Here is a 57,671-nt window from a genome sequence, read left to right as displayed (position 1 = left end):
TTTAGACGCATTTGATGCAATGGGCGGGAATGATTTTGAAAGTAACATTCATAAGCAGCTAAGTCTAGCAAACCTCATGAAGCGAAGAGATCTTAAGGTAACCGACCTGAGCGGCGGGGAATTCAAACTTATTCAAGTGATAAAGGAAATGCTTAATCGTCCTGACTTAATGATTATGGACGAACCGGATGTGTTTTTAGACTTCGAAAACCTAAATGCGCTAAAAAAACTTATTAATTCTCACAAAGGAATGCTGCTAGTTGTTACGCACAGCCGATATCTATTGAATCATTGTTTCAACAAAATTATACACCTTGAAAACATGGAGATCCAAGAGTTTGATGGGCGATATATTGAGTATAACTTTTCATTACTTCAGACAAAAATTGAGTTACAAGAACTCGCAGTTGCTGAGCATGAAGAGATTGAGAGAAACGAGAACATCATCAATAATCTTAGAGCTATCGCAACTAATAATTCTGAAGCATCAAGAGGGAGAACGTTAAAAGCTAGAGTTAAATTTCATGAAAGATTGGAAGCGCGTAGAATTAAAGCACCATTTGTTGATATTAAGCAACCGAATATCAGTTTTGGTATTGATAATGAAATTGAAGATACCATTGTTGTAAATGTCAATAATTATAGTGTTGGCTTTGATGAGCTGCTTTTAGACAATGTTAACTTTGAGATAAAATCTACTGATAAAGTAGCTATTATCGGTTCAAACGGTACCGGGAAAACGACCTTACTTCGGGAGATTTTTAAAAATAATCATGATTCAATTGAAATAAATGCTGATGTTAAAGTGGCTTATTTATCTCAGCTTCAAGGTGAAATGCTAAAGGATTCTAATACAATACTAGAAGAATTCATCGATGCGGGGTTTAAAACTTATGATGAGATCAGATTGTATCTTTCCAACTATGGCTTTGAAGGAGAGATCGTTAGTCAAAAGATAGAATCTTTATCTGGTGGAGAAAAAAATATACTTCAATTGGCTAAAGTTTCTGCCAGTAAAGCTAACGTATTGCTTCTTGATGAACCGACAAGCCATTTAGATACCTATACACAAATAGCGCTGGAGAAAGCCATAAAAGAATTTAAGGGTGCAATTCTCATGATTTCTCATGATTTCTATTCTGTTGTAAATGGTATGGATTATGTTTTAATTATTGACGATAAGACGATTAGAAAAATGAGTATGCCAAAATTTAGACGGATGATTTATGCTAGTCATTTTGATAGAGACTATTTAGAAACGGAACAAAAGAAAAAATCAGTTGAAATGAAAATAGAATTGGCTTTAAAAGATACTGATTTTGAACGTGCAAAAGGATTGATTGATGAGCTGGAAGAGCTGATTAAGTTACTTTAGATTACAACCCTCGGAACCATCCAACTAGGTCTCCTATAATTCGCCTTAGAGATGATATGGAGAACCGTACCATAAGTAGGGCGAAAAATTTGAGTGACAAGAAGGGTGTAGAGACCTTCCAAAGTGTGAAGAAAGGTGCTATAGAAATATGTTTATCCCACTAGAGATAGGCTTTAGTGGGATTTTTATACCACCTAAAACGACAATGTTTCCCAATTTCATGGTATGATTGTGCTAATGGTGACGAGTTACATGTTCCATTAAAGACTCGGTTGAGTCCCTGAGTGATCAAACGAAACGAGGCATGATAACTACAAATTGGAGACTAATAAATGAGGCTTCTTTAAATAATTTACATTTTAATATTCCGAAATTAGAATCTGCCATCGGGTATGAATCCAATGATAAAAATAGCTCAGGGATTTGGAATGCATTAAAAAGAAAGTCTGATTTTGGTGAAGACATATTTCCAAAATCACTGGAGCAATTTATAGGACTAAATAATCTCAAAAACAAGCAAAAATGACTTTACAAAATCCAGCTATTCGGAGCCAAGCGAAAAATAGCTCAAACCTCAAAGTGGCGAAATAAACCTACCTGTAGGGAATTATGATTATCATAGTAGGGATGACTGACAAGCTTGACTGCAATTCCAAACACCAAAGATTGGGCTAGCAAATATTCTGAGCTTGCGAGGCAAGCTCCTTTCGCATTTTCGCCGAAAGCCCCGTTACGGTAAACCGTATCATAAATAGGGCGAAATTTATGGCTTTAACCGCTCAGGGGCGCGTAAAGGGTTTGGTTACGCAAACGGGCTAGATTAACGTGAAATGGGACTTTCTCATTCTCGTAGCATTTGCGAATCAAAACGGGATTCTTTTTATATTTATTACGCAGTTATGCTCGGCTGGAGATCCTTCATGCGCTTCTAATTCCGCATAACTCACCTAAGCCGAACGGATGACTCCAATTATTTCTTTGGGGTATTCATTAATGCTGGAGATATTGATTTATCAATATAAGTGATGCATACTGCCCCCGATAAAATGGTAAATTCACAGGATTCCGGTAGTACGCGATATAGGGCAGAATGAACGGAGGGCCATGGGTGATTGCTTTTAATGCGAAAGTCATATCGGGGTATTCGATGGGTAATGTTGTATTGGGGAGAAATATATCTGAGTATATTGATGAAATATATTCGCGGCACAGGGTTGAGCTTAAAGGATATTCCGTTCCCGATGGCGAGGTAAGATCTGCATATACATTGGATAGCACTATGACAATTGTTGTAGATTCTAGTGGCCTGATCGTCTCTATTGGCTGCAATCAAAGTTACAAGGGGCGCTATAAGGGATGTTTGTACGCCGGGCAATCGATAAGGGATATAATGGGCTTGACATCCAGGCAGCGAATTTTTAATGGTTCGCTGATCATTGATGATGACTTTGGATTTTCTTTTGTAATTCCTTCGCCTTATGATGAAGTTGCTGATGTAATAGATCACTTGCCGCTCGATTTGATTCTTAACGAAATTTATGTGGCTGACTTTTCTTCTTGGAAACCCAGATTTTCGCATGAAAGGAAGACAAAGGGGTAAAAATAAATTCTCAAGTCCCTTCTAGTCAAACGATTGCTAGCAGAGCTCAACCGGCCGCTCCGCTCCATGACAGTTATCCATCTCCTGATTCCACCTGCAGAACCGCCCCAAAAATATGTTTATGATCTACCGCGAGTGAATAAGCCGATCCAAATTTTGAATGCGTTATTGCATGAAAAATCCTCTCTCATCGTATTTTCCCGACCTATGGCTTAGAGAAGACAAAAAAGTATCCCAACATTATAATTGTTATATATATCCTATAGCGGCACTGACCGGGAGGACGGCATGCAATTTCAACCAGTGTATGATGATGGGGAATTATTTCTACCGAAGATCGAATTAAATATGACATCGAACCAATCGATTGGCATTTTAACGGACTTGAAGCGAAAGCAGCTTTTAATGAATCAATTAGTGAATCATCCCCAATATTATTTATTTCGAGTTCAACAAGGCGAGTATATGCGTTTAACGGTGGAAGAGCTAATCACTTTTCTAATCAAAGTAACGGAGAGGAATGAGCATGTCGCTCTGTTGATGGATTATTTTGCTTTAAAAGAAGAACGAAAGGTAAAAATCAAGGATCTAAGCTCATCAAAAAGGATGTATGTGACGTTGCTGCGTGTCTTTTTTGCGCATCAGCCTACACTCGTACTGGAGGAACCCTATTTCTACTTGGAAGAACAAGATCGTCGTCATTTTAAACGGATTTTAGATGACCTTTCGAAGGAAAAGCAGATTTTAATTTTAACTTCGAATTTAGAGGATGCCCTTATTTCCTGTGATGCCATTTATCGATTGAACGAATTCGGATTTCATCCATTGGATATTCGGGACTCCGAAGAGGATAAGCAGGAAGTGCAGGAACAAGATCGGGCCAATATAACCTTGCAGAAGATTTATACGAAAAGAAATGACAAAGTGATTTTATTTGACCCGCCCGAAATCGATTACATAGAAAGTATAGATGGTTCGATCCTTGTTCATGTGGGTGGGGAAAATTACGTCTGTGCTTTGACGCTAACCGAGCTCGAGCAGAGATTGTTAAATTTCGGATTTTTTAGGTGTCATCGATCCTACATCGTTAATCTGCAAAAAGTAAGAGAGATTATTACATGGACGAAGAATAGCTACAGCTTGCGATTAAATACAGGCAAAGATGCCGTGGTTCCGTTATCTCGTTCAAAATTGCAGGAATTAAAAGCACTTCTTAACATTTAATTTCCGGGGCAATATCGAACCAATCAAGCATTCCATGGTACCATTCAGGCGATTACAGCTACATTTCGGCGGGTTTTGATGGCTGGAGGCAGGCAATCTTTATATGCTTAAGGCATCAACTCTAAGGAAGTGGTGTTCATGGATGTTATCCAAGTAGAACATATTCGAAAGAGGTTTGGAAATAAGGACGCATTGGCAGATGTGTCTTTTTCCATTCCAAAAGGAGAAATTTTTGGTTTCCTGGGTCCGAGTGGTTCAGGAAAAACAACATTAATAAAGATTTTAACGGCGCAATTAAATCCGACAAGTGGACAGGCAAGTGTATTTAACCAGCCAGCGGAGATGATGCATCAGTCTGCACAGAAGATGCGCTTTGGCATTTTGACGGATAACAGTGGTCTGTATGAGAGATTAACTATAGAGGAAAATCTAGAGCTGTATCGCCAATTATATGATCTTCCCAGATCTTCGATCGATAAGGTGCTGCAGTTTGTAAACTTAAGCGGAGAGCGCAAAAAGAAAGTCAATCTCTTATCGAAAGGGATGCGTCAGCGTGTCATGTTGGCATGTGCGATTATCCATGAGCCGGAATTATTATTTTTAGATGAACCTACTTCGGCTTTAGATCCAGTAAACTCAGCACATATTTATAAAGGCCTACGCTACTTAAATGAGAATGGGACAACGATTTTTTTAACTACGCATGATATGGCTGAGGCCGAATTGATATGTAACCGCGTAGCGATTTTGTATCAAGGACAAATCCAAACCATCGGCTCACCCAAGGAACTTAAAAAACAGCATCGGGAAAACGTAGTTTGTGTTGACTTAATCCATGGGGAAGCCTACGAGCTCCCGATCGATGAGGGAACGGCCGATCAAATAGCCGCTTGGATGAAACGAGGGCTAATTGATCGATTAGAAACGAAAGAGCCAAGTCTAGGTGATATCTTCATTAAAATGACAGGAAGTGAGTTACTATGAGTATCTCATTAAAGCGTGCTCGAGCGATATTTGTGAAGGATTACAAAGAATTTTCACGCAATTATGGGGTCTCCTTTAGTCTGATTGTTCCAATTCTCTTAGCATTTCTTTTTCGAAGTGCAGGCCCGTCTTTGCCTGGAGCTGCCGGTTTTCTCCTAAATACTTCGTTTGTGTTACTAACGTGTTTAGTACAAGCATGCTTGATTGCGGAAGAAAAGGAGCGTAACACTTTACGATCATTAATGATGACTCCAGCCACGACCATGGATGTTTTAATCGGTAAAAGTACTTTAGTCTTTGTCGTGTCTGCTGTTGCTCTGGCTATTGCTACGTATATATTGGGCTATGAGCCTGCTAGTATATGGGCGTTTGTGGCAGCAATCGTTTTTTCGATTATTCTATACACAGCCGCCGGGACGATATGCGGTTTATTCTCCAAGACGGTACTTGAAGCCTCATTATCTATAATGCCTGTGGCGCTCGTATTTACGGGGGCACCATGGGGAGTGTTACTAGTGAAAGATTATCCGATCTTCAAAGTGCTGGAGTATGCACCAAGCGTTCAACTTGTGCGTTTGCTAGCTATACAAAATATAGGCTTTACGACGGGAGATTTATTAAGACCCCTCCTCATTATTTTGGCATGGACGGTTGTATTAACGATTGTGTCTGTTGTTTTGTATCAACGACGGTTAAAGGATGAATAGGGAAAAATTTACAAATGATATCGCATATTTCTACCGAGGAGGGATCAAATTCCGATGAATTTAGCCGTCAAGTGGATGCGAGAATTCAAAGACCGCGATACCCGGCATAAGCTGAAAGGCTATCGGGACAAAGCGGAGCTCGTCAGGAAACGGAATTTGGAAGCATGGGACGAAAAGCAGCTGCAAGCGGAATCTCTCCGGCTGAAAAAGGAAGCAAAATCGGGTACGCCTTTGGACGAGCTGCTTGTCGATGCCTATGCGCTAGTTTGTGAGGCAGCGAAGAGAACGCTGGGATTACAGCCTTATGATGTCCAGATCATGGCTGCCATCGCTCTGCACGAGGGATTTTTGATCGAGCAGCATACCGGAGAAGGAAAAACGCTGTCTGCTGTTATGCCTGCTTATCTACATGCGCTAACCGGCGAAGGCGTTCATGTGCTGACTTTTAACGATTATTTGGCAAATCGGGATGCGGAGTGGATGGGCCCGATCTATCGTTTCCTCGGGTTAACGGTAAAATCGGTTCAAGCGGGTATGAGCCTGTCCGAGAAACGGGAAGCGTACGCCGCGGATATAACCTATGTTACGGCCAAAGAGGCAGGATTTGATTATTTGCGCGACGCGATCGCACTAAACGAAGCCGATACCGTGCATCGTCCTTTCCACTACGTCATCGTCGACGAAGCGGATTCACTGCTTCTTGACGAAGCGCGAGTGCCGCTAGTCATTGCCGGCGAGCCGAGCTCTTCCGGCAACGACGGCATTCGTTTCGCAGAAGTGGCCAGGCAGCTCGAGCAAGATGAGCATTACGACTTCGATGAGTTCAAGCGGAACGTTTACTTGAATGAAGCGGGCTCAGCGAAAGCGGAATCGCTGCTGGGATGCGGCAATTTGTACGAAAGCCATAATAGTCATTTGTTAATATCGTTAAATTGCGCGCTGCATGCGGAATCGTTATTGAAAAAAGACGTCGATTACATCGTCCGGGACGGTAAAATCGAGCTGATCGACGAATATACCGGCCGCGTGGCGGAGAACAGGCATTTGCCGGATGGGCTGCAAGCCGCGCTTGCGGCCAAAGAAGGGCTGCAGTCGAAAGCCGGCGGGAAAATTCTCGGTACGATCACCCTTCAACACTTCCTTAGCCTATATCCGAAGATTTGCGGAATGACGGCTACCGCGCACGTTTCCGCAATGGAATTCGAAGATATTTATGGGCTGCAGGTCGTGCAAATTCCGCCGAACCGGCCAAACATACGGATCGACCTTCCGCACCGGATTTATACCCATAAAGAAGCCAAGCTTAAGGCGCTTGTACAAGAAATCTCGTCCGTCCATGCGACGGGACGTCCAATTCTCATTGGTACGTCAAGCGTCGAGGAGTCTGACGTTCTGGCGGAGGCGCTGGCGGCTGCCGATGTGCCTTGCCATGTTCTGAATGCGAAGAACGACGCAGAAGAGGCCGAGATCATCGCCAAAGCGGGAGAAATCGGCGCTGTGACGGTGTCTACGAATATGGCGGGACGCGGCGTCGACATTCGGCTTGGCGGCGGCAACCCCACGCAAGCAGAAGTTGTCGCCAAGCTAGGCGGCTTGTACGTGATTGGAACGCATATGCACCAAAGCGTGCGGATTGACAATCAGCTGCGCGGGCGATCTGGCCGCCAAGGCGACCCGGGAGCTTCCGTATTTTTCGTAAGCTTGGAAGACGAGTTGATGCTTCGGTTCGGCATCGATAAAGTGATTCCGCCCGCCTATCGCGATCTCAGGCAGGATGATGCTCTCGAGGAGTCGGTGCTCCGCAGCAATATCGCCCACATTCAGCGCGTTATTATGGGCCAAAACTTCCATATCCGCCAGGAACTGAACCGTTATTCGGATATGGTGGAGGAACAGCGGCGTATTCTATACGAGGAGCGGCTCGGAATTTTGAAAGGCGAGACGCCGATGAGCCCTTCGGAGCAGCGGGTACGGCTTTATTATATCGACAAGTTCTGGGCTGACCATCTGGCCTACGTTTCTTACATTTGCGAAAGCATCCATTTGACGAGCCTTACTAACCGCAATCCGATCGACGAGTTTCATGTGCAAATCATCCAAGCCTACGAGCAAATTCCGGCTAAAATAAATAGAGAGTCGTCAAATATGCTCGTAAAGCTCGGAGGTTCGAATGATCCGGCGAAGTGGGAAAAGTTCGGGCTGAAGAGCCCTACTTCCACTTGGACTTATACTATCAACGACCAATACATGGAGTACTTGCAGAATCCCGGTTCATGGAACCCAGGGACGATAATCGCTTATTGGATGCGCAAGATGCTGAGGCCGGTATTCGGGTGGCCAAAATTTTGATCGGGATCGCTTGGATTTCTCAATTTTATAATCGGTATAAACATGCCACTGCCGCCAAAGCTATGGCGGCTTTTGCATCATCTACTCGATTATTACTTCGGCCGTGCCTTCTTCGTAGGTATCAGAAATTTTCTAAAACAATTTTACCAATAGACCGTCCATTTTCCAACTTCTCATGTGCTAAACGCAGGTTTGCTGCATTAATGGGTTCTAGTCGTTCATTTAGTGTAGTTTTTAATTTTCCATCATCGATTAAGTCCGCCAGGTCATTCAGCAATTCATATTGTTTCATCATGTCTTCGGTATGAAACAAGGACCGTGTAAACATGAACTCCCATACAAACATTACACTTTTAGCAAACAGCAAGTCCATTTTCAGGCTTCCTGCCCAGGAAGCCTTATCCGTAGGAACGATACAGCAAATTTTACCTTGGGGGGTAATGGCCTCCGACATATTCGTCAGGTGTTGTACAGTATCATTCAAGCAGAAAATATAATCCACAGTATCTATACCAAATTCCTTGAGCTGAGGTTGGAAAGGGTTGTTGTGGTTTATTATAAAATCCGCACCCAAACTTTTGACCCATTGAGTTGACTCCGGACGCGAAGCAGTACCGATGACTGTCAAACCTGCTAATTTGGCAAGTTGCACGGCAATCGATCCTACTCCTCCAGCTGCGCCGATAATAAGTATACTTTTATTTTCATTCGCGTTTAAGCTAATTCCTAAACGATCAAACAGGCCCTCCCATGCAGTTATCGAGGTAAGCGGTAATGCGGCGGCTGCTGCGAAATCCAAACTTCTTGGCATTTTTCCTACAATTCGTTCATCAACCAAGTGAAATTCGCTATTAGTGCCTGGTCGAGCCACACTGCCCGCATAATAGACCATGTCCCCTGGTTTAAACAATTGACAGTCAGGGCCAACTTGTTCTACGATTCCAGCAGCATCCCAACCAAGAATTTTCGGTGATTCGGCTTCGTAGTTATGTTTTTCGCGAACGCCTACGTCTGCAGGGTTGACGGAGATAGCTTTTACTTTTACAAGCAAATCGCGGCCTGTAGGTTCCGGTTTATCCAAGTGCAGATCCATAAGGCTTTCCGGATCAGATATGGGGAGGTATCGGTAAGCACCGATGGCTTTCATCTTTTGGTTAGTATTCATAGGTATCCCATCCTCTCAAATAGCAAATGTTGTACAGATAGCATTGTATATCAGTCAGATTACTTTAAGTAAGTACGCATATTTTTATGGTATAGTATTAAAAATCAAACCTTTGGGAGGATAAGCTGATGGGAGACCGAAGAAACAAATATGGAATGCGTCCAGATATGCAAGCATGTCCGGTTGAAACAACGCTGGATGTTATTGGCGGAAAGTGGAAGGGGATCATTCTCTATCAGCTTCTGGACGGAACGAAAAGATTCAATGAATTCAGGCGCCTCAATCCGGGAATTACGCAGTTTATGCTCACATTGCAGTTAAGAGAGCTCGAACGGGACGGCATCATTCATCGCAGGCTATTTTTTTTGCCGTTAAGCCGGTTACGGGGAACCTTATCAATTGTAAGTACATGTGATATAAGGGGTTTATTCTAAGTTGGCTAGTATATTGATTCATGCTTTTAAATCATCATAAAAGTTTTAGATAATTAGTTCTTGTGTATACTATAAACATTCACATGTTACTTGCCCGTTTCGGGCTGAAATTGTTATATGGTGCAACGCTTGTAAGTATTCTCTCTGCAATAATCATCGGTATATATTCTGAAGCTGTTGGTGCTTAATAGAAAAGGGAATGAGCTTAAGCTAGAAGATAGCTTGAGCTTTTTATTTGTTATAAAAACAAACACATGTTCTTATTTGAGGCCAGAATTGGATAAATGGGGGCGTTTGCATTTCTTCAGAATTTCTTTAGAAATACTTTAATAGGCTCTTTAGATATTTTAAGTAGTATACTTTTATCGACAGCATCAAGAAGAGCAACACGGAGTTATGGCAATGATTATAGGAATTTTCATATTTGTGATCTTTAAAAGTCAGAAAAGGAGCAAAACGTGATGAATACAGTGCTTGTTGTCGATGACGATTCAGAAATTCGGGATGTCATTCATGTATACTTGCGAAACGAAGGATATCGCGTTGTAGAAGCTGTGGACGGTCTGGAAGCGCTAGATGTATTAAAATCAAACGCTGTCCATCTAGTTATCTTGGATGTGATGATGCCCCGAATGGACGGCATCAAAACTTGCCTCAAAATCAGGGAGGCTTCGACAATCCCCGTTATCATGCTCTCGGCCAAAGAAGAAGATATTGACAAAATTACGGGTCTTACTACCGGTGCGGACGATTACGTAGCGAAACCCTTTAATCCGTTAGAATTGCTGGCTCGAGTCAAAGCCCAGTTAAGGCGGCAAACGTTCTCGGCAAAAGGATCAAACGATTCCCTAATCCGTATTCAAGACCTTGTTATCGACAAGGCTAAACATTCCGTAACCATGAATGGCAGCGAAATTTCACTAACGCCACTGGAGTTTTCCATTTTACAATTGCTCGCAAGTTTCCCAGGGCAAGTGTTTAGCGCCGATAAAATCTACGAAAGCGTATGGAATGAACCGTTCGGATATTCGGATAATACGGTAATGGTTCATATTCGGAATTTGCGTGAGAAAATTGAAGATCGCCCAAGAGAACCTCGATATATTAAAACCGTTTGGGGAGTAGGGTATAAGATTGAAAAATAAATTATTTAATCTAATAAAAGGAAAAAGAAGTATTCGCGCCGAAATGTTCTGGACGTTCGTTTTTAGTCTCATTATTGCGTCTTTTATGGCTTCCTTTGCTGCGAATTTTATAAACCAATCTCAAATAGCATATCAACTTCGACTTTTGCCGCTTATTATTTTTGGAATAGCCTTTATTTTGTCGTTTTATTTGTTGACTCGCCGTGTGGTTAATTTTCTTATCGCTTTGGCTGACGGGCTTCAAATCATTTCCGAAGGTGATTTGAATTATCGGGTACCCGATACTAGGAAAGATGAACTAGGTCGGGTTGCGCTTAACATCAATATGATGACGGAGAGGCTACAGCGGCAGATTGAAAAAGAACGTCAAATCGAAAGCTCTAAAATGGAGCTGATTACTGGCGTTTCCCACGATTTACGTACACCACTTACGAGTATAATTGGCTATTTAGATTTACTAAGAACGAATTCATTTCAAGACAAAGATGAATTTACACGGTTTGTTCAAAATACGTATAACAAAGCCATCCATTTAAAAAAGTTGATTGACGATTTGTTTGAATATACACGTCTCACGTCTACCGCCATCCAATTAAACCTAAAGACAATTGATGTTCATCAACTTCTCGTCCAGATGCTGTTTGAATTTGAGCCAATTGCTCAGGAAAACGGAATCCAAATCATTAAAGAGATAGGTCATACTCCTGTTATTGCTTTGATCGACAGCGGAAAATTTTCAAGAGCTATCGATAATCTGCTGATAAACGCCCTCAAGTATGCTATTAAGCCGGGGCCTATTCACGTTTTATTAAAGTCGGACGATCATCGATTTTTCATTGAGATCGAAAATGAAGGCCAGCCCCTTACGCAAGAACAAGAAAACAAACTATTTGATCGTTTTTATAAAGTTGATCATTCACGGAGCAGCGAAGGCATTCAGACTGGAACGGGATTAGGACTTTCCATCGCCAGAAATATTATCGAACTGCATGGAGGAACTTTAACACTGGCACATAAGAAGGGTACTTTTGTTTTTACAATGGAGGTTCCGTTCAGAAATTGTTTAGATTGGAGAAAGGATGATAGAAATGCCAAAGAATAACCAGGCTTGTCCTCCTGTCGGTTCTATTAGAGGAGATGGTCGCTATCCTATCGACCTGACGGGTCCTCGCAGTCACACGCTTGTCATTGAGCCCGGTGTGGGCAACCTCTCCATTGGACCGTCGCAATTGGGCAAAAAGGCAGATCTTCACGTCGCGCCCGATGCGCAAGTCGATTGGACCGTATTCAATGCCTTCGCCACGCCGGCCGGCTCGCCCTGGCCGCGATTTCTGCGCTATACGGGCAGCGACGCGGGCTTCTTCGACTGGGCGCAGGAACGCCCCATTGAAGAAATGGCATGGGTTCCGATCCTGCCAGCAGACACGGTGGCGGACGCCAGTCAGTCCATTGTGCATGGCCTGCATATCGAACTGGACCAGTCGGGGAGCCGTTTGCACCTGAAGCTTCCGAAGCGGGAGGTCTTTGAATATTTCCGCCTGAGTGTGGCCGGCGATCTATCACGCTTCTCGGCCACTGGCGATTTGCCATATTCTCTGACACTGGCGCCGCGCACCAGCCGACGCAAGAGTGCTGCCGCCTTTTTGCTGCCCGACATGGGTGAGTTGCATCAGGTCACGAGCCTGACGCTCCGGAACGCGCCGCTGGGACAGCCGATCTCGCTGGAGTGTCTGAACCGGTTCCCAAACCTTAGCTCGTTGAGTTTGTGGGGGAACTTCTGCGACTTGGACTTGCTGGCCCATCATGCCCGGCTAACGAATCTGGAGCTGCGCTTTATGCCAGATCTGGGGGACTTGCCGCCCTTGAGCGCATGGCCACTGCTTGACAGATTTATCGCTTACAACGTGGAAGAGATCGCGGGCAAGCGCCTAAAGCAGCAAATGAAAGCACGCGCTAAAACCCGCCCGTGGACCGATCATGCTTCAGTGAGCCAATTGCGAAAGCCTGAGTGGTGGACGACCGAGTATGGCCGTCCGTTCTCGTCCTGGCCTAAACGTCTGGCCAAGCTGGCTAACGAAGCTTACGACATTGCACAGGCAACCTTGGCCCAGGCCCGCAGCTTTGCCGATGCCGAGGCAGCCATTACCGCCTTCACCGTACGCTTCAATACCCTTAAAGGCATCGAAACCACTGAACGTGAAGACCTTGGTGAAGCAGTATGGCAACTAAGCCAGTCTGACCACCTGATCGGCCAGCCTATACCAGAGGAGATGGCTCAACGCTGGTTCGATGCAGCGCGCGATTACTGAATAGGTGTTGCTAGTTTCTGGTTCTAACAGCCAACCCGCTAAATGATATTGGCCCTACAACATCTACTCTTGTATTTGCAGTACGGTTTTCTGCTGTGACGGTGTAAGCATGAGTACCTGCTTTTACATTTCTGTCTTCAGCTTGGAAGGTAACTATATAATTCTGCTCTGACCCCGTAGATTCGATACCTTGCTGTGTGTTGAAAATTTCTGTATTACCGCGGAAGACTCTAAAGCGAATTTGCCCAATGCCTTTGATACCTCTGACACCTACGGATGCCACCAAATCTACCCGATTCGGTTGAGAATTCACTGGAATCCGTATTGGGATCGTTGCTATGCCAGATTTTTGCGGGGAACGTCGAATCGTAAACGATTTGGCCGGGTTGAAGCGACTAAGCGGCTGAACGGCTGCTTTATCAAGAATACGTACCACAATATCAACTCCTCTTTTTTCATGCTCCAATTTATGTAAGAGATAAAGGGAATGATTGGGCACATGTAAGATGATTACAATCCAAATGAAGCGCAAAAAAGCGCCAGTGAAAACACCTGGATAGCTAATGTGTCGCTAGACACCTAGAAACAGGTTTTTTCAACTGGCGCTAATTATCCCTTTTACCAGATCGAGACGCGATCCTCCGGTGCGACAAACATGCCATCCCCAGGCTTAATTCCATAGGTTTCATAGAATTCCGGGAAGTTCACAATCGTGCGGTTGACTCGAACTTTATTGGCTGAATGTACATCGTTCGTGCTTAGGGTCGCTGCAAATTCTTTTGTGGTTGTGGACTTCCACATTTTCGCATTGCTTTCGAAATACGCTTTATAATCCGGATTGCTCATTTCGGATACAACTTGCAGTGAAGCGGCCATTCCGCCTAAATCGGCGACGTTCTCGCTTAGGGTAAGCAGACCGTCGTTCACCACACCCGGGACAATCTCAATTCCGTTATAGAACTTAATCAGTTCCTGGTTTTTCTCTTTGAATTTCTTAAAGTCCTCTTCCGTCCACCAGTTATTTGCATTGCCATTCTCGTCGTACGCCGATCCGTTGTTATCAAATGCATGGCTGATTTCATGGCCGATGATCATGCCAATGGCTCCAAAGTTTTCTTCAGGTTTAGCGTTAATGTCATAGAAAGGCGCTTGGAGAATACCGGCAGGGAACGTAATTTCGTTATTAAGCGCATTGTAGAAAGCATTTACTGTATAAACGCTGGTTCCCCATTCCGTTCGATCCACCGGTTTTCCCAGCTTTGCTTTCAACTTATCAATGGATGCTGTGGTTACTGCCAAGGTATTAGAGAACAGCGAACCGCCTTCGTCGTATGTCTTGATAGCTATTTTGTCTAATGTCGTATCCCACTTATCCGGATATCCGATCTTAACAATCATCGTATCCAGCTTCTTGATCGCTTTAGCTTTTGTTTTTTCTGACATCCAATCAAGCGATTGTATTCTTTTCTCATACGTAGCGATTAATTTCTTTACCATTTGCTCAACATCTTTTTTAGCTTCCGGCGAAAAATGTTTCTCGGCAAACATTTGCTCCAAATATCCGCTCATCGTGCTCTTGGTCATGGATACTGCAATTTCCCTGTCGGTTTTTTTTCCTGAAACGCCGTATCGTGCTGCGGAAAAGTCATTTGCGGCGTCTCTGAATTCATCCGACAACAAACCGCTTGTTGCCATAAGAAGTTGTACTTTGGAGTAAGCTTTAAGCACTTCAATATTGGATTCAGTCAACAACTCCGCGACTTTTTGCGCCAGTTTCACATCGGATACGATTACTTTATCGGTATTGTCGACTTTCATCGATTTCAAGGTCTGTTTCATATCTACTTCTTTAAACAGATCGTCGAATTGTTCAATCGTATACGGATTATAGTATTTATTGACGTCGCCTTGTTCATGAGGTTCAAGCGACACGGAAGCTAAGCTTTTCTCCATTTCATAAACCTTCTCGGCGCGGGCTTTCGCTGCAGACTCTTCTTCGCCCGTCAGCACGAGAACTTTGGTTATATATTGACAATAGGCTTCTTTCGCTTTTGCATTTTCCGTTACAAAGCTGTTTTTGTCCAGACCCGCGGTTAATCCGGTGTAATACAAAGCATTTTCACTGCTCTTCTTGGCATCGCCCATGATTGTAAAGCGGAATAGCATGCTCAGACCTAATTCTTTCTCCATGGCAAGATCTGCTCGAACAAGCTCGTCAAAAGTTTTCGCCCCGTCCATTGCTGTTAAATATTTTTGAATGGGCTGAATCCCTTGTTTATTTCTATTTTCGGTATCCAACGCCGTCGCATAGAAGTCGGCAAGCTTCTGTTCTTTTGTTCCTTCTGCGAATGGTTTGCCGGTCAGCCCATCTATTATTTTCGCTATTTTAGCGTTATTTTGTTTGTGCAGCTCCGGAAATCCGCCACCTATGATTTCTCCTGCCGAAATTGTCGATTTATTTAACCATTGCTTATTGATTGCTTCATAAAAATCGTCATTTAAATGGGAGCCTTCAAGCGCCCACACTCTGGCGATAATGGTCTGGAACTCAGCGATCGTCATATTGTCGTTTACGCCTAATGTGCCGTCAGGATTGCCCGTCAGCACGCCTGCTTTGGCCAGTTTTTCGATATCTCCCTTAGCCCAAGCCGGTACATCGGTGAACTCGACGCCAAATGTCCCGCTGCGCAGATCATTTCCGACAGGCTTCGGCAAGTCGCCGAATGCCCTGCTCAGCATGACTAATGCTTCAATCTTCTTAGCCGGCTCCTTCTCTCGCAATTGTCCATCTTCATAGCCTTGAATAACGGCTTCTTTATTAATTCCGGATGTATAAGCGTCGGCTGCCGTCAACAAGGCATTAACGATCTCTCCTCTTGTCGCTGGCGGCGGCGTTTCATCAGCATATACGGATACGCTGACCGGCAGGACCATTGCAATGGCCATGAGCAGGGATAAACACTTCTTTTTCATCGTCGGGCTCCTCCAAGGTGTATTCTTCTGTATAAAAACAGATAAATGAATAGATTTTTTTCCATTCATATCCTTTCATTATAGCATAGATGAAACATTTCTATTTGAAAATGTTGTAAGGAGCCTGTTCATTTTCTAGGAGCTGTCGCGCCGCGGCAAGCTCGTTTAATCAATGGGGTGAGGCATTACTTTCATCGTGCGGTCGGTTGTGTGCCGATCGGATCGGACCCGCATGTGATGGTGGGAATGTTGTCTATTTTTTGTATAGGTCCCGGTAATATAATGGTGACATACGCGTGTAAACTGGGCGTACCCTGTCATTTACAGTATGTAAATGACAAAAATGATCGAAGGAGAGGGGGAAGAAAGTCCTAAGCATGATCACCGGCCTGTATGCCCGCGGCACTTAACTGTTCATCTGGAACTCCGCAAGGTTTCGATGATGTCAAGGGCCGTTGGGATCAAGCAATAGCATGTGTCTATTCGCTTGTTCGTTATATCAGCCAGATGATCCTGCTGTCGCCAAAATTTTCGGGAATTTGGGGAGTGGAGGAGATTTTTGTTTTGAAACGAAAACGCAGTGTAGGTAAAGCTGTGCTATCTTTCTGCCTAGCAGTTTTGCTTGTCTGGCAGACGGTGATGTTCTCTGCAGCTGCATATGCGGCGAGCGAAGGCGGCTCGCCGAGCGAGGATGAACCGTCGTCGGTAACTGGGGCGGTTTACGGTGCGCCAGACGAACCGCCGCCGGTAACTAAGGCGGTGTACGCTAAGCCGGTCAATTTCGCAGCGATACAGGCAGTCCCGGCGGACAAAACGGCAGTGCTTATGGGAGCTAACTCGCCCTTTCCGCTGGAAGTCCTACAGGACGGGAATGTCTTAAAGAGGGGTGACGCCATTCACGGCAGAAAGCCCTTCTCCCTGAGATCGAACGACATCAAGGTTCCGGTGAAAGGCGACGCCGCCGACCCGAACACGGTGGATGCCAGCACGGTCATTTTGTATGGCGACTGGGTGATGCTGGACAAAGCGACTTATTTTCCGGAAGTGATTCTGCCGACTGCCACCATGACGCTGAAGGAAAAATCGGGCTACACCATTGGAACGGCCTATTTCTCCGAAGCGGGTATCAAGGTGGTATTTAACGGCGAAGAACGATTTTTCAACGGCCAGGGCAGGAACATCACCTTCGGCTTTGAATCCACCGCGAAGGCCGATGTTTCGGGTATAGACTACGGCCGCCAAAAGCCGATTGGCATTTTCGGGGCGGGCTACATGCTCGAAAACCCCAATGTCACGCCTGCGTACAGCATCAACTTGAAGTCCAACAGCAACGCTACCGAAAACGATTGGATTTATACGGCGCATTTGACGGAGGGTACAATCGAGTGGCAGGTGGAAATTGCTGCCAAGGATATGTTTGACCCCACGATCCCGCAGCTGCTGGACGGGCTGAAGCTTTATAACACGCTCGATCCGGTTCAGGTGGGCACCTACGTGGAGGGGTCCCTCAAGGTCAATGGCAGTGCGGCGACACCGGACAGCGGCACCACGAACGCGCTGGCCTACACCTTTCCTGCAGGCTTCGGCGACAAGGCGACCGTCACCTTTAAGACATGGATACCCAAGGCGAAGTATTACCGTGAGTATAACAGCGGTAGTAGTGGGTACGAGACCGTCACCAATACCGCGGAGTTGAGGAACGCGTCGGATAGCAAGCTGCTTTCCTCGAATTCGTGGCGCGTCGCCTTCAAGCCCGACTGGATTCAGAAGAGCGGCACATTGGACAAGCGGTCGAGTTCCGCAGACCCGCGTACCATTACATGGACGATTGATGTCAACAAGAACTACAGCAAGCAGGGGCTGAAAAACTTCACCATCACCGATGCCCTGCCGGCCGGACTTACCTGGAGATCAGCCGCATGGCAGTCGTGGGACAGTGCCAAGAAGGACTGGTCAGCTACAGCAACGCCGATTACCCCCGACGCGAACAGTGTGTATTCTTTCGGTGAGGTCAACGGCCCGGTCCGGCTGGTCATTGTGTCCGAAGTTACGGGCAATACAACCGGCTTCACCAACACGGCCACCACCCAGTGGAAGCTGGATGTCAATACTGTGCAAGACAATGACCAAGCTACTGTGAGGGATGCTGCCGCTATCACCATTGGCGCCCATACCCTGACAAAGACCACAAGTACCGGTGATACTCTTGGTCTGGGCATATTGCCGTGGAAGGTTACCCTTACACCTCAGGAGGCCCTTCCGGACGGTGCGGTGTACGATCTGCTGGTGTATGGGGATGCGAGCTCCATCGACTTCACCAAGGTTACTGTCAGCCCGGAGATTGACGCTGGAATCCTGGATCAGTTAAAGGGGAGCAACGGGCCGAGATACTTCCAGCGGTTTCAGTCCGGTTCCTTTCAGTCGAGTGACGGCTTAACGCATCAGGTATACACACTTTCACAGGATGGGAAGCCTGTCGCCGACTTGCTTCGAGTCACCGGATACAATAGCAATGCGCCCGCTTCCTTCACATTTAACTCCCTGATGACGAAGTGGCAGCACTTCGCGGGCAATGGCTCCACAACTCAATATAATCAGGCGTCTCTGTTTGAAGGTACAAAGCGGACACGTGATTCAAGTCAGCCTTATCATCAGGTTAACAGCGGTGTGCTGGCCAAAGAGATGCTCTATGCGTCAAAGCCGGCGGGAACATCCGTTAACCCTGGATATGTCAACCACTACATCCGAGATGACGCTAACGAAGCATATACACTGGCAGCCTATGATCAGGTGACTAAAACGGTGACCTTCCGGCTGTCGGTCAATATGAACGGCCTGAAGACCGAGGCGATGGCAAAGGATGGCGGCAATCACGTTGCCAGCGACATTAAACTCGTCGATACTCTACCCGTGGGCTGGGAGTTTGTGCCCTATTCGGAGGGGCAGGCTTTTGCGATTTACAAGGGAACCCGGGCAGATTATGGAGCGACTGTTAGCGCAACAACGCTTATTTCCGACCCAAGTGATCTCGTGAGCTTCTCCGCCGCGGGGAACATAGGTACTTTTTCCTTTACCAAGCTGGAAAGTCCCTATGTCGTTCTGGTCAAGGCAAGACCTACCGAGGCGACGCTGCGTCAATATTTTGAAACCGGCAAAGCAAAGCATGAGATGACGAACACTGCCGAGATGAAAATCACATGGGGGGATGAGCCTAGTACAGTCGCAGCCGCCCGCAAGGTCATCGTCCCGATGCAGTCGCTGGGCAAATCGGTGACGAAGCCGAACCCCGGCGTGCTGGAGTGGACGGTGAATTACACCCCGCCCTTCGAGGTGAAGGACGGCGTCTATCTGCAGGATACCCTTGGCCAAGGGCTGGCGCTGCGCAAGGACGAAAGCGGGAAACTCTCGCTGCGACGCCCTGACATGGCGGTGTACCGTGCCAAGCTGACCCCCAGCGGCCAGCTGACGAGGGACGGCGATGCGCTGAACCTGTACGACCCGAACAGCGCGGTCAAGGTGGAAACCGTCACAGAAGGCGGCGCGACCCGGCTGATTTTCCGGATAGCAAATCCGAACCAGCTCTATCAGATCGTGTATCAGACCGAGGTCACCGAAGTGCCCAGCGGCGGGAAGGTCGGCAACGAGATCAAGCTGATGGGCGATGACACCCTGAAGAACATCGGTGCCAAAAGCGAACACGCGGTCGACAACAGTGACGTGGGCGGTAGCGCAGACACCCAAGGCAAGCTGGATCTGGTCAAGGTCGACCCCAAAGGCAAGCCGCTCGGCGGCGTAATATTCACGCTGTATGAGCCCGACGGCATAACAGAGGTCACCAGCGGAACTACAGGTTCAGACGGCAAGCTTAGCCTGTTTGCCAAAGCCGGGCTTTACGTGCTCAAGCAAACGTATATCGACCCGATCACCTATCTGCCGACCACAACGGTTTATCAGGTGCGTGTGGCGTCTACTCCCTGGAATCCCATCTGGGTAGACGGGGTGGAGGTGACCAGCGCCAAGCCGCTCGTTGTGCCAACCCCAGTGTGGGAGACAGGCCATCTGAAGCTGGCCACGGCGATAGAGGGGAAAGCGGCGGACCCCAACAAGGAATTTGAATATACGATTACCTTCAGCAACGGCAAGTCCTATGCCTATTCTGGCGCAATAAGCGGCACCGTGTCCAGCGGCGGAACCATTAAGCTGAAGGGCGGCCAGGCCATCACCATCAAGGATATCCCGGACGGCATCACCTACACCATCGTCCAGAAGGGGTACACAGACGAGGGCTACGCCACAAATCCGGCGGATCTGAAGCGTACCGGCAGCATCGTGGCGAAGGAAACGGTCGAAGCGAAGTTCGTCAACGGTAAGTACCTCCCCGGCAAGCTGACGATCGGTCAGACGGTCGCGGGCAATGGTGCGGACAAGAATAAGGCGTTCGAGTTCACCGTCACCTTCGAAGGCGCGGGTGCAGGCAAGACGTATACGTACACGACATCGGGCGGCACGACGGGAACCATCGGGTCCGGCGGCAAGATCTCCCTCAAGCATGGGGAAACCGCCGTCATCGATGGGATTCCCAAGGATACAACCTACACCGTCACCGAGACCGATTATACAGCCGACGGCTACACGACGACTTGGCCGGACTGGCGAACGAACGGCACCATTGCCGAGGAGGGCGACCATAAAGAGGAGGTCGTCAACACGCGGATGGTGTACGGCGGCCTGCTGATCGGGCAGACGGTGGAAGGCAGCGGGGCGGACAAGAATAAAGAATTTAAGTTTACTGTCCAATTCCCGGACGCTGCTGCAGGTGATCCGTACGCCTACACGAAATCGGACGGCACGACGGGAACGATCAGATCCGGCGAGACGATCATCCTCAAGCATGGGCAGACCGTCGCTATTGAAGGCATTCCGAGCGGTGTTCGCTATATCGTCACCCAGACCGATTATTCGGGCGAGGGTTACACCACCGACCCGGTGACTCGGACGCATAGCGGTACGATCATAGCGAAGCAGATTGCCGAAGCCCGATTCGTCAATGCGAAGCATCTGTCTGGCAAGCTGACGCTGACGGCGGATCCCGCGGTCGTTCCCGGCAATGGTACGACGCCTTCACAGTTGACGGCAACGTTGACCGATTATGAAGGCAAGCCGGTTGCGAACCAAGATGTCGTCTTCATCCTGCCGGATCAATCGGAAGTAACGGCCAAGACCGATGCGCAAGGAAAAGCGGTCATCCCTTATACACCGCCAAAGCTGGGCACCACAACGCCTGAGGATCATCACATCACAGCTAAGGTGAACAGCCTGACGGAAGGGAAATTGACTGCCACCACGACGGTAACCGCCGTTCCGGCGGCAATCATCGGGGTGCTCCGCGACAACACAACGGGCGAAGTGATTCCGAATGCGACCGTTGTCATCACCAACGAGGCGAATGGCGAGAAGCACACGATCACGACCGATGCGGCTGGCGCGTACTTCCTCCCTGTAGCGTATGGTGGCGACTACACGATCAGCTTCACGAAAAAGATCAAAATGAACGGTGTTGACGAGTCGATCACTTTCACGCAAAAAGCGGAAGTTGACAGCAACGTGAAGGGCGGCGAGCTGGTTCCGGCGCACATTACGGCTGTAGGCGTCGTGCTCCTGAAGCAGCCCAAAGGGCAGTCTTCGCTGCTGAACAGCACGCTCGCCGGCAAGGCGCGCATTTATTTGCGGGATGCGAGCGGCAAATATATTGTGGATCAGAACGGCGCTCCGAAAGCATTCAGCTTGCAACCGAACGGCGCATTCGCTGTGAATGGTTTATCTGCGGCGTACTACAAAATGGAAGTGCGTTACGAAGTTGAGCCGGGCAGAGAACTGACGCTCATTCGGGATGCGGGGCTGGACGTGAAGGCGAATGGGGAATTGAACATTTCTCAGCAGCTCGTCGACCCGTATGGCATCATTACGGATGCAAAGACCGGCGCAACGATCGAAGGCGCCGAAGTGACGCTGTATTATGCCGATACGCCGAAGAACAAGGCAAATGGCATCGTGCCAGGCACGAAAGTGACGTTGCCTATGATTCCGGGCTTTGCGCCGAACGATAACGCCAGCCCAAGTCAGAACAGCGACGTAAACGGCGCATATGCGTATATGGTGTTCCCGAACACGGATTACTATCTGATTGTAACGAAAGCCGGGTACGAGACGTATACGAGCCCAACTATCTCGGTCGGAAGCGACATCGTACGTCACGATGTACAGTTGAAACCGGTAAGTTCCGGCGGCGATGGCGGAGGAACTGAACCCGTCAAGCCCAAGCCCGGCGAAGGCAATAGCGGAACCGACAACGGCGACGGTGGATCCGATAACGTCGACAATAGACCCGCCAATGGCAACAAGGAACCTGGTAACGTCGACAACGGAACCCGCGACGGCAACAAGGGACCTGGCAACGTCGACAATGGAACCCGCGAAGGCAACAAGGGACCCGGCAACGTCGACAACGGAACCCGCGACGGCAACAAGGAACCCGACAACGCCGACAACGGAACCCGCGAAGGCAACAAGGGACCCGGCAACGTCGACAACGGAACCCGTGAAGGCAACAAGGGACCCAGCAACGCCGACAACGGAACCCGCGAAGGCAACAAGGAACCGGGCAACGTAGACAACGGAACCCGCGAAGGCAACAAGGGACCCGGCAACGTCGACAACGAGCTGGACGATGTTCCGAAAACAGGGGATAGCAGCGTATCGCCAATCTTCTATATGGCTTTGGCGCTGATGTCCTTGATTACGATCGGACTCTGTCTGCTCGACAGAAAGAAGAAAAAGCACATCCAGTAACCGGAAAGGCGGTAAGAAAATGAGCAAAATCAAAAAAATTCTTATCGCCGTTTCCTTCCTTCTGTTGGTGTTTTCTCTTGCCGCTGTTGCGAGAACTCTCCTGCGGGATTATGCCGAGCGACAGAAAATGGAAGATATCGCAAAGATTCGGGAGGAAGAGTCGGACAAAGGCGGAGGGGAGGTAATCCCCTCCGCTTTGATTACGAAGGCGCATGAGCCGGTCATGCTTCCCGAATTTCGAGAGCTTTACGAGAGAAACCCGGACATCGTCGGTTGGCTGAAGATTGACGATACCCGAATTAATTACCCGATAATGCAGAACCCACAGGATGCGGAGTACTATCTCAATCATGATTTCGATAAAAACGAAAACAAAAGTGGCCTCCCCTTTTTGGACGCGCACAGCCGGATTAACGGTTCGGATATTTTGCTGATTCACGGACATCACATGAAAAGCGGCTGGATGTTTGCAGATTTGCTGAAGTACAAGAAAGAAAGCTTCTATAAAGAGCATGCTAAGTTCCAGTTCAGTACGCTTTACGAAAAGGAAGAGTATGAGATTGTCGCCGTTATTGAGTCAGAAGTTTATCGCAAATCAGACGACGTTTTTAAATACTACCAGATTGAGAAGGTAAGTACGCCCGCCGAGTTCGATTCGTATGTTCAGAATATCAAAAAACTCGCTCTTTACGACACGGGCGTGACAGCCCGGTATGGCGACAAGCTTATTGTACTGTCTACGTGTGAATACTCGACCGAAAACGGTCGGTTAGCGGTGGTCGCCCGAAAGCGTAAATGACGATATTGAAATACGGAGTCAAGCTGCTTCATATCACGTTCTCCCTTGGAGGACGTGATTTTTTTTGAATAGGTTTAATGTGGCGCGATTCACGATCGCGTAAGCCATAAGAGTTCTGGCGATCTGAAACCTAGCGAGGCATGCGCATTCCAGGGCGGCAAGTTGCAGACGGGCACACCGTTTCATAAAATAGGTAGTTAATAGAATGGAGTTGAAACAATGGCACAAGAAGTAATCTCTTTGGTGTGCGGGACATGCGGCAGTTTATCGGAGCCAGTCAAGATGGAGAGTGAGTTTTTTGATATCGTTGGTTTCGAAAATGATGTTATGGAATGGTCAGATTACGAAAACGATGTTCCTCCGCTAGATGCCCCCCATTGGGTACGGTCAGATCGCCCGCCTGTGCAAGGTCAGGTTAGAACGGTGAAAGTATGTCATCCGTTCCATATGAAGGCAGGAGAACCCTTTTGGATGTTGTACACTCCGATATCTTCCAGTCTCAATGGGTGGGATTCTCATCCGGAAGAGATTGAGCATTCCTCTTTTGTCCAGTGTTCCATCGAATGTGTGCTTGAACGGAATGATTTAAAAGCGTGGTTGCGAGTTAAGGTCTTAGAGGTATGGATGATTAAAGATTTTAATAATCGTTTTCCGGCCCGAAATGGGAGCAGCGGGTATTTGGATGATTTTGAGATGTTTGGGAACCCATACATATACCATTACCGGAAATGGCTATTTATCAGTGCAGGCGCGCAGGGGGATCTTGGCGTATGGGGACTCGTAAAACAAATGGATAGTCAGTACCATATGCTAGTATATGGAGATTGGGGCTTTCATAAAAACAATGCTTTTGGAGGCAACATCCTGTTACCTAAGCATCAACTGGAGGAATGGATCAGGCAGGCGATGCAAAATAATCGCTACGAGAAGGTAGAGTGACAAGGGAGGGCAATATGTTGTTTTGGAAGAAAGAAACGCAGCTTGATCGAATAAAAAACAAACTCGAAAAGGCCATGCGCAAAGATACGGATTTTTTGGTGTTTGGAGCATCCTCACACAAATACAGGGTTTATGAAAAGCTTACAGCCAAAGAGCTTGCGGACTGGCAAGCAAAAAATCAAGTCACACTCCCGGAGCCTTATACGAAGTTTTTAACGCAAGTCGGAAATGGAGGTGCCGGGCCGTATTACGGGATTTATTCGATTGAAAAGGCCACTTCCTATACCGAAAGAAATGCACTCACTGCAAAATGTGTTCTGCACCCTAGAATGACAAAAGAGGAATGGAACCATCTAACCGAACCCTTGATCAATGATGAGGACATCTCCGACTCGGAATACGACGCCGCCTATAATATGGTGATGGGCGGCATGTTGTGCATTGGCACACAAGGCTGCGAATACGATATGTATCTCGTGCTTGAAGGAGAACACAGAGGGAAAATCGTTTATACTTCAGGTTTTTATCCCGATCATCCCTTTTTCTTTGTCTATGAAGACAATTTTCTGGACTGGTATGAGCGCTGGTTGGATGAAATTATTCTGGATTATGATATCGCGTGGTTTGGCAGCAAAATGCCGGGCGATGAAAATGCGTTGATCCAGGTTTATCAAAACGCCCCAAACGAAGAAATCAAATCAAAAGCGCTTGATGGAATGTTCAAGTTTAAGAAAATCTCGCAGCCAACCATTGATTTTTTAAAAAACGTTGCCGATCAAGGACAAAACGATCGCATCACAGCCATTCGGCTAATCTGCAAAACCTCTGTTGACGCGGGAAGAGACTATCTTTTGGAGCTGCTGCATTCGGATAGAAATGAGGATTTATTACACGCTTTACAGATTCTGAACTGGTATGGGAAATCTGTTGATTTATCGGAATTTATAAAAGTGATAGTGCAAAGTCTCGACAGGGTTCACGACCCGGAAACGTTACGTCATGTGGGGTATGTTTTGGAATCTTCCGGCGCAATTACACTCCAAAACTTTGCGCCCTTTTTGTGCCACGCCGACTCGAATATACAAACCGCCGCAATCTATGCCACACGCAGTTGCAATGACAAATCGGACAGTTGGGAGATCATTGAGCAGATGTTAATGGGTGGCAACAAGGAGGTTGTGAAAAACTCTATTTTATTTTGGGGCATTATCCCCCATGAGAAGTTATTGCCTTATTATAAGGCTGCGTGGCCGGAGTATAAAAGCAATAATAATTTTAGGGAAAAATTTATAGATTGTTTGAAACAATTAAATTTGCCGGATGATTATTTTGATAAAGAATAAAAAGCAAGTAACAAACCTGAAACAGTCCAATTAAATTCGAAATAACTTCATGAACGGAGGGGAGAGACTTGCTTAAGTGGGATAGCGATGTATGGAGAAAGCTGACAGGTCCGTACGGAACTGCCGAGAACGTACCTGTGTTATTGCAGCAGCTCATGGGGCAATATAGCCAGGAGATTTTTGACGAACTTTTTCAGGAGCATTTGTTCCATCAAAATACGATCTATACGGCTACATATGCGGCGATGCCGTTTTTGGCACAAATCGCCTGTTCTACATCGGATGCGGAAGTGCGCAAGGAGCTGTTTATCAATTGCGGTATAATCGAGGCAAGCCGTAATGGGCGCGATGAGGCGCCATTTCCAGAATCTTGGGCGGAACTGGCCGATGATGCAGGCAGCTCCGTTTGTACCGAATTGTATCGTGAATATATAGAAGCTATTGGCAAGCTCAAGGCGCTTACAAAGGAAGTATTCGCCTATACAGTTCACAATTCCATCGAGGAGACGGAGAAACGTTATATTCTTGTGGCGGACGCTGCTTATCGAGGTTCATATAACGTTGCCAACATGCTGATGACGTTTATTCACGGGGATGAGTATGTGGCCGTGTGTCCGGCCTGCGAGGAAGATGTATTCGTATGGCCTAATGAAGATAATACAGAAATCCTTCAAGCCTACGAACATGATCCCGTCTTTCACACTGGCCAGGAATCACATGTCATCGTTCCGGCAACGTTATTTGAGGATGAAGAAATACGAACATTAATGGAGCGGGTGGAAGCGATCGGAGAGCAATCATTGGCCGGGCATCTGCATTATTTAGCGGGGGAAACATCATGTCCGTCCTGCCGTGAGAAAATTTCTATATGGCCGTCTTTACTTAGCACATTTACGATGTAGAGCTGCAAGCTAAGAGGGGAAGAAACTAGGAGCTGTCACTTCACGCCGCGACAAGCTCCTTCTTTATTTGTCGGTTGGAAAAATTAACACTCGCTCTTCACCGTGATGGCTGGCGCTTCAGCTCTCTTGAAGTAAGGCAGTAGTGAAATCAAGCCCAGGATCGCCAGAACGAAACCTACCCATAACGGAGAACGGAGCCCGTATCCAGCGTCGATGGCCAACCCTCCGATGGAAGAGCCGGCGACGACGCCGAGGCTGATAACGGACCCGTGAACGGTTGTAACCAGCGTGCCGGTCCCTGCAACGCGGGTGATGCGGGTCGACATCGCGGGATTCAGGGTCACTCCCGTTAGTCCGATCAGAATGACGGCAATGACAGAAACGTACGGACTGTGGGCATAGATTCCGAACATCAGTAGCGCGGCAGTCAAGAGCATCAATCCTATGGTTAGGGTTGGCATCATATAGCGATCGGCAAGTCTACCGGTCACCAGGTTTCCTGCCACGGTCGCGATGCCGTATATCCCTAACAGAAGCGGAATCGTCGCCGTGTCGAAGCCGGAGAGGTCGGTCAAGATAGGCGCAAAATAACTGAATGCGGCAAACGTCGGGCCGATAATGAGAAGGCTTGTCGCATAGGCAGCCCATAGATTTGGATTTTTGAAACTCGCTAGCTCACTGCGCAAACTAACGGACTCCGGCTTGGACGCGGCGGGGATCACTTTCATGCCCAAAAGTCCGGACAGCAAAACCAGTACGACAACTGCCCAAAAACTGGAGCGCCATCCGAAGTATTGGTTGAAGAGCATCGCCGCGGGCAAGCCGAGTGCGGTAGCCACCATTAACCCGCCAAGGACGATGGATGCGGCACGACCTCGATACTGAGGACTGACGAGGTCAAAGCAAATGCCAAGCGAAACGCCGAAGCAAGCAGCGGAGGAAACGCCGGTAATGATCCGGGCAACCATCATCATCTCGTATCCGATGGCTAACGCGCCAAGTGTCTGACCGAAGAGGAATAGGGCCGAAATCCATAAGAAAGCCCGCTTCTTCGACACGTTGGACAAACCAATCGCTAACAAAGGACCCCCCACAATCATTCCCGCAGCATAAGCGGATATAAGGTAGCCGATGGAAGCAATAGATACGTCAAATTCCTTCGATAACGAAGTCATGATTCCGGCCACCGTGAATTCGGCAGTGGTCATGGAAAAGATCATCATTCCCAGTACGTAAATAGCAAACGGCATACAAGTAACCTCCAGTTTTCAAACAAATTGTAATGGTTAGTACAAAATTAGCCATAAAAAAGCGCAACGCTAGAACAAGACTTCCAACGTTGCTTTGGCCATCTGAACGGCCCTTTCACGATTCTGAGCAGCGGCATTGAGTACCCGGAGTCCATAATAATTGCTTAGAAAAAGGTGGGCTAAATCCGAAGCCTGATGTGTCTGCGAGATTTCTCCCGACATCTGTCCTGTCTCAATCGCCTGTTGCAGAGCCTGCTCCAGCAAATCCACGTGACGCTTAAATAGGCGTTCGACCGCCGGATCTCTTTGTGCGCGCTCCATGGCAGCATTGATCAATAGACAGCCTCTTCGATTCTCGTTTGAAAAGTCCTCTTGGATCGCCCAATCGAGCAAAGCACGAAGCCGGTCTTTTACAGGTCCTTGCCGGTTAAGGATCTCAATCTGGGCCTGGATGCCGGTCTCATGGTAACGCAAGAGGGCTTGTTCATAAAGCTCGTGCTTGCTTCCGTAGGCATTGTATAAGCTTCCTCTTCCAAGACCGGTTTGTTTGCACAGATCCTCTGTCGAGCAAGCTTCGTAGCCATTTGCCCAGAATGATTCCATAGCCGCGTCGATCACGGCAGTATCTTTAAATTCTCGTGGTCTTCCGCTTTTACTCACTTCACCCCACTCCCTTCTTGCACGCTCTAATAAAAACATCATAATAATTTTGTACTGACCTGTCAAATATAAGCTTGGAGCGGATACTGTTCGATTACGTGCAAGTTTAGCTTGACAAGATATACTGTTTTATGCAAAGTTACAGGTGTCAAAAGGCTAAACGAACGCGAGAAGCGAGAAAGGTGAACCTTATGAAAGCGAACCGGATGGAAGCGTTCAGCGATGGCGTGTTGGCGATTATCATTACAATCATGGTGCTGGAATTCAAATTGCCGGAAGGCCATGATTGGTATGCGCTAATCGGACTTGGCCCGAAAATTCTCAGCTACATCTTCAGTTTCGTATATATCGGCATTTACTGGAATAATCATCATCACCTGCTGCACATGGTTCGAACGGTGCACGGGCGGTTGATGTGGCTTAACCTGCTGCTTCTTTTCTGGCTATCCCTTATACCGTTCACGACGGCTTGGATGGGGGAAAGCCATTTTGCACCTACTCCAACGGCGCTGTACGGCATTATTCTACTACTATCGGCGCTCTCGTACCGGCTGCTTCAGCTCGCGATTATTAAACAGCATTCCGGCGATTCCTCCTTCGTCGTATCGATGGGCAAGGATTGGAAGGTCAAATTATCTCCTTTTCTCTATTTGATCGCGGTATTCACCGCCTATGTGAGTCCTTGGATATCGTGCTTCTTTTTCGTACTCGTTGCCGTCATCTGGTTCGTGCCGGATAAGCGAATCGAGCATGCTCTGAGAGGCCAGTAAGCGAGAGGAGTCCGGGAATTGGTTCCGTAGAACTTACCAATAGAAAGGTTGGAAGCATAGATGGGTATGCACGAAATTGAAGGCGCCGTCGATGGCGTTGTTCTTGTATTGGATGAAAGTCCTCTCAGCGCGGCTTTGGATATGCGCTCCATTTACGATTCCCTGGCTCGTTTTGTAGGAAGATGGGACGCTTCGTTTCAACATTTTCACGTTCTCGCGCCTTTAGTGAAGCACAGGTATACCTATGCGTTTCCGGTAACGGAGCACCCCGAGTACGAGCGGCATCAGGCGTACTTTGACGGGCTGAGAAAACAAAAGTCTCTGCTGCGTCATCCCGACCGCGAGTGGGACTGGGAGACCAATCGTGAAGTAGGCACCTACTGCCATCCGATGGAAGCTTGGGGAGGGCAATATTTGGACCAAATACCGGAGCATCTGCGGAATGTCGGCATGATCTATTTTGATGCGGGCAGCGGGCTTTGGCAGATGTTCGTGGACGCTGGCAAATTGACCGGCAAAGACGCGGAACCGCCTCGGGATATTCCTTTGGAGGAGATCATCAGCATGACGCTGTCGGAAGCGCGCAAGCAGAATGAGAAGTTTCTGATCAGCATCTGGTATCCTCTCATGGCTGCCTATGTGATCTTGAATGCGATGGATAAGGTCTGGCAAACGGAGAGCGGCATGCCGCAGGACGGCTACAGCGCCCAGACGGTAATGGCCAATCCGCATTTTCAAGCGATACGGAGCCTGATCATTGAAACTCGCGCTTATGAATATAACAACGATTACGGTCTCACCCGATTACCGGCCGAAGAGGATTTTGAGAAAGGGTTCCAAATACTGGACGACAGTCTGGCGGAACAGGGATGGGGGCAGTTTCTCGACTGGTGGTATGAACCGCTCAAGAACCATTATGCGGAAAAAGGGAATCAGGCGTAGCGATGCATCCCAAATCAGCATGGAGATCGGCGCCCGAAACAGCAAACCAAAGCCATGACCCTGGCAATCAGCGGGGGTAAGGCTTTGGTTTTTTGTGTATTCCTAGGGTTTTATGGGAGATTTCTCACTTCTTAACTGCAATCACTTGAATTTTCCGGCTTTTAAATAGCAGGCAACTATCATATAATAGTAGATATATTAATCTTGATTTAAGAATGACAGGTTATAATTGATCCAGAAAAGGGTGTGACTAGGTCGCGCCCTAGCTTGCTGTGTAGCCTAAAGCAAGAGTGCCACATCTTTTCTTCAAATAATAGCGCGTAAGGACGGTTAAAATGAGTAACAGACAAACCAAAACAGACGTTATCTTAATTGGTGCTGGAATCATGAGTGCGACTTTAGGAACGCTGCTGAAGGAATTAGTACCGGACTGGAACATTACAGTTTTTGAGAAGCTCGCAACCGCAGGAGAGGAAAGCTCTAACGAATGGAATAATGCGGGAACGGGGCATGCTGCACTGTGCGAGCTTAACTACACCGTCGAAAAACAGGACGGATCGATAGATATTAGCAAAGCCATCAAAATTAACGAAGAGTATCAGGTTTCCAAGCAGTTTTGGTCTTATCTTGTAAAAAGCAATCTGATTCGCAATCCGCAGGACTTTATCATGCCCTTGCCTCATTTGAGTTTGGTACAAGGGGAAGAAAATGTAACGTTCTTGAAAAAACGTTTTGAAGCGCTGTCAGACAATCCTCTGTTCCAAGGCATGGAATTTTCCGATGACCCGGGCAAGCTGATGGAATGGATTCCGCTGATTATGCAAGGCCGGACCACGAATGAACCTATGGCGGCCACAAGAATCGAATCCGGAACGGATGTCAACTTTGGTGCTTTAACGCGTATGCTGTTTGATCACTTAAAGAGCAAGAACGTCGATATCAAATTCAAGCATAGTGTAGATGATATTAAACGTGCCAGCGACGGCTCGTGGGAATTGAAAGTGCGCAATGTCGATAACGGTACCGTCGAACGCCATACGGCGAAATTCGTCTTTATCGGCGGCGGTGGAGGCAGCTTGCCTTTGCTGCAAAAATCGGGTATTCCCGAAGGGAAACATATTGGAGGATTCCCGGTAAGCGGACTGTTTATGGTATGTAACAATCCGGATGTTGTGGAGCAGCATCATGCCAAAGTATACGGTAAGGCTAAGGTTGGCGCTCCTCCGATGTCTGTTCCGCATCTTGACACCAGATTTATCGACAACAAAAAATCATTGCTCTTTGGACCGTTTGCCGGCTTCTCGCCCAAGTTTTTGAAAACCGGCTCCATGTTTGATTTGATAGGTTCCGTAAAGCCGAATAATGTCTTCACGATGTTGGCGGCAGGTGCCAAAAACGTTCCATTGACGAAATACCTGATCCAGCAAGTGATGTTATCGAAAGAACAGCGCATGGAAGAGTTACGTGAGTTTATCCCGAACGCCAAAAGCGAGGATTGGGATATCGTGGTCGCGGGCCAACGTGTGCAAGTTATTAAAGATACGGCTGCCGGTAAAGGAACGCTTCAATTCGGTACGGAAGTGATTAGTGCCGCCGATGGCTCGATCGCTGCACTGCTCGGCGCTTCTCCGGGCGCTTCGACTGCTGTTTCCGTTATGCTTGAGTTAGTAAAGCGATGCTTCCCGCAGCAATTAAAAGCGTGGGAACCGAAAATCAAAGAAATGATTCCTTCTTATGGCGTGTCTTTATTGAAACACCCGGAGCTTATCGAAGAAATTCATACTTCAACAGGGCGGACACTTGGTTTAACCAACGAACTGCAGCCCGCATAGACGATATAAACGATAAAATAAGTTAAGCGGCCTTCGTCCTGAAATTCCCTGGGACGGAGGCCGTTTAGTTTTGCCTGCAATCCTTCGTAACGGGTCAACGGACAATCCATTTGACAGGCTAATTGATAATGATTATAGTTATCAATTAGATTGCTGATCAATCTATTGTTCGGTTGAAGCTGTTTGCGGCAACATCCATCATAAATAAACGGAGGGAGGGCATCCTATGAACTGGAAACGTACATATCCATGGGTAGGACTGCTGTTAGGAGCTGTAATAGCGGGAAGCGGATGCTCAAACACAACGGATCACGGCGCAGTCTCCAGCACTTCTCCGTCAGCATCCTCTCCGGATGATTCTTCAACAGTGAAGCCCGCCGCTGAGCGTGTGCTGAAGGATGCGTTGGGGCACGAAGTGAAAATACCGTCTAACCCCCAGAGGATTGTCGCATCCTATTTGGAGGATCATCTGGTTGCTCTTGGGGTGAAGCCGGTCGCCCAATGGTCCATCGGCAACGGAAAATCGGTGCAAAGCTACCTCCAGAAGGAGCTTTACGGGATTCCGACCATTCCAAGCGATCTTCCCTTTGAATCGGTCATGAGCTTTGCTCCGGACTTAATCCTCATGGATAGTGCGGAGCAGGTAGCTGGGGACAAATACGCCCAATATGCCAAGATTGCTCCGACATTCACCGTGGGGAACGGAGTCAACAATGACTGGCGGCAGGAATTCATGACTGTGGCCGAGGTGTTGAATAAAAGCGAGGAAGCTAAGAAGGTTTTGGAGAATTACGATGTGAAGGTGAAGGAAGCCAAGGAGAAATTAAAGCAGGCCATCGGAAACAAATCCGTGGCTGTTCTCTGGGTAACCGAGAAAACGGTATATGTGCCTAACGAGCATCTGTCCAGCGGCGACGTTCTGTACCGGGACCTGGGGCTAACCGTGCCGGAAGAAATTAAGGAAATTTCCGAAACGGCTAAAGCCAATTGGAATCCCATTACGATGGAGAAGCTTGCTCAAATGAACATTGACTATCTGTTTATTGTGAACAGCAAGGGCGTAACGAAAGAGCAGATACTAAAGGATCCGGTTTGGGCCGGTATTCCTGCAGTCAAAAACGGGCGCGTATTCGAATATGATCGTACCTCAAGCTGGCTGTATACAGGTGCCATTGCGAATCGCCAGATGATCGACAACGTGCTGGAGAGTATTTTGAAGGAAAAAAACAAGTAAGCCATGACCGCTATTCAACAGGACCAGTTACATCTCCTTTTTCCGGTTCTGCCGAAGGGCGCAGGTCTAGCCTCACGATCTTCATCATACCTTCATAATATCCTCATTGTAGCTTCATGATCAAAACGACGGTCTATGGTATTATTTATACATAAGCGAAAATTCAACCCAAATCCAAGGAGGAAAAATCAATATGTCTCTTATCGGAACAGAAGTAAAACCATTCAAAGCATCGGCTTATCACAACGGCAAGTTTATCGATGTAACGGAAGCTGACTTCAAAGGAAAATGGAGCGTCGTTTGCTTCTACCCGGCCGACTTCACGTTCGTATGCCCGACGGAGCTTGAAGATCTGCAAAACCAATACGAAACGTTGAAAGGCCTCGGCGTTGAAGTATATTCCGTTTCCACAGATACTCACTTTACGCATAAAGCATGGCACGATAGCTCCGAGACAATCGGTAAAATCACGTATATCATGATCGGCGATCCTTCGCACACGATCTCCCGCAACTTCGACGTGCTGATCGAAGCTGACGGCCTGGCGGATCGTGGCACGTTCATTATCGATCCGGACGGCGTGATCCAAGCTGTTGAAATCAATGCAGGCGGCATCGGCCGCGATGCAAGCATTCTGGTGAACAAGATCAAAGCTGCTCAATATGTTCGCAACAATCCGGGCGAAGTGTGCCCTGCGAAATGGCAAGAAGGTTCCGCAACGCTGAAGCCGAGCCTTGATCTTGTCGGAAAGATCTAAGGAGTGAAAACTTATGGCACTGGACGCAGATATTAGAGAACAACTAAGTCAATACCTGCAGCTCATGGAAGGCGATGTGCAGATCCAAGTGAGTGCGGGGTCCGATGCCGTATCCCATGAAATGCTGGAGCTGGTGGATGAAATCGCCAGCTTATCCTCCAAAATCACGGTGGAAAGAACCGAATTGTCCCGAACGCCGAGCTTCCATGTGAACCGTGCGGGGGAAGACACGGGGATTGCTTTTGCCGGCATCCCTTTAGGACATGAGTTCACTTCCTTGGTCCTTGCGCTGCTGCAAGCAAGCGGAAGGCCGCCCAAGGTGGAACAGCACCTCATCGATCAGGTCAAGAACATCCGCGGCGAATACCGCTTCGAGACTTACGTCAGCCTGAGCTGTCATAACTGTCCCGATGTCGTACAGGCACTGAATGTTATGAGCGTCCTAAACCCCAGCATCTCGCATACGATGATCGACGGTGCGGCGTACAAAGCCGAGGTCGAGAGCAAAAACGTTATGGCCGTGCCATCCGTTTACCTCAATGGCGAATTTTTCGGCAGCGGCCGCATGTCGCTTGAGGAGATCCTTGCCAAGCTGGGGACGGCTCCCGACGCATCGGAATTTGCGAACAAGGAACCGTACGACGTGCTTGTCGTCGGCGGGGGTCCCGCTGGCGCTAGCGCGGCGATCTATGCGGCACGCAAAGGCATTCGTACCGGGATTGTCGCCGAACGCTTCGGCGGTCAGGTCATGGATACGATGGGCATCGAGAACTTCATCAGCGTCAAATATACCGAAGGTCCCAAGCTTGTGGCGAGCCTTGAGGAGCATGTCAAAGAATACGGCATCGACGTGATGAAGCTTCAGCTCGCTAAGCGTTTGGAGAAGAAGGATCTCGTCGAAATCGAACTCGAAAACGGGGCTGTGTTAAAGAGCAAGACCGTCATTGTCTCCACCGGTGCGCGTTGGCGTAATGTGGGCGTTCCCGGCGAAGCGGAATTCAAGAACAAAGGCGTAGCCTACTGCCCTCACTGTGACGGGCCCTTGTTTACAGGGAAAGACGTAGCTGTGATCGGCGGCGGCAATTCCGGCATCGAGGCGGCCATCGATCTTGCAGGTATCGTGAAGCACGTGACGGTGCTGGAGTTCATGCCCGAGCTGAAAGCCGATGCTGTCCTGCAGAAGAGACTGTACAGCCTCCCGAACGTGACGGTGCTCAAGAACGTTCAAACGAAAGAGATTACCGGCACGGACAAAGTCAACGGCATCTCCTACGTCGACCGCGATTCGGGCGAGGAGCATCATGTCGAATTGCAGGGCGTGTTTGTTCAGATTGGACTTGTTCCCAATACCGATTGGTTAGCGGATACGGTTGAGCGCACACGCTTCGGTGAGATCGTCGTAGACCGTCATGGCGCTACGAACGTCCCCGGTGTGTTTGCAGCAGGCGACTGCACCAATAGTCCTTATAAGCAGATCATCATTTCCATGGGATCGGGCGCAAACGCAGCCTTAGGTGCATTCGATTATCTCATTCGAAATTAATAATTTTGCGTATACCAAGAAAAGCCCCTATTTTAGGGGCTTTTTGATGTAGGTTTATAATATAAACAAGGGATTCGGATATGAGGTCATTGCCTAATGTCAAGAATGCCTTATTAACCACGGTTTGATCAAGGGCAAGACGCAGGCAGGCTGCATGGCTTTGGTATGATTCATGTCGTTTCCTTTTAAGATTTCTACGTCCCAGTCGAAGGATGTTAATTGTTTCTCATTTTTTTGCAACAAACCGATAATATCCACCGTGACGCTTCCAAAATTCTCGCCATACACAATGGTATCTTTTTCACCTGCGAAAGCCAGTTTAGGGAAGTTCAATCGATCTTGAATTTCTTTATCGTCAAAATCCATTAAGCTTTGATACATCGTGAAAAATTGCTTCGTTTGATTGGGATCGATTTTCACCCGGATGTTATTCCAGTCGATTGCCTCAGGGCTGGCAGGTTCTTCGTGTGGATATTCAGGGATGTTTTGATGATTCATTGCTTGCTCGTAAGCTTTTTCCGTGACGGTCATCATTTCTTTATAGGGTCCTTCATACGGCGGGTATCCGCCCATAATCAGGCTTTCCAGCCGGTTGGTTCTGATCGCCAATTGCAATCCGACCAAAGCCAACCAGGAGTAACCGTAATAACTAAATTTCCCGACCTTCATTTCATCCGCGATGTGCAGGAGATCTTGTGCCATATTCTCAGGTGTGAGACTGTCCGGTTGGGGATGTTCAAATAGATGGCCTTCATAATCAAAATACAAAACTTGAAACGTGTCGGAAAGTCCTTCGACAAAATGTTTCCCTAATTCAGGGTCTACACCCCACATTTTCAAGTTATCAGCTTCTTGGCCATAAACGGATTTTTTCGCTACCGGCAGCATAATGACCTTACCGTAAGGATTTCCGGTTAACCCGGCCTCCAATGTTGAGCCGTCATGTAATTCAACGATTTTTTTCATGATCTTCACTCCTAAGCGGTTTATACTACTACCATACAACATTCATGCAATCTTTCGGTTTCGCATGATGAAACAGCCAAGGAATGTACTCATTTGATATTTTTAGGTTAACTTAGCACTTGAAGGTTTCACTTCAAGGATAAGGAGTGGGAAGGTGCAAAAAAACTATACGCCTACACAAATTGCGAATGCACTAAACGTCAGCACGACCACGTTGAGGAGATATGAAGAGCAAGGATTACTTCCTGATGTGCCGCGAACTACAGGAAACCATCGAACTTACAGGCCCATTCATTACCAAGCTTTTAGGACGATTCGATCCTTATTGATGGGATATGATATCCCCGTTGTTTATGATGTCATGAGAAAAATTAAGAATGGAGATAGGATTCATGCCCTTTGGTTAGTGAATCATGAGTTGCACCAGATTCAAGAAGAAAAGCAACGAGTGGAAGAAATACTGGCTATGATCAAAAACGCTGATTTTACTACATATAGAAATGTGAAAATAACGAATGCAATGTCCATTGGAAAAGTAGCGGAAATTGCCGGGGTAAACACTTCTGCGATTAGACATTGGGAGAAAGAGGGGTTAATTCGCTCCGAAAGAGATAAAGACAATGGATACAGGATCTTTACCGTGCCTGAATTAAGAAAAATATTGGTCATAAGCAGCCTAAGAAGAACCGTCTATTATATTGAAAATATGAAGCAGCTTCTAAATGATTTGGACGTGCACAGTTATTCCAAAATCGATCGATCGTTTCAGCTTGCGCTGCAAAAATTAAACCAGCAGCTTACTATGAAATTCGCGGGAATCGCGGAAATCATGAACTATATCGATTTTTACAAAATAGAAGACGGGTGTTAGCGGATAGCCTAGATGGATTTCATTTGACAAAGTAAGCGCCTGGGGCCATAATAAATATGTTTAAAAGCTTAAACATACAAGGGTGATTGTGATGGAAGCTTCAAATTGTCAAAACAGAGAGCGTGTGTTGGAAACATTCCAATTAACGACGTCGATTTTTCAAGCCTTAGGCGATGAGAATCGGCAGCATATCATTATGCTCTTGCTGGAGCACGGCAGCTTGAACGTAAATCAAATCACCGATAAGATGGAAATCTCCAGACCGGCCGTTTCGCATCACCTGAAAATATTGCGACAAGCCGGCTTGATTACCTTCGACAGGAATGGGAATGAGAAGTTTTATTCGATAAGCTCGGGTGAATTCCTGGTCAGACTTAAAAACCTCATTAAGGCGATTGAAGCAGGGATATAATTTTTTTTGGAGTATATGTTTAAATTTTTAAACATATAAACAATAAAGTATCAGAAGGATGGATGGTTATGAGGAACAATAGCAGTAAACCGTGGAAGGGCATTTATTGGCTGATGCTGGCTGTACCTTTATTCTGGGGTGGATCTTTCTCGATGGCGGAACATGTCGTGTCGGAGATTCCGCCGCTTGTCGCCGCGACCCTTCGTTTTGCTCTCGCCGGCTTGCTGTTAATGTTGATCGTCACTTTGAAATCGGAATGGAACATGTCCGTGTTGAAGCAAAGATGGAAGGGGCTGCTTTTTGTATCGTTGACCGGTATTTTTGGCTATAATGCTTTATTTTTCTTGGGGCTGAAATATACGTCCGCGATTAATGGGTCGTTGATCATCGCAACCATGCCTGTTTTTGTTACGGTAGGGGCTGTGTTCTTCTTGAAGGAAGCGTGGAGCGGGAGGACAGGACTCAGCTTGGTTTTATCGCTGGTTGGCGTGGTCGTTGTCATTACGAAAGGGTCTTTCCATACGATGAGTACCCTATCTTTTAATGTAGGGGACCTCTTGTTTTTTGCCGCGTTGGCTTGTGGCGTTATGTATGGTTTGCTTGGAAAAGCAGTCATGAAGGAGGTATCCCCGCTATTGGCAACGACCCTGATGACTTTCAGCGGCTCCGTGTTTCTTGGGGGCAGCTCATTGGTTGAAGGGGGATGGGGAAAGGTTCCTTATCTGTCCTATCAAGGGTGGCTGGAAATGCTATATATGGTCCTATTCGGGACGCTGATCGGCTATGTCATCTTTAATAAAGGGGTTGAACAGATTGGGGCGAGCCGGGCCAGCATTTACCTGAATCTGACGCCCATTGTGACGACCTTGTTCTCTGTCGTGCTATATGACACAATGATGACATGGCAGCAAGTACTCGGAATGGTCATGGTGTTGGCTGGAGTTGGCTTGGCGACGATCGGAAGAGCTGGGAGATCGTAGAGGCGGACAAGGGTGCTTTTGCTAAAAAAAGCTGACGACCGCTAAAGTGCCATTTGAACTAAGTTCATCCTTTCACCGATAACAAATGCGGAGATCAATAAGGAAGCCACAGGATCTATATAGCTTAATACAGCGATGCTTTGGCCTTCCAGTCCTCTACGTTACCGTTAGTTGGACGAAGAATTGTAGGATTTTATCGTTTGTTTCCCCTGAAAATCGTAAGGGATTACATCTGATTCTATTAGCCTCCCAATACCATTTTTATAATAAGGCATTTTTTGATCAGCCTCTTCAAAACTAACCCATCTTACCTCGGCTATTTCATGCGGCCGCGTAATCATTATGTCTGTATTTTTGGTTTTTGCTTTAAAGGTTACAAATACGACATGTTCACCTTTATCTTCAAAAATACACTCATTTACTGCGCATATACCAAGTAATTCAATATCAATTCCGGCTTCTTCCTTTGCTTCCCTAATTGCGGCTGCGGACCAGGATTCGCCACTCTCCACTGCGCCACCAGGTAACGACCAAGTAGAGTGGTCAATATTTTCAACAATTAACACCTTGTCTTGATCCTCGTTTATAAGAAGTGCATAAACAACATCAACTCTAACCATATGCGTACGACCCTCCGCTGTCCAGATAATATAATCCATTCGATTTATATTCATTGATACCTTCTCTGTCGTTGAAATCTCCCGTGATTATTACAGTCGGCAAAACGCATTGAATTTTTCCCTAAAATTACTCCCCCCATTCAACTTGCCGTATCGGTATTCTAGTTTGGGGATTTTACAAAGTTAACCAACATGGCGGCCGATGGAGATTGTCCAAGTCGCCATGTTGGCCCAGATCGCTTAACTGAAATGCTCCAAGACGATTTTGCCGATGGCTTGTCCAGATTCGATCTTGGCATGAGCCAGTTTCAAGTTCGCAGCGTTAATTGGCGACATCCGCTCAGTAACCGCGGTGCGGATTTTTCCCTCATCGACAAGCTCCGCTAACCGATTCAACAAACGATGCTGTTCTTCGATGTCCTCGGTCTGAAAAGTCGATCTCGTAAACATCGTCTCCCAGACCACCGTAACGCTCTTGCTCTTCAACAAGCCTAGTGCAATGGGTGCTTCATTTTCCACGATGAGACAGATTTTCCCTTGCGGAGCGATAACTTCTGTCATGTTATTCCAATGTTGATCCGTATTGTTCATGCAAAAGATATAGTCGACATGGTCGAAGCCAATTATCTGCAATTGCGGGAGGAAGGGCTCATAATGATTAATCACAAAATCTGCTCCCAGCTCCTTCACCCATTGAACCGATTCAGGTCGGGAAGCCGTTCCGATGACGGTAAGTCCAGCCAGTTTGGCAAGCTGCAAGGCGATGGAGCCTACGCCTCCCGCGGCGCCGATCATCAGAATCGATTTGTTCCGGTTTGCTTCAGGAGACTGGGAAATGAGAAGCCGATCAAAAAGACTCTCCCAAGCCGTAATCGTTGTTAACGGCAAGGATGCGGCATTGGCAAAATCCAGTGTCGACGGCTTTCTCCCAACGATCTGCTCGTCCACCACATGAAATTTGCTGTTGCCTCCTGGCCGAATAAGGCTCCCTGCATAAAATACCTCATCGCCCGGCCGAAAAAGCGTGCATTCCGGTCCGACTTGCTCGACGACTCCAGCTACATCCCAACCAAGGATATACGGAGGCTCTCCAACTTTATTATCGTAGGCGCGTACGATCGGATCGGCTGGGTTGACCGAGATGGCTTTTACTTCAACGAGAATATCGCGTCCTTTCGGGGAAGGCTTGGGCACTTCAAGATCTAACAGACTCTCCGGATGTTCAATTGGCAGATACTTATAATAACCGACTGCTTTCATCGTTTCTGGCTTTGTACTCAAATTCTATCATCCCTTCACATATTAATTGCTGTCAGCCATTTCATTATATTTTAATAAGTAATATACTAAAAGTACGCAAATAAATAATATTAAGTATCAGAAACCATACCTAGAAGGGATGTTTCTACATGTTAAATCCTTCAATAAAAAAATGTCCGGTTGAAACAACCTTGGGTGTTATCGGCGGAAAATGGAAGGGAGTCATTATTTATCATCTGCTGAGCGGGACAAAGCGATTCAATGAGCTTCGACGGATATACCCCCAAGTCACTCATCATACCCTTACGCTCCAATTGAGAGATCTTGAACGAGAAGGTATTGTTACACGAAAGACATATAATCAAGTACCGCCTAAGGTGGAGTATTCGTTAACCGAGTTTGGGAGAACGCTGGAACCGATTATTTTGTTAATGAAGGAATGGGGAGATCAATACGAGGAAAGAGTAAATTCAAGTCATCATTTGGAGATGAATGCGGCTGAACAATTGGACTTATGAGGTGATGTAACCGAACTGTGATGGGGTGCTTCCTATGGAGGAGCACCCTTTTTCTTTTTCTCAGACCGCGCCTTATTCAAAATAATTCACTTAAAATAAACTATGTTTTAACTAATAAATGAAAAAGAGCATAAAATTGCAAAATTGACATAAATCTACTACATTTGCTATATACACCTTCCATGGCTAAGGCTATAATGCAGATAGAAAAAATTGGAGGGTGATTCCAAGTATGGAAAAGGTGTGGAACGCCGTATGGAAAAAAGATAACTACGCATTGGAGAAAGTAAGGAACAACAAGGCGCTGAAGAAATTTAATATATATGAAAGCTTGGGAGTCAACTTTCATAAATATAAAAAAGTCGGAGATTTCGGGGCGGGCGGGGGCTATATGACGTTGGAATTGATCAACCGGTACCCCAGTATTGAAAGTGTGAAATTATACGATTATTCGGAAGATGCGCTGCTCAAGTCCAAAGAAAATCTGGCGAATTACAGCCATGTCAGCTTTAAGCAGCACGACTTGAACGCTCCGATGACAGATCCTGCCGAACAACATGATTTTATTATGGCGTTCAGCGTGCTGGAGCATGTTCGCAATTATGAGAAAGGCTTACAGACGTTGTTCGACCATTTGGAAAGCTCCGGGGAAGCTATCATGGTCTGGTCCCATGCGAATTCGATTTTTAAGTGGCAGCGTCAATGGTATGAGAAGCTAAACCTCTGGAACTATGGCTTTCAGAAGGAGATGTCCGTAAAGGAAATCTATCAATTTCTGGACGGCAAATTTGATGTGCTGTGCTGCAAAGTCGTTCCGTGCGTCGGAGATAAGGGCGTCTGGACCTTGCTGGATAATGTGATTCACAAATTCAATAAACAGAGCGGCAGATATTTATTTCTTCACCTGAAGAAAAAGCAATAGAGAAACGCTTGATGCTCGCTTAAAAACGATAAGAAGGTGAAGGTCATGATGATCGATAATATGGAAATCCACTACAACCAATGTCCTGAGAGCTATCAATATGTTTTGGTTGTTTTACTTTATAAAGATCAATTTGTTTTCGTGAAGAACAAAAAAAGAAAGTGGGAATTTACAGGGGGGAAAAAGGAGGACGGCGAAACGATTCTGGAGGTTGCCAAAAGGGAGGCTTGGGAAGAAGCCGGAGCCGTGATCGAAAATATACAGGTTGTAGGCTACTATACATTGGCCAACCATGAGAATGTGATTATTTCCGCCGCGGAAGTCTTGTATTTCGAGGAGATTCCCGCATTCTCCGAAACGACGGAAGTCCGATTATCGGCAACGCTGCCAAGCGAAGAGGAATTGTCGTTTACGGACGGAATTTACAAATCGATCTTCAGCCACATCAAGGAACATGGTTATGAAAGTTAAAGGCGTTTTACTCAGCGTTGCTTCCGTTCTGGTGATGAGCCTCTCGCCGCTGACCAATATGTTCTCTCTGTCGTCGATCGACCCGATGGTTGCCAGCTTTTACAGCAGTCTGTTTTCCGCTTTATTCTGCTTGTTGTTTTTAGGGATTAGAAAAAAAAGCCTGACATTCGTTAACGACAAAAGAATCTATCTGCTGGGGGTTACCAACTCCATCGGCGTCGTGTGCCAATATTTCAGCTTATTTATGCTGGGACCGATCGCTTTTGGCTTAATCGGCCGGTTTTATATTATTTTTTCGCTGGCTTTGGCCGTATTCATCCTCCGTGAAAAAATTAAATCGTCGAGCTATGTTCCGATCGTCATCTGTATCTTAGGTTCCTTTCTGGTCGTGAACACGGGATCGTCGAACAATAATATGATGGGAATTATGCTGGGGCTGCTGTATACGTTTTTGTTTGCGTTAACCAATTTGCTGGCGAAGAAGCTGGTGGATCGGATCGATTCCTCCGTGATTTTGTTTTATAACCAGATCATTTCTACCTTGTTGATCGGCGCGTTTATCTGGATGACTCGGGGAGATTACACAGTTTTTTTTGCCGGAGAAAGCTTGCTTTTTATTGTGATTGCGGCATTTTGCAGTGGCTTTCTAGGCATTATCTTGTTCTATGAAAGCATCAAATACATCAAATTCTCGGTAGCCAATCTGATCCGGTCGCTGAATCCTGTCATTGTGTTCTTGTATTCGTATCCCTTTTTCCCGATTGAGATTACGGCCAAATTTATCGCAGGCAGCGTGATGATTGTCGTTTCGGTCATCTGGTTGAATCTGAAGCAAGAGTAGCCAATGCTTTTCCAAAATGTGCTATGATATGGGAGAACTCATATCTGACATGGAGGTGAAGCGGTTGAAATACGTGTACGGTATTTTAGCTTTGCTCGGAACCATACTGCCCTATTGCCAGTTTATACCATGGGTTAGCGAGCATGGTCCTAACCTATCTTTATTGTTAGGAGAAGCAAGTCAGACACGTATCGGCGCATTCGCATGGCTGGATGTCGCGGTTTCGGCAGCGGTCTTAATCGCCTTCATCGTATATGAAGGGGGTCGCCAAGGAATGAAATGGTTATGGGTACCGATCGTTGGGACAGTAACCGTGGGCGTTTCGTTGGGACTTCCCTTGTTTTTATTACAACGAGAAATTCATCTGGAGAAAAAACGTGGATAAAAAAGCGAAAAAAATACTCATGAACACCTTCTGGTCATCCGGCGGTTGGAAGAATCGGCCGTATACCTTTGCCGGCGAGGATTTCCTGTATGCTAAAAGCAAAGGGCTGATGTTCGATCCCATTACGATTACGCATGATCAATTGGTCGAACGGCTGCGTGCATTGCATCAGACGATAACCAAGGAACGGGTAGCTGCTGCGTTCCTGCACAGTCTGTCTACGAAAAAAGTTTATCTGCGGAGCGCCCTGTCGAGTTGGGCCTTGACTTCCCGATTGCCTCTGCATACCTATGGACAGCGGAGTGCGGTGCGGTCGAATTACAGCAGCTGCGGGGATTGCAATTTCCATGGGTTAATGTCGGACCGGGATTATGTGAATGCGGATTTGAACGTGCTGAATTTCGAGCGGGTCAAATGGGGAGGCGTCCGCTTGAACCAGCTTCTGTATTGCTGGCTGGATCTCGAATTGTTCAGCAAGGAAGAGGAAGCGTTCGAGGTTACCGGTGAGGATGCTGCCATGCTCAACCAAATGACCGAAGCGATTCAGGACTGTGCGGAGCATGAAGGCGCCCGGCAGTTGGAGAAGCGCTGGAAGGATGCGTTTCCTTCGAGCAAGCAGGAGCGGGATGTAACGATGGAAGTATGGGGATATGCCGGATTGCTGGCCCAGCAGGATACGCCCCGCAAGCTGCGGGGAGGGAGTCATGATTTTAACTCCGTTGCGGGGTGGCAGGGAAGTGACCGGTACTCCCGGGAGGCGCTGGAATTTTACTTCGGTGCGTTTCTGTAGGTTTATTTTCAATTGGTACCTGTAGGGCATGTACCTTACTAACGAAAAGAGGCAGAGTATGGATAAAAACCTATTAGAGCAGCTAAACCTCTGGCATGAAGAAGATGAATTTGAGCAAATCATCGCTCGGATTCTGGAAATTCCCGAACAGGACCGCGATTATGATTGCATCAGTCATTTGGCGAGAGCCATGAACAATCTGGAACGTTACGAGGAAGCGCTGCAGCAGCTTTTGACCATTGAGAAACAAGGTGAGAACGACCCTCTGTGGCATTTCCGCGCAGGCTATGCCTACTACTATCTGGAACAATACGAGAACGCTGTAAGAGAATTTGAAATCGCGGATCAACTGGCCCCCAAGGACCAGGCCACGCTGTCGTTTTTAGTAGAGAGCCGTCATGGTCTTGCCGTAATGAACCGCAAACGCAAGCAGTCGCTGGCCCTACAGGCCCGGAAGGAGCAAAGAAGAAAGCACGGGGCGGGAAAAATCCCCTTTGAAGAGTTTGACTTGACGAGCTTTTGGGACGATAGCGACTACGCGTTAAAACAATATGTCAGTGAGCCGCCTACGGATGAGCTTATTGCTTCGATCGAACAAGAGCTCGGTTATACATTGCCGGCCTCTTACATTGCAATGATGAAATTGCATAACGGCGGTGTGCCAGTCAACACTTGCTTCCCTACAGAGGAAGAAACATCTTGGGCGGAAGACCATATTGCGATTACGGGGATCATGGGGATCGGGCGTGAAAAGCCCTATTCGCTCTGCGCGGAATTTGGCAGTAAGTTTATGATTGAAGAATGGGGCTATCCCGATATTGGCGTGGTCATTTGCGATTGCCCTTCGGCAGGTCACGATGTCGTAATGCTGGATTATCGGAAATGCGGCAGGCATGGCGAGCCTGAGGTGGTCCACGTCGATCAGGAATGCGATTATGAAATTACGTTTTTGGCTGAAAACTTCGAGGTCTTTGTCCGCAGCTTGGTGCATCACGATGTCTATGATACCTCGGAGGAAGGGAAGTATGAGGACTTGCGGAAGGTGGCCCATGAAGAATTTTCCCCGCTGCTTTCGGAGCTGTGTGCCCGCGTCACCGAGGTTGACAACATGGAGGAGATCATCCGTGCGATTTGTACCCGAATTGTAGAGGAAAAGGGGTACTTTGCTTTCCATGCGGACGAGCTCTCTACGTTGATGTATGACCTGCAATTTTGGCTGTACACCAAGTCTTACCCCCAGACCAATCGTGAACAGTATCTGAAGGTCTATGAGAAAATCATTGCTTTCGGCGGATCGTTTAGCACGGGTGGGTATGCTCCAGGCTTTATTACGGACTGGCTGGACGATCGAATCCGGCAAGGCATGATTGGCAGGACAAGCGATACGCTTACGTTCAAGGATGCGGCAACGAAGCAATTGCTGGAAAAGCTGAAAGCATTCGCTTCCGCGACTTAAAATTCATCAAAGCCCACCGGACCGAAACCTACGCGGCGCCGGGGGGCTTCCATACGAAGTTCGAAGTGGCTGGTTCAGGAAGTAAGGCTCACGAACTTCCAACGTGTATACCAATCTGTAATGTCAGGACGAATCGGCATCTCCAGATCCCGTTCCATTTTCGTTCTCAAGAGCAAATATTGCTCTTCCACCCCGATCCTGTCGCCAATCCAATCATAAAGCTTCATCAGCGAGAAATAGCTTTCCTCCTCGTCCGAAAGCAATTGTTGAATACGGAGATGGACTTGAATGGCTTTTTTCGGCTTTTTTTGCTGCTCGTAGAACTCACATAACTTTCGCATATGGTATAACCACAGCAATCGAAACCGTTCCCGTTCATGTTCGGCCCAGAGGTAATCGTATTTTCCCAGATAGTCCCCCTTGTACAAATTCAACACATGCTCATAGGCGTCAACTGTACCTGCATCCAAGACACCCAATTGTCTCATGGCGTATTCCCATTCCTCCGTGTCTACCTGAGCTTCCCCGATGTCAAGCTTGTACCCTGCCTCCAAATTGCCGCTATTTATGCGAATTGTGTCCATTCCCGAGTTTTTCAAGGTTTGGCGTACATGATAAATCGTTGTATAGAGATGCTGTGATGCCTTAGCCTCTTCCAGCTCTGGCCATAGCAGTTCAAGCAAAACGCTTCGACTGATGGTCCGGTCCCGATGATGGAGCAAATAGGCAAACAATTCTTGCGCCTTGCTTGTACGCCATTTCACGTTCTGGGCGTCCATGCCGGGCAGCTTAAACTGAAGCTGATTAAAGCAGCAAATCATGGGGGAAGTCGCGTCCTGTGTTTTCCTGGTGCCTCTGATAGCCAATTTCTCTTTTATCCGCAGAATCGTTTGGCGCAGACGCTCCTTTTGTAGCGGCTTCATAATATAATCCAAGGCGTAAAGCTCGAAAGCCTGCACGGCATATTGATCGTAACCGGTCACAAATACGATTTCGGTACCGGGAACGGTCGCCTGGATCAGCTTCCCCAGATTTAGGCCGTTAATATCCGGCATATGGATATCAAGAAACACAACATCGGGGCGATGAGCCAATACGCCTGCCATGACCTGGGTGGAATCGGAATAGGTAGCAACGATCTCGACTTCGTTTGCTTCACGCTCAATCGCTTTTTTAAGTCCTATTAATGCTAAATGTTCATCGTCAACCAGTATGGCTTTCACAGGAGCGTCCTCCTTGACAGTTGATGCTTGTAATGGCTTTCACAATTCTTATATCGGCATTCATGCGAATATATTGAACAGACGTTGTCTAGGTTTTGTTTATGTTGGGTTGGTAAACTAGTAGATAGCTCTTGAAATAACGTTTGCATCGGTGAACTTTCCAAGCCGTATGCGCAATTCCGGGCTGATGCAGACGGCAGGACAAATTTGATCTGAATGGTGAAACTCACCGGATTCAATGAGGTGAATGACAAGATGCACCCTGTTTGGAGGTGAGTAATTACAAGACTACGGTCGAAAGGCAGGCTCAGCAAATGGCTTTTCTTGTTGAATTGCATGCAGGGTACAACATCCGTTCCAGACTGCAGACGAAGAAATAAAATAACTCAAGCGAAAGCAGAGGCGCTCGAGTTAGAAGTAGTCGACAAATTATAAAAAGAAGGGAGAATACCTGCTGAATAGAAAGAAATCTGCGAATATAGAATTTCTATATGCTTTCGCCAGCAGGAATGAACAAAAGATGAAATTAACAAATCGAAGAATGTTATCTTTGCTAATGGCAATCATCATGGTATTGACGATGATCCCTTTTCATCCATTAGAAGTAAGAGCAGCGGCAACACCAACACTTGATCTTGGTATTCCTGTTAAAGTAACCGAAGTAACCTATCAGCTGCCAAACGCTGCATTTGGAAGCACAGGCGTCGTGGATGCAAAAGGCGGATACTTTACTGTGGCGGTCAATAGTGGCTCAATTGCTGTTGGAGCTCTTTCAAGCGGTATTACCGAGTTAACGAATGGCATAAACATTAGTGGCATTGTTTCTGACAAATCTACACCTACGAATAGAGTGTTCAATTTTTCAAGTGGCAATACTTATGAAGATATTCAAGCTGTAATTCGAAATATGACATTTACACAAGTTTCAGGGCAAACCCAAAGTGTCACAGTAAATGTAACGCCAGGGGCACCATTGACCGATGGAAAAACCTCTGTGCGTACCTACAATGGACGCCATTTTGTATATGTGGCAAGACAGAGTACCATGACTTTTTACGATGCTGTGACTGCTGCAACGAACAATAACGGACATCTTGTAGAACCAACAGCAGGTGATGCTGGTGCTGCAGAAATGTTGGCAATTTCCAGTATGTTTAAAGAATTTAAGAGTCCCTTTACAGGAGGCTGGTACTTTATAAGCTTTATTGGCGCTACCGCAACTACAGCACCTAGTTGGAGCACTTCTAGTGATAGCGCGACGCATTATGTATCAAACAACGGTCTGCATACAAATCTTGAATCACCTCCTTATTATTACTTTAATGGAAACGACTACGTTCATCTTACGCTTCTGCTAGACACCAATAATACTACAGTACGTTACTTAGGCGTAAATAATACTCACGGTGGCTCTAGCGCATATAAAGATCCAGGAGTTATTGTCGAGTATAATTCCGGTGTCATTCGCAACATCATCACTACCACAAAAGATATCAAACTTCTTCCAGTAATGGGGGGCAGCGTAACAATCGATGGCATTGCCAAGGCGGGTCAGACGCTGACGGCGAACGTAACGGGAATCACGTATACGCCGGACACGACAGGTAATGTGCCGACCTATCAGTGGTACCGAAACGGAGTCGCCATCACGAATGCGACGGGTTCAAGCTACACGTTAACCGCAGACGACCTAGGCGCGACCATCACCCTGACGGTCACCGCCGATGGTAAGCATGCGGTAGGCAGCGTAACGAGTCTGGCAACGGCAGTGGTTACGAAAGGGGATGGACCGGCCGCACCGAGTGCACCAGCAGCAAGCAGCGTGACGCCTACGAGCATTACACTGCAACCAGTCAGCGGTCAGGAATACAGTATGGACGGCGGGTTAACTTGGCAGGATAGTCCAACCTTTAACGGACTGACACCAGGCACCGACCATACGTTTGTGACGCGGGTGAAAGCGACAGCGACGCAGATGGCGTCTGCCATTAGCCCAGCCACTACGATTCGGACTTCGGTCGGGGAACCGGTATTGGAAATTACGGAGCCGGCCAGCGGGACTGTAACGGTGTCTAAGCCGGTATTCAAAGGAACAGCAGCGCCAGGTTCCAAGGTTACGGTCAACATCGCGGATGGGATTACAGGGACGGTTACGGCCGACACGTATGGCAACTGGAGCTATATCCCGGAAGTCAATTTGGCCGATGGCAACTACACGGTGAAAGTAACGGCTGAGAAAGACGGGAAGTCCAGCACCGTAAGTAAAGAACTGACGGTTAACACTGCAGATCGTTCCTCCTTGACGGGACTGCAGCTAAATAGCTGGAACGGAACGCCGATCGGATTATCGCCGGCGTTTAATGGAAGCACGACCAAGTATACGGCTTCCGTAACGAATAGCGTCTACAGCGTGACGGTAAGCTCGTTGCCGCTTGATCCGAACGCCAAGATTGAAATCTCGGTCAATAATGGCCCTTGGCAGGAAGCTGCTAATGGCGCGGTAAGCGGTAATCTGCCTTTAAATGTAGGAACGAACACGATTGTTGTAAAGGTTACGGACGCCAAAGGCCATGTAACGGAATATACGTTGACGATTACAAGAGAATCTAGCGACAGCGGAGACTCGGATAGCAGCAGCGGCGGAAGCACCACGACGCCTTCAACCTCTACAGGTTCGTCTTCGTCCGGAGCTTCAACAACACCGAATGGCTCGGGAATCGAAACCTCGGTGAACGGTAAAGGCGATACGTTTGCAACGGGGAAAGAATCCACCTCGGGAGATCGCAAGGTGACTTCGGTTCAAGTGGATTTGGACAAGCTGAACAAAGCGTTGTCGCAAGGTAACGGACAGAAGCTTGCGATTCATTCTTCGAAAGATGGCGATATGAAGGTAGACGGATTGACGGCAGGAGCTGTGAAGCAGCTCGCCGATAAGGGATCAAGCCTCGAAATCAGCAATCCGCTGGCGATCTACCCAGTTCCAGGCGGAAAAATGGATTTGAGCGCGGTGTCCAAGCAGTTGGGCAACGCAGCGCTCGGCGATATTGCCGTTCATATCGAGATCGCCCGTTCTTCGGACACGTTGATTACCAACGCCAAGAACAAAGCGGCGGCGGAAGGCTACGAACTGTTGGTCACTCCGGTCGATCTGGATATGACTTTCACGCATGATGGCAAGATGGTAAGAGCGGGGCAATTGGACGGATACGCGGCGAAGTACATCGCGCTGCCGGAGGGCATCGATCCGAACCGCATTACGACAGGTGTTATCGTCAATCCGGACGGCAGCGTGTTCCATGTGCCGACGGTTGTAACGAAGATCAACAGCCGTTATTATGCATTGATTAAAGACTTGCGCAGCAACGGCTCCTACTCGGTCATCTGGAATCCGCAAGATTTCGATGACGTGAAGAGCCACTGGGGCAAAGCGGACGTGAACAATATTGCGGCGAGACTTGACCTTGCCGGAACCGGGAACAATACGTTTTCGCCGGATCGCAACGTAACGCGCTCCGAGTTCTCGGAGATTGTCGTGGCTGGTCTTGGTTTGAAGCGTCAAAATGCACCGCAGAACAAGTTCCCTGACGTTTCGGATTCCGCTTGGTACCGCAGCTCCGTAGCGATTGCGAACGAGTTCGATATCGTCCGCGGCTACGAGGATGGCAACTTCTACGGCGACCGTCAAATCACGAGAGAGCAGGGCATGGCGATGATCGCCCGGGCTTACAAATTGATCGAGACGAAAGCCGCGCTGAGTCAGGAGCAGACCGATGCTCTGCTGGCGAAGTATGAAGATGCGAAAAAGGTATCTGCTTGGGCGAGAGAGGATATCGCTCTGATGATTGAAGCGGGAATCGTGCAAGGCAATGGACCGCAGCTTCTTAGCCCGCAGTCGAATATGACGCGCGCTGAAGTAACGGCATTAATCGCAAGATTGCTCAAGACAACCAATCTGATCGACAAGTAAGCAAGCTATCCTGGACAACCATTGGCGACGATCCATGTCGTCGATGGTTGTTCTTTATACCGAATAACGAAAAATGCAGGGGAGCACGCTCCCCTGCATTTCGTTTACTACTCGTCGAACGACGCTAACTTTTTGGCTCCGGAAAGGCTGTACACGCCAAACTCATAGAAGGAGTATCCGTAATCCGTCGCTCTTTGAATGCCTTGGAATTTCACGTATCTGGCTTGGACCGGGTTAAAATGAACCGTTTGTTTCCCATCCGTTGCCGTAATGATGCCGCCATTCTCCTGCGTCACGTTGGTCCAGTTCTGCTTATCGTTCGAAACTAGCAGCTGGAACGTGTTCGCCCGGGCGTATTCCCAATCGATTCTCACCGTATCGATGTCCGTCGGCGCGCCGAGATCGACCTGGAACCACGTATTGTCCCTGTATTCGCTCGCCCATCTCGTAACAGGGGAGCCATCGACCGCTTTCTCGGCGGCATAGCCGGGCTTGTCGCCTTCTACCGAAGAGGCTTCGGCCTTTTTATTTTCCGCCAGATTGCCGATCAGGTAATAGACGCCTTCCTTGAGCGTATTGTACGCCGTATCGGTAATCATATGCTCTTCCTTTACACGGTCCAGCCGGGCGTTAAATACTTTCAGAAAATCGATAAACTTTGTTGGATTGGACCCTTCGAGGTGGGTCATCATTTCCAGATCTTTGATGAGCGCGCGAGCCGCTTTGGCATTCGTGATCTGGTTTTCCGCCGCGAAACGGTCGGCTAATTGTTTCATGGCTGCTGCACTGGTGGACGCTTCGATCACGTAAGAAGTTTTCCGGGATTTGCCCGCCGCAATCACGGTGACGATCAGCTCGTGCTTCCCAAGCTTGCCTGCCAGATTCATGACGGTTCCTTCCGTGTAAGGCTTGCCGTCAAACGTAGCGGTGACCTTCGTCAGCCCGCTGCCGTCATTGCTTTTCGGCTTCCAGGCAAACTGAACAGGCTCCGTATCCGGCACGAGGGCTTTGCTTTGAATCGTTTTCCCGTTCATTTGCACTTCGGCTTCCGGCGCGACGGCCGTGTTTTTGACATACGTTCCTTTGACGAATTGATACAGCCAGTCGTACATCACACGGTTGGTCGGATCGGCGCTCACCGCCGTATTGTATACGGCATTGTTGCCTTGGTAATATGCTTTGAAGCCTTCCTGCAACAAGCCGGTTTCTACACCGCTGTTCAAATAATCGATATACCGGTCGCGGAATACGCTATCCGTCAGCATGCGATCGTCGAACTCCAGCTCGTTGGACATCCCGTACCGCTTGGCGGTGTTTGCGGCATCCTCCAGACGGTCATAGCCCATTTCCTCGAAGAAATAGTTCGGCTGGAAATTGACGGCATCAATACCGACATCCTTCCACATAAAGCTCTTGTAAGCCAAGAAATGCGGAATCCAGAAAAACTTCAGGCCGTTGTTATGAACCTTGGCACTCGTCGAACGAAGCAAGTCCGGTCCCTTCGCGCTGGTGCTGATCTGCTCTTCCAGCCAGTACATGCCGACAAGCTCCAGATTGGAGTACCGAGCTGCTTCCCATTTTTGCTTCACTTGATCGAGCCACCATTGGATCGCTTTTTCCCGGTTGGCGAACGCCTTCGCTTCTCCGACCGCCGAAGCGTTAAAGCTTAAAGACTCTCCGTTCACGACGCCGAAATCGTTCAAGTACTCTCCCGGGTCCGGAATCATCAGGACGACCTTCTCCTTATAATTCGGCTGCCCCAGCTTGGCCCCGACTTCCTTGGTCGCTTCGTTAAGCTGCTGCATGTCGCCGGTTGTGGCGAAAGTCTTATTCAGATACCACTGCCAATCTTCGAGATTGGCTTTTCCGTCGTAGCCCCGGCCGGCCGGCGATGTGAGACCGAGAAACAGCACGCCGTCAAACAGCCGATCCACCGGCTGCCCGGCCTGATTCACATAGCTGATGTTGGGAATGATCCGTTCTTTCGTCCAATCGCCCAGATTATCCTTGTAATGCCCGTTGTACAGCAAGCCCAAGTGGTTGATGCCGGCTGTCGCTTCTCCCGGCTTTAAGAAGCCCACTTGATCGGGAGGCACCGTTACCGCTCCTGCTACCTTTCCATCCGTGCCCCAAATCTCCACTTCATCGACGAGGCTCCAAGCCCGGGTATGCATCGGGAACGCGACTTTCACATAGCGGGTGTAAACCATCCCCGTAACGGTTTTGTCGCTTTGGATGCCGTCCCGGCTTCCGTCCCATTCGAAGGTCTCTTGTCTTGGAGGACCGTCTCCCCAGAGAAGCTGGGTAGCTTTGTGTGAAAGCGCTCCCCAATTTTGGCTGTCGTCAGAGGCATACATCGACACCGACAACGGTACAAGAATCGAGTTCGTCGGCCAATCCTGCAGGAAATGCGCTTTAACTTTCGAGATCGACTTTCGCTCGCCCAGATCGAACACGACCTCGCGCGTCTTCTTCTGCACATGCCCTACCCACGCCGGGTCCGACATATCCAATGCGCCATATTTTCCGTCGGTCAGCTTCCGGTTAGTATCCGGATGGGCCGCTTCCGGTGCTTCCGACCATGTATAATTCAACCCTAAAGCGAGGTTACGTTCCTTAGGCTTCGCCTCTTCCGCTTGCACGGCGGAGATCTGTGATAACATCATGACGGCGGTCATGACGACGGCTGTCCATTTTATTTTCAATCCCATAAATCCCGCTCCTTCCAACGTTGAGTTAATGCAGCATCAAGCTCTGAATAGATCACGTTCGAATCCAGCTTACAGGAGACGTTTCGTTCAAGCCTCGGGTCCATTCATGCGGCAGAGCCTCCTTTCCTGACGATTCCTTCGCGGTTAACGCTTGACGCATGCAGGAATCTTCTTACTGTAAGAATAAGAAATTTGGGCATTTTTTCAAAGAGATAAGTTATGACTTTTGTATACAATTGTTTACTTGTTTGCTTCCGTACAAGGCACGGCCACGTCAAGAGGTGTATACGAAAGTAAAGAGTAGTATATGGTTGAAGGCGCGTCCCCTGCCTATACTTGAACTATGAAGGTGGCATTATCCATACTGAAGGAAACACTCGGAGAAAGACAACCGGAGACTTGTAACATAAGTTGGAGGGGTAGCATGAAGAAGACAACGAAGACGCTTTCGTTCGCCGCATTGGCGATGAGCCTGGCGGTTACGGCATGCAGCAACAACACAAACGAATCGGAAAACAAAGCGGATAACGCGGCGTCCGGCCAAGGAAACGGTGTGATTGAGGTTTCGACGGTTTCGCCAAGCGATCAATATCTGAAGTTCGACGAAGGCGAGAACTTTACCAAGAACGCCGTGTATGATGCGTACGAAAAAGACATTGGCGTCAAAGTGACCAACAAGTGGGTAGCCGATACGAGCCAATTCAAGGAAAAGGTCAAAATCACGATCGCATCCGGCGATCTTCCGGACTTCTTCCCGGTAAACGCGACGCAATTGAAAGAGCTGACCGAAGCCGATATGATCATGGACCTGACGGAAGTGTACAACAAGTATGCCACGGACGAAACGAAGAAGTATCTGACGATGGACGGCGGCATGCAGATGAAGACGGCCATGTTCGACAATAAACTGATGGCGATTCCGAACACCTATAATCCGTACAATTACCAGTTCCTGTATGTGCGTACGGATTGGCTGAAGAAGCTGAATTTGCCCGAGCCGAAGACGATGGCAGACATGATGACGATCGCCGAGGCTTTTAAAACCAAAGATCCCGGCGGTACGGGGAAGCCGTACGGACTCGCGATCAGCAAAAATCCTTTTAATATTGAAACCGGGGTCACGGGACTACGGGCTTTCCTGAACGGATACCATGCCTATGAAAATATTTGGATCGAGGATGGCAAGGGCGGGCTGGTCAACAGCGATATTCAGCCGCAGGTGAAGCAGGCGCTGGCGGCACTACAGGACATGTTCAAGAAAGGGTTGATCGATCCCGAATTCGCGGTGAAGGATGCGGAGAAAGAGGCTGAGCTCATCTACAGCAACGGCATCGGGATGGTCTATGGCGCATCGTGGACGCCGGCCCAGCTCGTCAAAGGCGCCGTGAAGGACGGAAAAGTGGTGCAGGAGTGGGGCGCGTTCCCGATTCCGACGGTGGACAGCAACCCGGCTTTATCGCAAATCGGGCTGGGCGTGGACGAATATTACGTCGTCTCCAAGAAAGCGAAGCATTCGGAAGGCGTCATCAAGCTGCTGAACCAATGGATCGCTGTCGACAACCACCCGACCGAAGAGCAGAAGGTGTACGAGTTCGGGAAAGACCGCAAAGAGAAGGGCAACAATTACTGGCTGATCAATCCGCTTCGCGTCGGCAAGCAAATCGACAACAACGGCGAAGTGCTGCCTAAAGCGATTGCCAATAAGGATACGGGTATTCTGGAGTCGAAGGACCAGAAAACGCGATATGAGCGTGCGATGAAGTATGTGAACGGCGATACGAGCATGTGGTGGGAATATCTGATTTCCGGTCCGAATGGTGTGTATTCGCTTATTCCGCCCATCCAGAAGAACAAGCAGTATCTGCAAAACAAATTTTATGGCGCACCGACGCCGACCATGGCCGAAAGACAGGAAATTTTGCTCAAGAAGCGGGACGAGGTCTATTTTAAAATCATTATGAATCAAGTATCGGTCGATGAATTCGATAAATTTGTGGAAGAGTGGAAGAAGCTTGGTGGCGATGCCATGACCAAAGAAGTGAACGAGTGGTACAAGACGAAGAAATAACGGCTATACCGGGCGAATCGAGGGATCGGGCGTACACCGTCCCTCCCTCTTTTTTTTCATGGTGCCGCAACAACATCTTTAGGCATACGCGAGGTGAATGGCGTGAATGGACTGACACGGATGTGGAGGCGGGAGTGGCCTCTGCATATGATGCTGATTCCGGGAATCGTGCTGGTGGTGATATTCAGCTATGTTCCCATGGCGGGCCTCATCATGGCATTCCAGAAATATATCCCGAACAGAGGCTTGTTCGGCTCACCCTTCATCGGGATGAAAAACTTTCAATTATTGATCGATTATCCTGATATCGGGCGTATTTTCTTCAATACCGTCTATATTGCAGTGATGAAAATCATCGCCGGTCTGGTCGTGCCGATCACGGTGGCGATCCTGCTGAACGAGCTGCGGAGAGAATGGATCAAACGGACGTTCCAGACGCTCGTCTACTTGCCTCACTTTTTATCGTGGGTGCTGTTAAGCGGGATCTTGGTCGATGTGTTGTCTCCATCGTCCGGCATTCTCAATCAATTTCTGGGTCTATTCGGTATCCAGCCTATCTTTTTCTTGGGAAGCAATGCCTGGTTTCCGTATGCGATGGTGCTGTCGGATGTATGGAAGGAATTCGGCTTCGGCACGATTGTATATCTGGCGGCGTTAACCAACATCAACCCGTCGCTCTATGAAGCGGCGGAAATCGACGGCGCGGGGCGATGGAAGCAAACCTTCCATATTACGTTACCCGGCATGATGCCGATCGTCATTCTGATGCTGACGCTGAATATCGGGAACGTCCTGAATGCCGGCTTCGAGCAAATCTTCAACCTGTACAGCCCGCCGGTCTATGAAAGCGCGGACATTATCGACACCTTCGTCTATCGCATGGGGGTGCAGCAGGCGCAGTTCGGCTTCGCCACGGCGGTAGGTCTGTTGAAGTCCGTCGTATCGTTCATCTTGATCGCCATTTCCTATGTACTCGCCTATCGCGTAGCGAATTACCGGATTTTCTAAGCTTCGTCCGTTATCAGAAAGGAGGCCTACCGTGGCGATAAAGACATCCTTGGGCCGCAAACTATTTATCGCGTGCAACTACATTTTCCTGGCGCTTCTGTCGTTCCTATGCCTGAT

45 protein-coding genes and 1 pseudogene (2 of these 46 cut by a window edge) are annotated in these 57,671 nt (G+C 47.8%); 36 read left to right on the top strand and 10 right to left on the bottom strand.

Translation table 11 applies throughout. The features are described 5' to 3' along the window. The 7 genes from QMG93_RS19265 to QMG93_RS19235 all read left to right on the top strand — a co-directional run. On the top strand, positions 1–1,375 hold the 3' portion of the coding sequence (locus tag QMG93_RS19265) for an ABC-F family ATP-binding cassette domain-containing protein (RefSeq protein WP_281939253.1). It extends 365 nt beyond the left edge of the window; 1,375 of the gene's 1,740 nt are visible here — the last part of the coding sequence; its start codon lies beyond the left edge, outside the window; its stop codon occupies positions 1,373–1,375. A gap of 304 nt (positions 1,376–1,679) precedes the next feature. Beyond that, entirely contained in the window at positions 1,680–1,901 is a 222-nt protein-coding gene (locus QMG93_RS19260) for a hypothetical protein (protein ID WP_281939251.1), read from the top strand. Between the two features lie 582 nt (positions 1,902–2,483). Continuing rightward, entirely contained in the window at positions 2,484–2,975 is a 492-nt protein-coding gene (locus QMG93_RS19255; protein ID WP_281939249.1) for a hypothetical protein, read from the top strand. Between the two features lie 288 nt (positions 2,976–3,263). Continuing rightward, a complete protein-coding gene (locus QMG93_RS19250; RefSeq protein WP_281939247.1) occupies positions 3,264–4,199 on the top strand; it encodes a LytTR family transcriptional regulator DNA-binding domain-containing protein in 936 nt (311 codons plus the stop codon). 138 nt (positions 4,200–4,337) lie between these two features. Further along, positions 4,338–5,183, top strand: a complete 846-nt coding sequence (locus QMG93_RS19245) for an ATP-binding cassette domain-containing protein (RefSeq protein WP_281939245.1) — start codon at positions 4,338–4,340, stop codon at positions 5,181–5,183. After that, positions 5,180–5,890 (top strand): ABC transporter permease, encoded by a 711-nt coding sequence (locus QMG93_RS19240; protein WP_281939244.1) that lies wholly within the window; start codon positions 5,180–5,182, stop codon positions 5,888–5,890. The genes QMG93_RS19245 and QMG93_RS19240 overlap by 4 nt, the downstream gene beginning before the upstream one ends. A 54-nt stretch (positions 5,891–5,944) precedes the next feature. After that, entirely contained in the window at positions 5,945–8,239 is a 2,295-nt protein-coding gene (locus QMG93_RS19235) for a DEAD/DEAH box helicase (protein WP_281939243.1), read from the top strand. Positions 8,240–8,360: 121 nt separating this feature from the next. On the opposite strand, the gene QMG93_RS19230 is transcribed toward QMG93_RS19235, so the two are convergent. After that, positions 8,361–9,404 carry a zinc-binding alcohol dehydrogenase family protein gene (locus QMG93_RS19230; RefSeq protein WP_281939242.1) on the bottom strand — a complete coding sequence of 348 codons (1,044 nt, stop codon included), beginning with the start codon at positions 9,402–9,404 and terminating at the stop codon, positions 8,361–8,363. Between the two features lie 128 nt (positions 9,405–9,532). On the opposite strand from QMG93_RS19230, the pseudogene QMG93_RS19225 reads away from it, so the two are divergent. From QMG93_RS19225 to QMG93_RS19210, 4 genes and pseudogenes are all read left to right on the top strand, one after another. Beyond that, positions 9,533–9,766: pseudogene (locus tag QMG93_RS19225) on the top strand (winged helix-turn-helix transcriptional regulator); the annotation flags it as partial. A gap of 533 nt (positions 9,767–10,299) precedes the next feature. Further along, on the top strand, positions 10,300–10,983 hold the full coding sequence (locus QMG93_RS19220; RefSeq protein ID WP_281939241.1) for a response regulator transcription factor: 684 nt from the start codon (positions 10,300–10,302) through the stop codon (positions 10,981–10,983). Then, positions 10,973–12,085, top strand: a complete 1,113-nt coding sequence (locus QMG93_RS19215; protein ID WP_281939240.1) for a sensor histidine kinase — start codon at positions 10,973–10,975, stop codon at positions 12,083–12,085. The genes QMG93_RS19220 and QMG93_RS19215 overlap by 11 nt, the downstream gene beginning before the upstream one ends. Continuing rightward, positions 12,072–13,292, top strand: coding sequence for a hypothetical protein (locus tag QMG93_RS19210; RefSeq protein ID WP_281939239.1), 1,221 nt, complete (start codon positions 12,072–12,074; stop codon positions 13,290–13,292). The genes QMG93_RS19215 and QMG93_RS19210 overlap by 14 nt, the downstream gene beginning before the upstream one ends. Before the next feature lie 10 nt (positions 13,293–13,302). Here QMG93_RS19210 and QMG93_RS19205 read toward each other — a convergent pair whose 3' ends face one another. After that, entirely contained in the window at positions 13,303–13,728 is a 426-nt protein-coding gene (locus tag QMG93_RS19205; protein WP_281939238.1) for an exosporium protein C, read from the bottom strand. 182 nt (positions 13,729–13,910) lie between these two features. Next, a complete protein-coding gene (locus QMG93_RS19200) occupies positions 13,911–16,265 on the bottom strand; it encodes a M13-type metalloendopeptidase (protein ID WP_281939237.1) in 2,355 nt (784 codons plus the stop codon). Between the two features lie 393 nt (positions 16,266–16,658). Between QMG93_RS19200 and QMG93_RS19195 the strand changes: the two genes are divergently transcribed. The 5 genes from QMG93_RS19195 to QMG93_RS19175 all read left to right on the top strand — a co-directional run bounded on the left by QMG93_RS19195 (position 16,659) and on the right by QMG93_RS19175 (position 27,097). Next, a complete protein-coding gene (locus QMG93_RS19195; RefSeq protein ID WP_281939236.1) occupies positions 16,659–23,114 on the top strand; it encodes a carboxypeptidase regulatory-like domain-containing protein in 6,456 nt (2,151 codons plus the stop codon). Between the two features lie 19 nt (positions 23,115–23,133). Next, positions 23,134–23,913 (top strand): class B sortase, encoded by a 780-nt coding sequence (gene srtB / locus QMG93_RS19190; RefSeq protein WP_281939235.1) that lies wholly within the window; start codon positions 23,134–23,136, stop codon positions 23,911–23,913. 219 nt (positions 23,914–24,132) lie between these two features. Then, positions 24,133–24,852: a hypothetical protein gene (locus QMG93_RS19185; RefSeq protein ID WP_281939233.1), complete on the top strand. Its 720-nt coding sequence runs from the start codon at positions 24,133–24,135 to the stop codon at positions 24,850–24,852. A gap of 14 nt (positions 24,853–24,866) precedes the next feature. Then, the gene (locus QMG93_RS19180; protein WP_281939231.1) at positions 24,867–26,195 is read left to right on the top strand and encodes an SMI1/KNR4 family protein; all 1,329 of its coding nucleotides are present in this window, start codon (positions 24,867–24,869) and stop codon (positions 26,193–26,195) included. 68 nt (positions 26,196–26,263) lie between these two features. After that, entirely contained in the window at positions 26,264–27,097 is an 834-nt protein-coding gene (locus tag QMG93_RS19175) for a hypothetical protein (RefSeq protein WP_281939229.1), read from the top strand. An 83-nt stretch (positions 27,098–27,180) separates the two neighbouring features. Here the strand turns inward: QMG93_RS19175 and QMG93_RS19170 are convergent, their stop codons facing one another. Next, entirely contained in the window at positions 27,181–28,347 is a 1,167-nt protein-coding gene (locus QMG93_RS19170; protein ID WP_281939227.1) for an MFS transporter, read from the bottom strand. 69 nt (positions 28,348–28,416) lie between these two features. Further along, entirely contained in the window at positions 28,417–29,007 is a 591-nt protein-coding gene (locus tag QMG93_RS19165) for a TetR/AcrR family transcriptional regulator (protein WP_281939225.1), read from the bottom strand. Between the two features lie 191 nt (positions 29,008–29,198). Between QMG93_RS19165 and QMG93_RS19160 the strand changes: the two genes are divergently transcribed. The 6 genes from QMG93_RS19160 (at position 29,199) to ahpF (ending at position 36,085) form a co-directional block, all read left to right on the top strand. After that, on the top strand, positions 29,199–29,777 hold the full coding sequence (locus QMG93_RS19160; RefSeq protein WP_281939340.1) for a TMEM175 family protein: 579 nt from the start codon (positions 29,199–29,201) through the stop codon (positions 29,775–29,777). Positions 29,778–29,837: 60 nt separating this feature from the next. After that, the gene (locus QMG93_RS19155) at positions 29,838–30,719 is read left to right on the top strand and encodes a hypothetical protein (protein WP_281939223.1); all 882 of its coding nucleotides are present in this window, start codon (positions 29,838–29,840) and stop codon (positions 30,717–30,719) included. A 335-nt stretch (positions 30,720–31,054) separates the two neighbouring features. Beyond that, positions 31,055–32,551: a malate:quinone oxidoreductase gene (locus tag QMG93_RS19150; RefSeq protein ID WP_281939222.1), complete on the top strand. Its 1,497-nt coding sequence runs from the start codon at positions 31,055–31,057 to the stop codon at positions 32,549–32,551. A 226-nt stretch (positions 32,552–32,777) separates the two neighbouring features. Next, positions 32,778–33,785 (top strand): ABC transporter substrate-binding protein, encoded by a 1,008-nt coding sequence (locus QMG93_RS19145; RefSeq protein WP_281939219.1) that lies wholly within the window; start codon positions 32,778–32,780, stop codon positions 33,783–33,785. Between the two features lie 193 nt (positions 33,786–33,978). Continuing rightward, positions 33,979–34,542, top strand: coding sequence for an alkyl hydroperoxide reductase subunit C (gene ahpC / locus QMG93_RS19140; RefSeq protein ID WP_036692003.1), 564 nt, complete (start codon positions 33,979–33,981; stop codon positions 34,540–34,542). A gap of 13 nt (positions 34,543–34,555) precedes the next feature. Beyond that, positions 34,556–36,085 carry an alkyl hydroperoxide reductase subunit F gene (ahpF, locus tag QMG93_RS19135; RefSeq protein WP_281939216.1) on the top strand — a complete coding sequence of 510 codons (1,530 nt, stop codon included), beginning with the start codon at positions 34,556–34,558 and terminating at the stop codon, positions 36,083–36,085. A gap of 99 nt (positions 36,086–36,184) precedes the next feature. Here the strand turns inward: ahpF and QMG93_RS19130 are convergent, their stop codons facing one another. After that, on the bottom strand, positions 36,185–37,051 hold the full coding sequence (locus tag QMG93_RS19130) for an alpha/beta fold hydrolase (protein ID WP_281939214.1): 867 nt from the start codon (positions 37,049–37,051) through the stop codon (positions 36,185–36,187). 154 nt (positions 37,052–37,205) lie between these two features. Here QMG93_RS19130 and QMG93_RS19125 point away from each other — a divergent pair, with 154 nt between their 5' ends. The 3 genes from QMG93_RS19125 (at position 37,206) to QMG93_RS19115 (ending at position 39,314) form a co-directional block, all read left to right on the top strand. Next, entirely contained in the window at positions 37,206–37,922 is a 717-nt protein-coding gene (locus QMG93_RS19125; protein WP_281939212.1) for a MerR family DNA-binding transcriptional regulator, read from the top strand. A 91-nt stretch (positions 37,923–38,013) separates the two neighbouring features. Then, the gene (locus tag QMG93_RS19120; protein ID WP_281939209.1) at positions 38,014–38,334 is read left to right on the top strand and encodes an ArsR/SmtB family transcription factor; all 321 of its coding nucleotides are present in this window, start codon (positions 38,014–38,016) and stop codon (positions 38,332–38,334) included. 62 nt (positions 38,335–38,396) lie between these two features. Next, the gene (locus QMG93_RS19115; RefSeq protein ID WP_281939207.1) at positions 38,397–39,314 is read left to right on the top strand and encodes a DMT family transporter; all 918 of its coding nucleotides are present in this window, start codon (positions 38,397–38,399) and stop codon (positions 39,312–39,314) included. A 167-nt stretch (positions 39,315–39,481) separates the two neighbouring features. On the opposite strand, the gene QMG93_RS19110 is transcribed toward QMG93_RS19115, so the two are convergent. Beyond that, the gene (locus QMG93_RS19110; RefSeq protein ID WP_281939206.1) at positions 39,482–39,934 is read right to left on the bottom strand and encodes an NUDIX hydrolase; all 453 of its coding nucleotides are present in this window, start codon (positions 39,932–39,934) and stop codon (positions 39,482–39,484) included. 240 nt (positions 39,935–40,174) lie between these two features. Then, positions 40,175–41,194: a zinc-binding alcohol dehydrogenase family protein gene (locus QMG93_RS19105; RefSeq protein ID WP_281939338.1), complete on the bottom strand. Its 1,020-nt coding sequence runs from the start codon at positions 41,192–41,194 to the stop codon at positions 40,175–40,177. Between the two features lie 149 nt (positions 41,195–41,343). Here QMG93_RS19105 and QMG93_RS19100 point away from each other — a divergent pair, with 149 nt between their 5' ends. The 7 genes from QMG93_RS19100 to QMG93_RS19070 all read left to right on the top strand — a co-directional run bounded on the left by QMG93_RS19100 (position 41,344) and on the right by QMG93_RS19070 (position 46,577). Next, entirely contained in the window at positions 41,344–41,712 is a 369-nt protein-coding gene (locus QMG93_RS19100; RefSeq protein WP_281939204.1) for a winged helix-turn-helix transcriptional regulator, read from the top strand. Positions 41,713–41,944: 232 nt separating this feature from the next. Continuing rightward, complete coding sequence (locus tag QMG93_RS19095; protein WP_281939202.1) at positions 41,945–42,634, top strand: class I SAM-dependent methyltransferase; 690 nt, start codon at positions 41,945–41,947, stop codon at positions 42,632–42,634. Positions 42,635–42,679: 45 nt separating this feature from the next. Next, complete coding sequence (locus tag QMG93_RS19090) at positions 42,680–43,105, top strand: NUDIX domain-containing protein (RefSeq protein ID WP_281939200.1); 426 nt, start codon at positions 42,680–42,682, stop codon at positions 43,103–43,105. Continuing rightward, the gene (locus tag QMG93_RS19085; protein WP_281939198.1) at positions 43,095–43,946 is read left to right on the top strand and encodes a DMT family transporter; all 852 of its coding nucleotides are present in this window, start codon (positions 43,095–43,097) and stop codon (positions 43,944–43,946) included. The genes QMG93_RS19090 and QMG93_RS19085 overlap by 11 nt, the downstream gene beginning before the upstream one ends. 49 nt (positions 43,947–43,995) lie before the next feature. Continuing rightward, positions 43,996–44,331: a DUF2834 domain-containing protein gene (locus QMG93_RS19080; RefSeq protein WP_281939196.1), complete on the top strand. Its 336-nt coding sequence runs from the start codon at positions 43,996–43,998 to the stop codon at positions 44,329–44,331. Further along, positions 44,324–45,121: a hypothetical protein gene (locus tag QMG93_RS19075; RefSeq protein ID WP_281939194.1), complete on the top strand. Its 798-nt coding sequence runs from the start codon at positions 44,324–44,326 to the stop codon at positions 45,119–45,121. Before QMG93_RS19080 ends, QMG93_RS19075 begins: the two co-directional genes overlap by 8 nt. 58 nt (positions 45,122–45,179) lie before the next feature. Further along, positions 45,180–46,577: an SMI1/KNR4 family protein gene (locus QMG93_RS19070; RefSeq protein ID WP_281939192.1), complete on the top strand. Its 1,398-nt coding sequence runs from the start codon at positions 45,180–45,182 to the stop codon at positions 46,575–46,577. Positions 46,578–46,651: 74 nt separating this feature from the next. On the opposite strand, the gene QMG93_RS19065 is transcribed toward QMG93_RS19070, so the two are convergent. Further along, positions 46,652–47,800 (bottom strand): response regulator, encoded by a 1,149-nt coding sequence (locus tag QMG93_RS19065; protein ID WP_281939189.1) that lies wholly within the window; start codon positions 47,798–47,800, stop codon positions 46,652–46,654. 1,510 nt (positions 47,801–49,310) lie between these two features. On the opposite strand from QMG93_RS19065, the gene QMG93_RS19060 reads away from it, so the two are divergent. After that, the gene (locus QMG93_RS19060; RefSeq protein WP_281939187.1) at positions 49,311–51,767 is read left to right on the top strand and encodes an S-layer homology domain-containing protein; all 2,457 of its coding nucleotides are present in this window, start codon (positions 49,311–49,313) and stop codon (positions 51,765–51,767) included. Between the two features lie 107 nt (positions 51,768–51,874). Here QMG93_RS19060 and QMG93_RS19055 read toward each other — a convergent pair whose 3' ends face one another. Continuing rightward, on the bottom strand, positions 51,875–54,478 hold the full coding sequence (locus QMG93_RS19055; RefSeq protein WP_281939185.1) for a DUF4855 domain-containing protein: 2,604 nt from the start codon (positions 54,476–54,478) through the stop codon (positions 51,875–51,877). Between the two features lie 424 nt (positions 54,479–54,902). Between QMG93_RS19055 and QMG93_RS19050 the strand changes: the two genes are divergently transcribed. From QMG93_RS19050 to QMG93_RS19040, 3 genes are all read left to right on the top strand, one after another. Beyond that, a complete protein-coding gene (locus QMG93_RS19050; RefSeq protein WP_281939183.1) occupies positions 54,903–56,546 on the top strand; it encodes an extracellular solute-binding protein in 1,644 nt (547 codons plus the stop codon). A 147-nt stretch (positions 56,547–56,693) separates the two neighbouring features. Continuing rightward, on the top strand, positions 56,694–57,554 hold the full coding sequence (locus QMG93_RS19045) for an ABC transporter permease (protein WP_216795516.1): 861 nt from the start codon (positions 56,694–56,696) through the stop codon (positions 57,552–57,554). A 31-nt stretch (positions 57,555–57,585) separates the two neighbouring features. Then, on the top strand, positions 57,586–57,671 hold the 5' end (the start) of the coding sequence (locus tag QMG93_RS19040) for a carbohydrate ABC transporter permease (protein ID WP_281939181.1). Its footprint extends 799 nt past the window's final position; 86 of the gene's 885 nt are visible here — the first part of the coding sequence; it begins with the start codon at positions 57,586–57,588; the stop codon falls past the right edge of the window.

The sequence above is a fragment of the Paenibacillus tyrphae genome (assembly GCF_027925525.1).
Taxonomy (GTDB): domain Bacteria; phylum Bacillota; class Bacilli; order Paenibacillales; family NBRC-103111; genus Paenibacillus_G; species Paenibacillus_G tyrfis_B.
Note: the sequence above shows the minus strand (reverse complement) of the source record. Positions and strands in the feature narration are given on the sequence as shown.

Coding starts and splice junctions, on each gene's coding strand:
- QMG93_RS19055 (WP_281939185.1), bottom strand. CDS start 54,478: ATGGGATTGAAAATAAAATGGACAGCCGTCGTCATGACCGCCGTCATG.
- QMG93_RS19160 (WP_281939340.1), top strand. CDS start 29,199: ATGAAAGCGAACCGGATGGAAGCGTTCAGCGATGGCGTGTTGGCGATT.
- QMG93_RS19115 (WP_281939207.1), top strand. CDS start 38,397: ATGGTTATGAGGAACAATAGCAGTAAACCGTGGAAGGGCATTTATTGG.
- srtB (WP_281939235.1), top strand. CDS start 23,134: ATGAGCAAAATCAAAAAAATTCTTATCGCCGTTTCCTTCCTTCTGTTG.
- QMG93_RS19155 (WP_281939223.1), top strand. CDS start 29,838: ATGGGTATGCACGAAATTGAAGGCGCCGTCGATGGCGTTGTTCTTGTA.
- QMG93_RS19150 (WP_281939222.1), top strand. CDS start 31,055: ATGAGTAACAGACAAACCAAAACAGACGTTATCTTAATTGGTGCTGGA.
- QMG93_RS19080 (WP_281939196.1), top strand. CDS start 43,996: ATGGAGGTGAAGCGGTTGAAATACGTGTACGGTATTTTAGCTTTGCTC.
- QMG93_RS19120 (WP_281939209.1), top strand. CDS start 38,014: ATGGAAGCTTCAAATTGTCAAAACAGAGAGCGTGTGTTGGAAACATTC.
- QMG93_RS19200 (WP_281939237.1), bottom strand. CDS start 16,265: ATGAAAAAGAAGTGTTTATCCCTGCTCATGGCCATTGCAATGGTCCTG.
- QMG93_RS19180 (WP_281939231.1), top strand. CDS start 24,867: ATGTTGTTTTGGAAGAAAGAAACGCAGCTTGATCGAATAAAAAACAAA.
- QMG93_RS19235 (WP_281939243.1), top strand. CDS start 5,945: ATGAATTTAGCCGTCAAGTGGATGCGAGAATTCAAAGACCGCGATACC.
- QMG93_RS19230 (WP_281939242.1), bottom strand. CDS start 9,404: ATGAATACTAACCAAAAGATGAAAGCCATCGGTGCTTACCGATACCTC.
- ahpC (WP_036692003.1), top strand. CDS start 33,979: ATGTCTCTTATCGGAACAGAAGTAAAACCATTCAAAGCATCGGCTTAT.
- QMG93_RS19100 (WP_281939204.1), top strand. CDS start 41,344: ATGTTAAATCCTTCAATAAAAAAATGTCCGGTTGAAACAACCTTGGGT.
- QMG93_RS19050 (WP_281939183.1), top strand. CDS start 54,903: ATGAAGAAGACAACGAAGACGCTTTCGTTCGCCGCATTGGCGATGAGC.
- QMG93_RS19250 (WP_281939247.1), top strand. CDS start 3,264: ATGCAATTTCAACCAGTGTATGATGATGGGGAATTATTTCTACCGAAG.
- QMG93_RS19060 (WP_281939187.1), top strand. CDS start 49,311: ATGGGGGGCAGCGTAACAATCGATGGCATTGCCAAGGCGGGTCAGACG.
- QMG93_RS19220 (WP_281939241.1), top strand. CDS start 10,300: ATGAATACAGTGCTTGTTGTCGATGACGATTCAGAAATTCGGGATGTC.
- QMG93_RS19085 (WP_281939198.1), top strand. CDS start 43,095: ATGAAAGTTAAAGGCGTTTTACTCAGCGTTGCTTCCGTTCTGGTGATG.
- QMG93_RS19245 (WP_281939245.1), top strand. CDS start 4,338: ATGGATGTTATCCAAGTAGAACATATTCGAAAGAGGTTTGGAAATAAG.
- QMG93_RS19145 (WP_281939219.1), top strand. CDS start 32,778: ATGAACTGGAAACGTACATATCCATGGGTAGGACTGCTGTTAGGAGCT.
- ahpF (WP_281939216.1), top strand. CDS start 34,556: ATGGCACTGGACGCAGATATTAGAGAACAACTAAGTCAATACCTGCAG.
- QMG93_RS19090 (WP_281939200.1), top strand. CDS start 42,680: ATGATGATCGATAATATGGAAATCCACTACAACCAATGTCCTGAGAGC.
- QMG93_RS19070 (WP_281939192.1), top strand. CDS start 45,180: ATGGATAAAAACCTATTAGAGCAGCTAAACCTCTGGCATGAAGAAGAT.
- QMG93_RS19170 (WP_281939227.1), bottom strand. CDS start 28,347: ATGCCGTTTGCTATTTACGTACTGGGAATGATGATCTTTTCCATGACC.
- QMG93_RS19185 (WP_281939233.1), top strand. CDS start 24,133: ATGGCACAAGAAGTAATCTCTTTGGTGTGCGGGACATGCGGCAGTTTA.
- QMG93_RS19045 (WP_216795516.1), top strand. CDS start 56,694: ATGATGCTGATTCCGGGAATCGTGCTGGTGGTGATATTCAGCTATGTT.
- QMG93_RS19110 (WP_281939206.1), bottom strand. CDS start 39,934: ATGGTTAGAGTTGATGTTGTTTATGCACTTCTTATAAACGAGGATCAA.
- QMG93_RS19105 (WP_281939338.1), bottom strand. CDS start 41,194: ATGAAAGCAGTCGGTTATTATAAGTATCTGCCAATTGAACATCCGGAG.
- QMG93_RS19195 (WP_281939236.1), top strand. CDS start 16,659: ATGCCCGCGGCACTTAACTGTTCATCTGGAACTCCGCAAGGTTTCGAT.
- QMG93_RS19130 (WP_281939214.1), bottom strand. CDS start 37,051: ATGAAAAAAATCGTTGAATTACATGACGGCTCAACATTGGAGGCCGGG.
- QMG93_RS19095 (WP_281939202.1), top strand. CDS start 41,945: ATGGAAAAGGTGTGGAACGCCGTATGGAAAAAAGATAACTACGCATTG.
- QMG93_RS19260 (WP_281939251.1), top strand. CDS start 1,680: ATGATAACTACAAATTGGAGACTAATAAATGAGGCTTCTTTAAATAAT.
- QMG93_RS19240 (WP_281939244.1), top strand. CDS start 5,180: ATGAGTATCTCATTAAAGCGTGCTCGAGCGATATTTGTGAAGGATTAC.
- QMG93_RS19210 (WP_281939239.1), top strand. CDS start 12,072: ATGCCAAAGAATAACCAGGCTTGTCCTCCTGTCGGTTCTATTAGAGGA.